The following is a 57671-nucleotide window of genomic DNA, read 5'->3' on the forward strand; positions in this document are numbered from 1 at the left end:
AGGCCGCCGCCCTGCTGCAACGCACCGGCGGGCGCTACGCCATTGCCACGCAATGCATCGCTGGCGGCCAGGGCATCGCGACGTTGCTTGAGGCCGTCGAGGACTGATCTGGCAGACAAGGGTGCGATGCGACCACAACCGAGGGTCGCCCCCCTCTGAAGAAGCCGTTACGCGCTCAGGGACTACTGGGCACCTGGGCGCGTGTACGGAAATCACCTGGCTAGATACCCGTGACATCAACCACCATCACCCTGGATCCCCGGACAGGGCCACTGTAGTCAGGTGGACGACCGTAGCTGGTGATATAGGCATACCTGCCATCGGATGAAAGGGCCATGGCGAATGGAGCGTCCGGAGCGATGATGATATCGCCAAGGATCGTGCCAGTACGGGTATCAACCGTTTGCAACATACTCCACTGGTCCATCCCCTCCGTGGTGTATCTCAGATAATAAGCACGATCGCCTTCGGGACTCAGATGGATATACTGTCCCGTGGCAAAGATGGAACGGATGCTCCCGGTGTTCGTATCCACCACTGACGTCTCCACGATGCGACCCGCGGGGACATAGAGCAATGCGCCATCCGGACTCAACGCGGAGGAATTCGGCGAACCGGGAATATACGGGCTCAACTGGATCACTTTATGGCTTCGTGTATCGATAACGCCGATAACGGCATCATACGGACTGTAGCTGACCGGTATATAAGCACGCTGCTTGACGGGGTCAACAGTAAGGGCGTTATCAAGGCTTCCCGATTCAAACTCAATGGTGTCGATTATTCGTTCTTCGTCGGCGTCCAGGACGATGATTTGTGCATTTCCGAGCTGGCTGTAGGGGCAAACGACATAGACCCGTCGGTTGATTGAATCGACCGTGACTCGCCGGGGTGGAACCTCGACGGCGATTTCCTTGACCACCTGGTGATTCACGGTATCAATCACAAAAATCGCAAATTCATTGAGACAAGTGACATAGCAGCGGTTTTTGTCCGCATCAAACGCAACATGGTAGGGGTTCGCCCCTACCGGGATATTGGCAACCACCACCCGTTGCCGGGTATCGATCAGCGATACGCTGTCCAGGCCGAAATTACAGACACAAGCCCAATCTCCATCTGGACTCAGTGCAATGCCGCGAGGTAAGGCTCTTGCCGATAATTGGATGACTTCGTACCCCCTATCGATAACCGGCACCTGCGATTCAATTTTTTTAGTCATGGCTACATGACTCCGTGTGACCTTGGGAACAACCCTTTAACTGTAGGCGACGGTTTTCAAGGACCCCTGGCTAAACCTGCCTGAACTGGACAGATGGTTTATCCCGCGGCTCGACCACTGGCCTGACTATCCAGGCATGCGACAGAAGCAGCCCCTCCCTCCTGTGACCCGACACTCCGGCTATTCGTGCGCACGGGTAAAGAGTCCTTTTCCCAACCCCTACTTTTTCTCAAAGATCGGGGTGGGGATACTCCTGCTCATTCCCACTGTCACTTCAGGAGTCACTCATGTCCGTTCCCGCCTTCGGCCTTGGTACCTTCCGCCTGCAAGGCCAGGTTGTCATCGACTCGGTCAGCACCGGCCTCGAGCTGGGCTACCGGGTCATCGATACTGCGCAGATCTACGAAAACGAAGCCGAGGTCGGCCAGGCCATTGCCGCCAGCGGCATCCCCCGTGACGAACTGTTCATCACCAGCAAGATCTGGATCGCCAACCTCGGCAAGGACGCCTTGATCCCCAGCCTCAAGGAAAGCCTGCGCAAACTGCAGACCGACTACCTGGACCTGACCCTGATCCACTGGCCATCGCCAGAAGCCCAGGTGCAGGTCGCCGAATTCATGGGCGCGTTGCTGGAGGCCAAGAAACTGGGCCTGACCCGGCAGATCGGGGTGTCCAACTTCACCGTCGAGCTGATGCAGCAGGCGATTGCCGCCGTCGGTGCCGATCAGATCGCCACCAACCAGATCGAACTGCACCCCTACCTGCAGAACCGCAAGGTGGTGGCAGCGGCCCAGGACCAGGGCATCCAGATCACCTCCTACATGACCCTGGCCTACGGGGAAGTGCTGAAGGACCCGGTCATCCGCCAGATCGCCGAGCGGCACCAGGCGACTCCGGCACAGGTGACCCTGGCCTGGGCCATGCAGTTGGGTTATGCGGTGATTCCGTCGTCGACCAAGCGCGAGAACCTGGCGAGCAACCTCAAGGCCCGAGACCTGCGTTTGAATGACGAAGAAATGGCGAAGATCGCCGGCCTCGAACGCGCCCATCGCCTGACCAGCCCGGCGGGTCTGGCGCCGAAGTGGGATTGAGGCCTTCCCCGCTGACTGCGAACACCTGAAAACACCGCAAACCTGTAGGAGCAGGGCTTGCCCGCGAAGCTTTCAGCGTCCTTGAGGCCCTCTTCGCTGGCAAGCCAGGCTCCTACAGGTCGGTGGTGTTTTCAGAAATGCATTCCGACCGGAATGGAAACCTCAGATCAACTGGTTGCGTTTGGCAAACTCCGCCAGCGCCACTACCGACTTGAGGTTGAGCTTTTCGATCAGGCGGGTCTTGTAGGTACTGACCGTCTTGTCGCTGAGCAGCATCAGTTCGCTGATGTCCTTGTTCTTCATCCCCCGGGCGAGGTAGCGCAGGATGCTCAGTTCGCGGTTGCTCAGGCTGTCGATCAGCACCGGTTCCGACACACTGGCGCCCTGGCCTTGAACATGCCCTTCCAGGCGCGGAAAGAAGCTCTTGTTGAGCATCACCGCCTGGATCGCCAGGCGCAGCTCGATCAACTCGGCGGTCTTGGAGATATAACCCATGGCGCCGGCGCGCATGCAGCGCTCGGAGTAGAACTCCGGCGCCTGTTCGGTAAGTACCACCAGCTTGCTCGGCAGGTGCAGGTCGGTGAGTCGCTTGATCGCTTCCAGGCCATCGAGCCGGGGGATATTGAGGTCCATGACAATCAGGTCCGGCGCCAGCTCCCGCGCCAACTGCACCGCATCGACGCCGTTATCGGCCTCGGCGACGACCTTGAACCCCTCCTTTTCCAACAAGACCTTGATGGCCATGCGAATGAACGGGTGATCGTCAACTATCAGGGCTGTGCGCATTACAAATCCTCAAGAAGTACGCCAGCCACTGCTTGAGACGGGAACGTGCTTGCATCGAAAAAAGACAGGGAAATAGCGAAATACAGTATAGGAAAATTCTCAATTCCTGCTGTGGCTGGACAGTGGGCCTGCGGCCATTCCGGCCTGTGGCGGTCAGGTTCAGGGCGTGAGGGCTGAACAAGGTCGGCCACTTTAGCGAGAGGCCTCGGGAGCATCTGTAGGGAAAATCCCAAGATCCCCGTCACTTCCAGGAAGCTTGCACGGATCCGGCAATAGGGGGCACCGACTGGACGGTGCCCGCGAAGGGCAGGTCAGTCGGTGGTACTCGGGCTCCAGAATGCCTGCTGCACCATGCTTGAGGTCGACAGCCGCGCCACCAGCGCATCGAGTTCGTCGCCGTCCACCGAGGTGATTGCCAGGGTCGCCTCGATTTCCACTTCCTCGTCGCCGAAGGGTCGCACCTCGACATCGCTGGCCGGGTAGTTGCTGCGCTCCAGTTCCTTTTCGAGCAACGACAGCACGGTCTTCTGCTGGGCCCGTCGGACAATCAGGTAGAGGAGATAGGTGACCTCCGCCGAGACCACGTCCAGGGGCTGGCGGTTGATGTAGTTGACGATCGGCCGCAGCAAGGTGTTCGCCGCAAGGACGAACAGGGTCCCCAGCAGGGCTTCGAGGATCAGGTCGGCACCGGCGCAGGCACCGACCGCCGCCGAGGCCCAGAGGGTCGCGGCGGTGTTCAGGCCACGGACATTGCCCTCCTCGCGCATGATCACGCCGGCGCCGAGAAAACCGATGCCGGAGACCACGTAGGCAACCACCCGCACCGCGCCTTCGGAGCCGCCCAGGCGGTTGGCCATATCAACGAAAATCGCCGCCCCCACCGCCACCAGGACGTTGGTGCGCAGGCCGGCGGTGCGCTGGCGGTACTGGCGTTCAAAACCGATCAGGCCGCCAAGGATAAAGGCGGCGCTGAGGCTGACGAAGGTGTCGATCAGGGAATCGAGGTTGATGTTGTTCAGGGCTTGCATGGAAGCTCTCGTGTCTGCACGCGGTGACGCAGACATAGCACATTCACATGAACAGAATGATGGCAGCGCACAGGGCTCAGCTCGCCTCCCACTGACGCAAGCGCACGCGGCAGTGCTTCATGGCATTGACGATGTGTTTTTCCACCAGGCTGCGGGAAATCCCCAGGCGCTCGGCGATCTCCGGGTGGGACAGGCCTTCGATCTTGCGCAGCGTGAAGCTGTCGCGGCACGGCCCGGGCAGCTCCGCCAGGGCCCGTTGCAACATGTCCAGGCGTAGCCCATGGTCCAGGGAGATTTGCGGCGACGGGCTGAAAAACCGCTCGTCGTTGTCGAGCACGTCCAGGGATTCGTTCTGGCGTACGGTATTGCGCCGGTGCTCATCGATCAGCAGATTCATCGCCGTGCGATAGAGGAACGCCCGCGGCTGCCCTATCGGGGTCTCGCTCGAACGCTCGAGCACCCGCAGGTAGGCATCGTGCACAACGTCTTCGGCCGCCTGGCGATTGCCCAGCCGGGCATTGAGGAAACACACCAACTCGCGGTAGTAGCTTTCCAACCTGACTCCTGTCCGCACACCCGGCGGGACTGTCCTTGAGCATGATCGGCAGCGTCCGGCTCGGGACCTCATGACAATGGCTGTTTGAAGCAGGCGTAATTTATAATAATTCTCATATAGATTCCAATCTTCCATTACCCACCCGGCGCAAATACCTCGAAAAGTCCACGGACCGGACTTAAATTCCCGCGCCGACCTCTCGTCTATCTTGCAGCTCCCGTGTTTGTCGCCCGGCGACAACGAGTGCCGCGGTGCCCCCGTGTGCCCGCCGCGTCGTCACGGACCGACTTTCCATCGGCTGGAACCCTGCATGAACCGTCCCCGACGCACCCGCCGCGCCCTGCTTGTCACGCTTTGCCTGATCCCCGTCGTCGCCCTGGCCGCCTGGCAGATCCTGCCACCGGGGCATGATCGCTTCGCCACCGTCACGGTCGCCCGTGGCGATATCGAAAGCAGCGTCACCGCCCTCGGCACCCTGCATCCACGTCGCTACGTCGACGTCGGCGCCCAGGCCTCCGGACAGATCCACAAGATCCACGTCGAAATCGGCGATCAGGTCAAGGAAGGCCAGTTGCTGGTGGAGATCGACCCGTCGACCCAGCAGGCCAAGCTCGATGCCGGTCGCTATTCGATTGAAAACCTCAAGGCCCAGTTGCAGGAACAACGTGCCCTGCATGACCTGGCACGGCAGAAGTACCAGCGCCAGCAACAGCTCAGCGCCGGCGGGGCCACCCGCAGCGAGGATGTGCAGGCGGCCGAAGCCGAGCTGCGCACCACCCAGGCGCGCATCGACATGTTCCGCGCGCAGATTCTCCAGGCCCAGGCCAGCCTGCGCAGCGACGAGGCGGAGCTGGGTTACACGCGGATCTATGCGCCCATGAGCGGCACCGTGGTCGCCCTCGATGCCCGCGAAGGCCAGACCCTCAACGCCCAGCAACAGACGCCGCTGATCCTGCGCATCGCCCGATTGTCGCCGATGACGGTCTGGGCGGAAGTCTCGGAGGCCGATATCGGCCACGTCAAAGCCGGCATGCACGCCTATTTCACCACCTTGAGTGGCGGCAGCCGGCGCTGGACCAGCACGGTCCGACAGATCCTCCCGGTACCGCCCAAGCCCCTCGAAGCCGGCAGCCAGAGCAGCAGCAGTTCCAGCAGCAGTAACAAAAGCGGCAGCTCGCGGGTGGTGCTTTACACCGTGCTGCTGGATGTCGACAACGCCGACCAGGCGCTGATGGCGGACATGACCACCCAGGTGTTTTTCGTCGCCGACCAGGCGCAAAACGTCCTCACCGCGCCGATCGCCGCCCTGCAAGGCGACTCGCGGGCGCCGCTGCAGACGGCCCGGGTGGTCAGTAGTAACGGCGAGATCCAGACGCGCCAGGTGCGTACCGGCATGAGTGACCGGCTACGGGTGCAGATCCTCGACGGGCTGGCCGAGGGCGACCATCTGTTGATCGGCCCCGCGACCGGCAGTGGAGGCTGAATGCAAACGCCACTGATCGACCTGCAGGACATCCGCAAGGCCTATGGCGGCGGCGACAGTCCCGAGGTGCAGGTGCTGCGCGGCATCGACCTGAGGATCCATGCCGGCGAGTTCGTCGCCATCGTCGGCGCCTCCGGCTCGGGCAAATCGACCCTGATGAATATCCTCGGCTGCCTCGACCGGCCGACCTCCGGACGCTACCTGTTCGCCGGTGAAAACGTCGCCGAACTCGACAGCGATGCCCTCGCCTGGCTGCGCCGCGAGGCCTTCGGTTTCGTGTTCCAGGGCTATCATCTGATTCCGTCCGGCTCGGCCCGGGAGAACGTCGAGATGCCAGCGATCTATGCCGGCACCCCGGCCGCCGAGCGCCAGGCCCGCGCCGCCGCCCTGCTCGAGCGCCTGGGCCTGGCCAGCCGTGGCGGCAACCGCCCGCACCAGTTGTCCGGCGGCCAGCAACAGCGGGTATCGATTGCCCGGGCCCTGATGAACGGCGGCCATATCATTCTCGCCGACGAACCCACCGGCGCCCTCGACAGCCACAGCGGCGCCGAAGTCATGGCGCTGCTCGACGAACTGGCCAGCCAGGGCCATGTGATCATCCTTATTACCCACGACCGTGAAGTCGCCGCCCGGGCCAAACGGATCATCGAGATCCGCGACGGACTGATCGTCAGCGACAGCACCCGCGACAACCCCGAGCTGCAGCGCGGCAACGACCCCGTCGCCCTGCAGGCGATCGACCTGCGCCAGCGCCTGAGTGACGGCAGCGCCTATCGTGGCGCCTGGAAAAGCGAGCTGGTGGACGCCGTGCAAGCGGCCTGGCGGGTGATGTGGATCAACCGCTTTCGCACCGCCCTGACCCTGCTCGGCATCGTCATCGGGGTCGCCTCGGTGGTGGTGATGCTTGCGGTCGGCGAAGGCAGCAAGCGCCAGGTGATCGCGCAGATGGGCGCGTTCGGCTCGAACATCATCTACCTGAGTGGCGCGCCGGCCGCGCCACGGGCCCCGCTGGGGATCATCAGCCTGGACGACGTGGCGGCGCTGGCGGAACTGCCCCAGGTAAAAATGATCATGCCGGTCAACGGCGCCGACGCCGTGGTGCGCTTCGGCAACCTCGACCACACCGCCTATGTCGGCGGCAATGACACCCAGTTCCCGGCGATCTTCAACTGGCCGGTGGTCGAGGGCAGTTACTTCACCCAGGCCGATGCCGATGCCGGAGCCGCCGTGGCGGTGATCGGCCACAAGGTCCGCGACAAACTGCTCAAGGAGGTGGCCGACCCCATCGGTCAGTACATTCTCATCGAAAACGTGCCGTTCCAGGTGGTCGGCGTGCTCCAGGAAAAAGGCGCCACCTCCGGCGAGACCGACAGCGACGACCGCGTGGCGATCCCCTACTCGGCCGCCAGTGTCCGGCTGTTCGGTACGCACAATCCGGAATATGTCGCCATCGCCACCAGCGACGGGCGCAATGTCCGCGACGCCGAGAAGGCCATCGACCAGGTGATGCTGCGCATGCACGACGGCCGCCGGGACTTTCGCCTGACCAACAACGCCGCGATGATCCAGGCCGAGGCCCGCACCCAGAACACCCTGTCGCTGATGCTTGGCTCGATTGCCGCCATCTCCCTGCTGGTGGGGGGCATCGGGGTGATGAACATCATGCTCATGACCGTGCGCGAACGCACCCGGGAAATCGGTATCCGCATGGCCACCGGCGCCCGCCAGCGCGACATCCTGCGCCAGTTTCTCACCGAAGCGGTGATGCTTTCGGTGGTCGGCGGCCTGACCGGAGTGGCCCTCGCCCTGGCGGTCGGTGGCGTCCTGCTGCTGGCCAAGGTCGCCGTGGCGTTTTCCCTGGGCGCCGTGATCGGCGCCTTTGCCTGCGCCCTGGTCACCGGCGTCCTCTTCGGCTTTATGCCGGCCCGCAAAGCTGCCCGGCTCGACCCGGTCACAGCGCTTACCAGTGAATGATCGAACCCATGAAACCGCGCTTTTCCCTGTTGACCATTTGCCTGCTGCTCAATGCCTGCGGCGGGCCCGCACCGCGTCCGGACGACGGCACGCCGTCACCGGCTCATTGGCAGTTCGAAACACGACACAGCGCCCGGCAGACCAGCACCCTCTGGTGGCAAAGGTTCGGCAGTCCGGAGCTGGACCGGTTGATCGAGCAGGCCCGCGTCGACAGCCATGACCTCGCCGCCGCCCTCGCCCGGGTGCGCCAGGCCCAGGCCACGGCGGTGATCGCCGGTGCCCCGCTGCTGCCGCAGGTGACCCTGGGCTTGAACGGCAGCCGCAGCCAGTTGCTGAACAACCGGGACAATGCCGACAGTGACAACAGCAGCAAAAGTTATGGCGCCAACCTCAGCGCCAGCTACGAGGTGGACTTCTGGGGGGGTGTCGCCGCTGCCCGCGACAGCGCCGTGCAGAGCCTGCGGGCCAGCGAATATGACCGGGCAACGGTGGAACTGACGCTGCTCGGCGGTGTTGCCGACCAGTATGCCCGCACCCTGTCCGCTCGCGAGCAGGAGGCTATCGCCGGGTTGAACCTGAGCAATGCCCGACGGGTGCTGGAACTGGTCCGGACCCGCTACGACTCGGGCTCGGCCACGGCGCTGGAACTGGCCCAGCAAAAAAGCCTGGTGGCCAGCCAGGAACGACAATTACCGCTGGTGCGCCAGCAGGCCGGGGAGTCGCTGATTACCCTCGCGGCATTGCTGGGCCAGCCGGTCCAGAGCTTGCGGATCGGTGCCCAGCCGTTCAGCAGCCTGAGCTGGCCGTCGATTGATGCCGGCGTACCGAGCGAACTACTGCGCCGACGTCCGGACATTGCCCGGGCCGAAGCGCAACTGGCGGCGGCGCAGGCGGATGTCGAGGTGGCGCGGGCGGCCTTGTTGCCGAAGCTCACCCTGGGTGCCGGCCTGGGCTCGGAATCCACCCGGGCCGCCGATGCCTTGCGCACGCCCTTCTACACCCTGAGTGCCGGCCTGCTCGCGCCGGTCTTCAACAACGGCCGCCTGCGGGCCGAACGCGACCGGGCCACGGCGCGCCAGGAAGAGTTGCTGGAAAGCTACCGGGGGGCGATCGTCAACGGTTTCGCCGATGTCGAAAAAGCCCTGAACAGCATCAGTGGCCTTGATCAGCAAAGGCGTTGGCAGGATGAAGAACTGAAGCAGGCGCAACGGGCCTTCGAGATTGCCCAGAGCCGTTATCAGGCCGGGGCAGAGGATTTGCTCACGGTACTGGAAACCCAGCGCACGTTGTATGCGGCCCAGGACCAGAATGTACAGCTGCGCCTGTCGCGGGTGCAGGCCAGTATTGCGTTGTACAAAGCACTTGGTGGCGGCTGGCAGACACAAGAAGGGCGTTCGGCCAAGGAAATTTGAAGCCGAGCGCGTTCCTGTGGCGAGCGAGTATCAGAGCAACCGATCCTTGATCGACAGATGCCGCGCATACCACGGCCGGCGCGGTACCCGACGCAACAACCCGGCCAGGTCCTTCTCCGGCGTAAAGGTAATCCGCAAGGCCAGCTTCATGGTCTCCGGGTCCATCTCCACCGTCTTGCCCATGTTCAATCCCGGCGTGGTGCTGCAACCATGGGTGGTCGGCCCGAGCCAGGGATCGTCCACTTCCACCCAGCGCCCGGGAGCGAACCAGGGCACGCCATTGACCTCCTGGCGCGTGACCTCCCCCGGATGAAAACGCTCGTGCGCCCGGAACCAATCCTCCAGCCGATCATCGATCCAACCATGGAACATCCAGAACACCGGGTTCACATGGGAGGAAAACGGATCGCCGAGAAAGTCGTTCTGCGGCGCATACCAGCGCGGGGCAAAGTCGGTGAACTCCCGGGCCATGGGCACCGGCGCGCCATTGGACGGATCGCGCGCCACCGAAGCCCAGCGCATATGCAGCCAGTCATGCAGCCCCAGCTCGACCTCGGAGCCGAACTGGCCCAGGGTCAAGCGGGACAGATAACGCGGATCGCTGTAACGCGACTCCCAGGCCTGGAAGTTGCTGTGCCAGGTCTCGGCACTCTTGATATCGCCGACCCACTGGCTGTATTCGTCGTCACCGTCGGCCAGCCAGGTCGGCGGCACGGCGCAGCCATCGTGGTTATCGAAATAACGGGCAAAGCCCTGGCGATCGCGCTCCAGCTCCGGCTGGGGCAGCGGAAACGCGCGCCATGACGGCAAGGCCTGGAACGAGCGGGCCATGCGCAACATATGCCGGTGCATAAAGAAAAAGTCGATGCCTGAACCGTTGCGATCCTTGCGCTTGCCACGGGCGTCGCGCTCCTTGTCCCGGGGACCGGGCTGCCAGCCGATCCCGCGCAAGCCATTGCGCTTGTCTTCGGGGAGGGTGTGCCACTTGTCCCGGGAAGCATGCCAGAGCTGGTGGAACAAGCGGTGCTCGGGGGACACCAGCCAGGCCAGCAGGGGCGCGCCCAGGCCGATACGTTCGCGGGCTTCGGGAAACACCTGCTTGACCGCGACAAAGCGGTTGTCCAGTTGCGGCAAGGCCAGCGGCCGGTCCAGGCGCTCGACATGACCGCTCAAGGTGCCACTGCCGGCGTTGCCGAACGTGGCCCAGACTTCATCCAGAACCAGGCTGAATTCATACAGCGGCCTCTCGGCGTCCCCCAGGCTCAGGCGCCAGAACAGCCGCGAGCCGTCGCTCTCGGCAAGGTCACCGACCAGCCGCCAGCGGGGTTGACCATCAGCCCGCAACGCCTGGGCGGTGTCAATGAAACCGCGCAAGCCGCGACCACGCGGGGCGATATCGAGGAACAGTTCCAGGCCTTCGAGGGGCAGGCCATCCAGGCCCGCGTCACGTCCTGTGAAATGCAGGCTCCAGACCCCGCGCAGATTGTTGGCCAAGCGCCGGCCGGCCATGTCGAGCAGATCGACCGTGGCCTCGCCCGGCGTGACGGGCTCCCTGTCCCGGGTCAGTTCGCGGTGCGCGTAATAAGCCACGGGAACAGCTACGCCCGTGAGCGCCAGGCCCGCCATGAAGCCTCGTCGAGAAATCGTCATCGCCCTACCTGTGTCAGCCCTGAAGCAGGCTTTATCCAAGCTAGAACGTTGCACTGCGTAGGAAATTTAGCCGGGCGCGGCGCCTAAATCAGAACGAACGCCATCCGTTCTTCCCAGATAGCAACATCGGCAAACCACAATGAGATGGCAATGATAAAACCGCGTTCGAAAAAGGCGCTCTACATCGGCCTGCCCCTGGCCCTGGGGCTCTGCGCCGCCGCAGCCTGGCTGACCTGGGACCTGTGGCCCAACCCCGGTTACTCGCTGAAGATCATGAAGCAGGCCGACGAGCTTCAGGACCGGATCATCAGCTTCGACAGCCATATCACCGTGCCCCTGACCTTCGGCACCGAAGGCCGCGAAGCCGACAAGGATGGCAGCGGCCAGTTCGACCTGGCCAAGACCGGCCGCGGACGGCTGTCCGCCGCCGCGCTGACGGTGTTCGGCTGGCCGGAAATCTGGAACGGCCCGAATGCCCCGCACCGTCCCACCGCCGGCTTTGTCGAGGAGGCGCGCAAACAGCAGGAGGTGCGCTACCAGATCATCAGCGGCCTGGTCCGTGACTTCCCCAACCGCGTCGGCATCGCCTACAGCCCCGACGATATGCGGCGCCTGCACGGCGAAGGCAAGTTCGCGATCTTCATCAGCATGCTCAACGCCTATCCCCTCGGTCACGACCTCGACCGCCTGGACCTGTGGGCCGCCCGGGGCATGCGCATGTTCGGCTTCAGCTACGTGGGCAACAACGACTGGGCCGACTCTTCGCGCCCGTTGCCGTTCCTCAACGACACCCCGGATGCCCTCGACGGCCTCTCCGAGATCGGCCAGCAGGCCGTGCATCGTCTCAACGACCTGGGGGTGATCATCGATGTCTCGCAGATGTCGACCAAGGCCCTGGAACAGGTCAGCCAGTTGAGCCGCACACCGATGGTTGCCTCGCACTCGGCGCCCCGCGCCCTGGTGGATATCCCGCGCAACCTCAGCGACAAGGAAATGCAGTTGATCAAGAACAGCGGCGGCGTGGTCCAGATCGTCGCGTTCCCGGCCTATCTGCGCCCGCTGAGCCAGCGCACCCAGGACAAGCTCAACACCTTGCGCAAACGTTTCGACCTGCCGCCCCTGCCCAACCTGGCCATGGCCCTGATGCCCGGCGACCCGATCATCACCGTCTGGCCGGAACAACGCTTCGGCCAATACGCCAGCGCCCTCTACGCCATTCTCGACGAGGAACCCAAGGCCGACCTCAAGGACTTCGGCAACGCCATCGACTATGCGGTGAAGAAGATCGGCATCGATCACGTCGGCATCAGTTCCGACTTCAACGACGGCGGCGGCATCGACGGCTTCAAGGATGTCAGCGAGGCACGCAACGTCACCGCCGAACTGCTCGATCGCGGTTACTCCGAAGCCGATATCGCCAAGCTCTGGGGCGGCAACTTCCTGCGGGTCTGGGACCAGGTGCAGAAAGCCGCCCGCCCCGGCACCACGTCACCCACCGCCACGCTCTCGCGCCAGTGAATTGCCCATGACCGATCGTAGAACCTTTCTCAAGCAGGCCGGCGTACTCGCCGCCGGCCTGCCCCTCGGTGCCAGCCTGAATGCGCTGGCCGCCAGCCCGGTCACAGCCGAGAACCCGGCATTGTCCACGGACAAGTGGGCCGGGTTGCGCCAGTTGTTCGACCAGGACCCCGACTACCTGCACTTCTCCAACTTCCTGGTGACCTCCCACCCTCGCCCCGTGCGCGAGGCCATCGAGCAGCACCGCGCCGCCATCGACCGCAACCCGGGGCTGGCCATGGACTGGGACCTGCAGGAAACCTGGAAACGCGAAGCCCAGGTCCGCCTGTGGGCCGGCCGCTACCTCAAGGCCGAGCCCGGGCAGATCGCCCTGACCGGCAGCACCACCGAGGGCCTGGCGATGATCTACGGCGGCATCCATGTGCGCCCCGACCAGGAAATCCTCACCACCGAACACGAACATTATTCGACCCGCAATCTCTTGCGCCTGCGCAGCGAGCGCGAAGGTACCCGGGTCCGCAAGATCAGCCTGTTCAAGGACCCGGCGCTGGTTTCGGCCGACGAGGTGATCGGCAATATCGACCGCGCGATCAAACCCGAGACCCGGGTGCTCGGCATGACCTGGGTGCAATCGGGCAGCGGGGTGAAACTGCCGATCGGCCAGATCGGCCAGTTGGTCGCCGAACACAATCGCCAGCGCGACGACAAGGACCGGATCCTCTACGTGGTCGACGGCGTGCACGGCTTTGGCGTGGATAACCTCGACTTCCCGGACATGCACTGCGACTTCTTTATCGCCGGCACCCACAAGTGGATGTTCGGCCCCCGCGGCACCGGCATTGTCTGCGCCCGCTCGCAACAGGTCAGGGACGTCAGCCCACTGCTGCCGACCTTCTCCGAAGACACCAACTTCGCCACCTCCATGAGCCCCGGCGGCTACCACGCCTTCGAGCATCGCTGGGCGCTGGACAAGGCCTTCGAACTGCACCTGCAACTGGGCAAGGCCGAGGTCCAGGCGCGTATCCAGCAGTTGAACAGCCTGATCAAGCAACGCCTGCAAGCCGACCCACGGATCGAACTGGTCACGCCGATCAACCCCGAACTGTCCGCCGGCTTCAGCTTCTTCCGGGTCAAGGGCCAGGACAGCGACAAGGTCGCCGCCTACCTGATGCGCAACAAGGTGGTGGTCGATGCGGTGGATCGCGATGTCGGGCCGGTCGTAAGGACCGCGCCAGGCCTGCTCAACAACGAGGCCGAGATCGACCGTTTCATGGCCCTGCTGGGCAAACAGTTATGACCGCCAGCGCTTTCCGATTTCCATTCCTTGCCTGCGAGAACTTTCATGAAATTCCACCTGCTTGTTTCCCGGTCTCGCGTCGGCCTCTGGCCCGCACTGATCCTCAGCGCCCTGCTCGGCGCCTGGCTGCCGAACGCAGCCCTGGCCGCCAACCCGCCACTGCCGGGCAAGGTGTTCAAGGACTGCAAGGATTGCCCGGAGATGGTCGTGCTGCCCGCCGGCACCTTCACCATGGGCACCCCCGAGGACGAAGTCGGACGTGAAGCTGATGAAGGTCCGATGCACCCGGTAACCTTCAAGAGGGCCTTCGCCGTCAGCCGCTTCCAGGTACTCAGCGGTGAGTGGAAGGCCTACATCCGTGACACCGGCTACAAGATGCCGGACGGCGATACCCGCCCCGGCCGCGAGTGCCTGGCCGGCCAGCCGCGCTACCCCCAGGGCGACCGGCAACCGGCGGTGTGCATGGACGCCCACGAAGCCCAGGCCTATGCCGACTGGCTGTCGAAAAAGACCGGAAAAAAATACCATTTGCTCAGCGAGTCGCAGCGCGAATACGCGGTACGTGGCGGCACCAGTGGCTCGTTCCCCTTCCCGTTCGACAAGGACAAGGGCTACAGCATTGCCGAGCACGCCAACACCTACGGCCCGGCGGACGGTTTCAGCTACACCTCGCCGGGCGGCAGCTTCCCGCCGAACGCCTATGGCGTGTATGACGGCCACGGCAATGTCTACGAATGGACGGCCGATTGCTACGTCGACAGCTATGTCGGCGCGCCCGCCGACGGCAGCCCGCGCCTGGACAGCAAGGAATGCGAGGACCGCCGGGTGATTCGTGGCAACGACTGGAGCGAAGCGCCGGTGTTCTCGCGCTCGGGCAATCGCAATGAACGCAGCGCCATTACCCGTGGCGACTGGCTGGGCTTCCGGGTCGCCCGCGAGCTCTGAGCCCCACCTGTAGGAGCCGGCTTGCTGGCGATGCGATCTGACAGTCGACATCACCATCGCCTGGGAAATCGCTATCGCCAGCAAGCCGGCTCCTACAGGGACCGTAGCGCCCTAAATCCCGGCCCCATCGACTCGTCTACAGAGTTCAAGGCGCCTTCCGGGGCGCCCGCTTCTACAGCCCCTTCACGAGTAGCCCCCATGCCTGCCCCAGCCCCAAGTCTCGCCCGGGAAACCTTCAGGATCCTCAAGCCGTTCTGGCTGCTGGTCGTACTTTCGGCCGTATTGGGGATCGTCAGCGGCCTCAGCGTCACCGGCTTGCTGGCCACCGTCAACAACGCCATGAACGCCGCCGCCGGGCCCGACAGCCACACCGCCCTGCTGTTCGGCGGCCTGTGCCTGCTGACCCTGGCCTGCTCCACCCTGTCCAACCTGCTGACCAACTATGTCGGCCAACAGGTGGTCGCGCGCCTGCGCCGCGAACTGGCCGCCCAGGTGCTGGTGGCGCCCATCGAGCAACTCGAACGCTACCGCGCCCACCGGCTGATTCCGGTACTGCTGGGGGACGTCAGCACCCTGAGCACCTTCGCCCTGTCGGTGGCGCCGATGGTGATCGCCTTTACCGTGACCCTGGGCTGCCTGTCCTACCTGGCGATGCTCTCCTGGCAGATCCTGCTGCTGACCGTGGTCACCGTGATCATCGGCTCCGGCGCCCAATGGCTGGCGCACCGCTACGGCATGCGCAGCATCCTCAGCGCCCGCGACGGCGAAGACGAATTGCAGAAGCACTACCAGGCGATCTCGGCCGGGGCCAAGGAACTGCGGATCCAGCGCAAGCGCCGCCAGCATATGCACGATGAACAGATCCACGGCACCACCGAGCGGATCTGCCGGGCCAACATCCGTGCGGCGAATATCTTCGTCAGCGCGGAAACCTTCGGCTCGATGCTGTTTTTCGCCGTGATCGGTATCGCCATCACCTTCCAGGCCCTCTGGCCCGGGACTGACCGCACCGTGCTGGGTGGCTTCGTGCTGGTCATGCTGTATATGAAAGGTCCGTTGGAACGCCTGATCAACACCCTGCCGATCATCAGCCGCGCGGAAATCGCCTTGCGCCGGATCGCCGAGCTGTCCTGGCAGTTCTCTTCGCCGGAACCGCACCTGCTGATCCAGGACCGCCAGGCCGCCCCGGCGCCGCTGCAGAGCATCGAACTGCATCAGTTGCGTTATGACTACCCCCAGGTGGAAGGCAGCCAGGCCTTCCACCTGGGGCCGGTGAACCTGACCATCAAACAGGGCGAGATCCTCTTTATCGTCGGCGAGAACGGTTGCGGCAAGACCACCCTGATCAAGCTGCTGCTGGGGCTGTACAGCCCGCAACAGGGCGAGGTGCGCCTCAACGGCCAGGCGGTGACCGCCGAGGGCCTGGATGATTACCGGCAGTTGTTCACCACCATCTTTGCCGACTACTACCTGTTCGACGAAGTGCTCCAGGGCGACGACCTGCTACCCCCGGAATCGATCAAGTACCTGGAACGCCTGGACATCGCCCACAAGGTCAGCATCCGCGACGGACGCTTCACCACCACCGACCTGTCCACCGGCCAGCGCAAGCGCCTGGCGCTGATCAATGCCTGGCTGGACCAGCGTCCGGTGCTGGTGTTCGACGAATGGGCCGCCGACCAGGACCCGGCCTTCCGCCGGGTGTTCTACACCGAACTGCTGCCCGAGCTGCGCCAGCAGGGCAAGACGATCATCGTGATTTCCCACGACGACCGTTATTTCCCGGTGGCCGACCAACTGGTGCGGATGCAGGCCGGACAGATCAAGGTCGAGCGTCGCGAGGAACAGCACGCCTTCACTGAAAACGCCTTCTCGTAACACCCACACCCCGTGTAGGAGCCAGCTTGCTGGCGATGGCGACCTTGAGAGCGATGTAAGGCTTGAGGGCCAATCGCCAGCAAGCCGGCCCCTACACATAGAGACCGCAGCGCCCTCCCGTCACCATTTTTTTCACTTTTCTTTTCCGTCTTTGTCGCCCTCGTACGTCTTTATTTCAAATGCAAAAAATTCTCACTCGCTTTTCCAGCAATTTTGACAAGAGCAGACACAATGCCAAAACAACACCGCCTCACACCCTTGAGCAAAGCGTTGCTGGTTCGCCAGCTGTTCTGCTCGCCACCTTCGCTGGCCGTCATGGGGATGGCGCTGGCACTGCCCCTGGCGGCACAGGTCCAGGCCCAGGAGTTCGAATTCAACATCGGCGCCCAACCGTTGGGCAGCGCCCTGCAGGAACTGGGGCGCCAGGGCAATATCCAGATTCTGTACAACCCGGAGCGGGTCCAGGGTCTTCACGGTGCGCCGGTCAAAGGCGTGTTTACGCCCGGCCAGGCCGCCAGTGAGTTACTGAAGAACACCGGCGTCGACTACAACCTGCAGGGCGACACCCTGACCCTGAGCGATACCGCCGCCAAGGGCTCGGGCCTGACCCTGGCCGCCACCAACATCAGCGGCCAGGCCCTGGGCAGCAACACCGACGGCACCGGCTCCTACACCACCGGCGCGGTAACCATCGGCAAGACCGCCCAGACCCTGCGCGAAACCCCGCAGTCGGTCACCGTGGTGACCCGCCAGCAGATGGACGACAAGAACCTCACTTCCCTTGAACAGGTGATGGACCAGGCCACCGGCATTACCTTGCAGAGCCGTAACTTCGGTGACAACCAGTACAACTCTCGGGGTTTTGAGCTGGGGGCCGACGCCTACATGATCGACGGCGTGCCCGGCCTGACCTACAGCCCTACCGGCTGGATCACCCCAGACACCGCGGTGTTTGACCGAGTGGAAATCCTCCGTGGCGCAGCCGGCCTGCTGGTGGGCAACGGCAACCCCGGCGGCGCGGTGAACCTGGTGCGCAAGCGGCCGAGTGCCGACCCGCACTACTCCATCACCACCCGCATCGGCTCCAACGACTTCTATCGCATGGACCTGGACGCCACCGGGCGCCTCAACGACTCGGGCTCGGTACGCGGGCGCATGGTGGTCGCCAACGAGAACCGGCACTACTTTTATGACTCAGCCAGCAGCCGCAAGCCGGTGTTCTATGGCATCGTCGAGGCCGACCTGAACGACGACACCACCCTGTCCGTAGGCCTGCGTAACCAGACCAGCGTGACCAATGGCTACTCGATCTTCGGTTTGCCGCGCTACAGCAATGGCCAGCCACTGGGGATATCCCGCGCTACGTCGCTGTCCCAGAACTGGAACCGTCATGAAAACCAGCAGACCGAAGTCTTCGCCGAGCTGGAACACCGCTTCAACGACGACTGGAAGAGCAAGACCTCGGTTACCCGCAGCCAGGGAGCCTACGATCAACAGGTAGCCCTGCCACGCGGCAGCATCGATCCGGTCACAGGCACAGGATCAAAACTGTATGACGCGCTGTTCCGCCAGGACTCGGTGGTCAGCACGGGGCTGGACAGCAACCTCTCCGGTAACTTCAATGCCTTTGGCCTGGAGCACTCGGTGATGGTGGGGGCCAATTGGTCGGACCAAAAGCTGCGCAGCAAGGAAACCAACATAGACCTGAACACCCCTATCAATGTGTTCGACCCCGACCACAACGCTGTTGCCGAGCCCCTGCGCACCGCCTGGGACAAGATCACCGACGACGATACCCGTCGCTACGGCGTCTACGGCAATACCCGCCTGCATCTGACCGAAGATCTAAGCCTGGTGCTGGGTGGGCGACTATCCTGGTACCAGTACCAGACCAAGAACGCGTATACCGGTAGCAAGCAATCGAACCGCCAGGACCATCAGTTCACACCCTTTGCCGGCCTGATCTACGACTTCAACAATCAGTGGTCGTGGTATGCCAGCTACGCGGATATTTTCCTGCCACAAAGCCAGTATCAAACCTCCAGCGGCAAGCTGCTGGACCCGGCCATCGGTACCAACTACGAAACCGGCATCAAGGGCGAACTGTACGACGGACGCCTGAACGTCTCGGCGGCAGTGTTCTATATCAAGCAGAAAAACGTCGCGACAGTGGATCCGGATGAAAACGCTTTCTGTTCGAATGACCCGAGTGGCTACTGCTACCTCGGCGGTTCAATCCAACGCAGCAAGGGTTACGAACTGGAGGCCAGCGGGGAAGTGCTGCCGGGCTGGCAGGTGGCTGGCGGTTATACCTTCAACGTCACCAATACGAGCACTGGTGGCCCGACCGACTACCAGACGCCCAAGCACATGCTGCGGGCCTCGACCACTTACAACCTGCAAGGCGACTGGAGCCACCTGACCGTGGGCGGCGGGGTCTCGGCACAGAGCGGCTACTCGACGAATGATTTTGGTCCGAACATATCCAACAGCGGACGTGCGGTGTGGGATGCGCTGGCATCGTACAAGATCGACAAGAACTGGAAGGTCGGGCTGGACGTGAAGAACGTCTTCGACAAGGCCTACTATAAGTCCCTGGGTGAGCTACGTCGTGGCAACTACTACGGCGATCCACGCACCTATATGCTGACCGTCCGCGCGGACTTCTGATCCTCGAAGCAACCTGGTGGGTAAACCCACCAGGCGTGCATAAAAAAGCCAAGGGCCCATACCCTTGGCTTTTTTAATGGCTGCAGAAATATCTGTCGCCCCCCATCGGGAACACACCATAAACCTGTAGGAGCCTGGCTTGCCCGCGAAGCTCTTTGCGCCCTCAAGGCCCTCTTCGCTGGCAAGCCAGGCTCCTACAGGTAATCGTGTCGATCCAAATGGCGGGCCAGGATCAGCACCGCCACTACAAGGATCGTGGGCTGGCCTTATTCAGCGGCCAGGCACTCCAGCACTGCATTCAACAACGCCGGACTGAGGATGACGCTGTCATGAGTCTCCTCCAGCACCCGCGACCCCGCCAGGCCATTGACCGAACATTCACGCAGCAACCGCGCCTCGGCCTCATGTATCCGCGCGGCACTGCGGCTGCCCGTCGCCCACCAGCAATCGACCTTCACCGCCAGCGGTTTCAGGCTGAAGGCCTCGCTCAACACTGCATTGGCATGCAGCAGGCGATACCCGGTCTCGATCTCGTCCTGCAACGCGATATCGCGGTGGATCTCGCGCAAGCGCTCGACACTCACCCCGCCTACCTCGGCCACCTGCTCGATCACCCACTCGACCACTGCTTGTTCATCACTCAAGCTCGCCCGCGCCTGTTCCAGGAAGCCCAGCACCGTCGCTTCATCGACCCCAGGCACAAAAGCCAGCAGGCTGCTCAACAACGGCCCATACAACCCAGGCTCCTCGACTTGCGCATCAGCCCGCACTTCAGGCTCGGCAGGGTGCTCCTCGCCCCCCTGGGGCATCAGCGAATCCACCAGCCCGACAAAACCCACCCGCTCACCCGCCTGCTCAAGACGATGGGCCACCTCGACGGCCAACGCCCCACCCAATGACCAGCCCAACAGGTTGTAAGGCCCGTGCGGCTGGGTGGCGCGGATCTGCTCCAGGTAGTAGGCCACCATGCCATCCCAGGACTCATCGAACCAGCCCGGCACCACATAACTCCTGTTCACCAGCCCATAGACCCGGCGCTGATTGCCCAGCGTCCCGGCCAACGGGTAGTAGGCGTAGGCCCCACCACCACCGGGCGGCAGGCAGAACAGCGGACTCCGGTCATTGCGGCAGGCGTTCATGGCAATCACCGGCGACTTGACCCGCGCCTCCCCTTCCAGCAGGAAATCCGCCAGCGCTTCCAGGTTCGGCAGCAACAGGAAATCATGCAACTTGATCGTCACATCAAACGCCTCACGCAGGCGTCCGACCAGGGCGATCACCAGCAGCGAGTGACCGCCACGCTCGAAGAAGTTGTCATCCAGCCCGACCCGCTCGACCTCCAGCACCTGCGCCCAGATAGCCGCCAGGCGCTGCTCCAGTTCGGTACGCGGGGCCCGGTAGCCCGGCCCCGAGGCATTCACATCCGGCGCCGGCAACGCCCGGCGATCCAGCTTGCCGTTCGGGCTCAGCGGCATGCCTTCCAGCAGCACCAGATGGGCCGGCACCATATGCTCCGGCAATTGCGCCTTGAGATGGACCTTGAGCGCATCACGCAACGGGCCTTGCGCCACAGCTCCGGCATCAACCAGATCGCGCTCGACCGGCACCAGGTACGCCACCAACTGCTTGCCCAGCGGCCCGTCGATATCGATGACGTTGGCCTCGCGTACACCCGGATGCTCCTGCAACCGGGCCTCGATCTCACCCAGCTCCACGCGCAAACCGCGAATCTTGATCTGATGATCGAGACGCCCGGCGTACTCGATCACCCCCTCGTCACGATAACGGGCCAGGTCGCCGGTGCGATACAAACGGCCACCGTGCTCATCGAACGGGTCCGGGACAAAGCGCTCGGCGGTCAGCGCCGGACGTCGGTGATAACCACGGGCCAGACCGACGCCACCGAGGTACAACTCACCGGCGGCACTGAACGCGGCCGGCAGCAGGCCGTTGTCCAGCACATGGCCCTTGAGGTTGTCGATCGGTCGGCCAATCGGCACGCTCAGCTTGTCATCCGCCGTGCAGGTCCAGTGGGTCACGTCGATGGCGGCTTCGGTCGGGCCATAGAGGTTGTACAACGCCGCCTGGGGCAGACGCTTCAGCACCTCCTGGGACAACTCGGCCGGCAGTGCCTCGCCACTGCACACCAGGCGTCGGATGCTGCGGCAGCGCCGCACATCAACCCCGGCCATGAATACCTGCAACATCGACGGCACGAAATGCAGGGTACTGACCTGATAACGCTCGATGCTTTCCATCAGTTGCTGCGGATCGCGATGCTCACCTGGCCTGGCAATGGCCAGGCGGGCGCCGGTCAGCAACGGCCAGAAAAACTCCCAGACCGACACATCGAAGCTGAACGGGGTCTTTTGCAGGACCGTGTCGTGGGCCTTCAGGTCATAGGCCTTCTGCATCCAGGCCAGACGGTTGTACAGCGCCCGATGACTGTTGCCGGCGCCCTTCGGCCGTCCGGTGGAGCCCGAGGTGTAGATCACGTAGGCCAGATGGTCCGGCAAGGTCAGGTTGCGCGGATTTTCCTCGCTGGCGGTAAACGACTCGGGAGCATCCAGGCACAGGCTGCGCACATGGGCCGGGATCGGCAGGGTCTCAAGCAGATGGCGCTGGGTCAGCAGCAGGTCGATGCCGCTGTCCTCGATCATGTAGGCCAGGCGTTCGCGAGGATATTCAGGGTCCAGGGGCACATAGGCGCCACCGGCCTTGAGGATCGCCACCAGGCCGATGACCATCTCCAGGCTGCGCTCGGCGGCGATACCCACCAGCACATCCGGTCCAACCCCTTGCTCGCGCAAGCGATGGGCCAGTTGATTGGCCCGGGCATTGAGCTGGCGATAACTCAACAATTGTCCGTCGAACACCAGCGCCGGCGCCTCCGGCGAGCGTTGTACCTGGGCCTCGATCAGGCTGTGCAGGCACCAGGGTCCCGGATAGTCGGCATGGGTCAGGTTCCACGCGTCCAGCGTCTGCCGCGCCTCGGCGCCAGCGAGCATCGGCAGTTCGCCCAGGCGTTGCCGGGCCGAATCGGCCAGGACCAGCAGCAGGTGTTCGAAATGCCCGGCCAACTGCACCACCGCCGCGTCCGAGAGCTGCTGCCGGGAATAGCGGTAGTCCACCGACATGACCTCGCCCACCTCCACCACCAGGGTCAGCGGATAGTGCGTCTGCTCCCGGCTCTGCAAGCCACTGAAGGACAGTCCGTTGTCAGCGCCCTGCTCCAGGACCTGCGAGGTCGGGTAGTTCTCGAACACCAGCAAGGTGTCGAACAGTGCTTCGCCGCTCCAGCCGGCCCAGCGTTGAATGTCATAGAGCGGGGTGTGTTCGTGCTCGCGCAAGGCCAGGTTGCGCGCTTGCACTTGCTGCACCCAGTCGCCGACCTGTAGCTCCGGCCCCGGACTGCCCAGCACCGGCAGGGTGTTGATAAACAGGCCCAGTTGTTCCTCGACGCCGGGCAGGTCCGCCGGACGCCCGGACACGGTGGCGCCGAAAGTGACACTGCGCTGGCCGGTGTAGCGTTGCAGCAGCAACAGCCAGGCCGCCTGCACCAGGGTGTTGAGGGTAACCCGCTGCTCGCGGGCGAACTCGCCCAGCTGCAGGGTCCGCGCTGTGTCGAGGGTCTGGCGATATTCGCCATAACCCCGGGCCTCGGCCACACCACCGGCCTTGAACGCCTGCACCAGGCGGGTCGGTTCGACGAAGGCGGCCATCTGCTCGGTCCAGAAACGCTGATCGGCGCCGCTGTCCTGGCGTTGCAGCCACTGGATGTAGTCGCGCAGGCGACTGCCGGGCGGCGTCACCACTTGCCCGTTGTAATGTTCCAGTACCTCGCCCAACAGCCGCGCACTGCTCCAGCCATCCAGCAGGATATGGTGGTTGGTGTAGATCAGGTGGTGATGCTGTTCGGCGGTGCGCAATACCGTCAGGCGCAACAGCGGGTCGCAGGCCAGGTCGAAGCCGCGTTGCAGATCCACTTCGGCCAGCTCGGCCAACAACGCGTCAAGGCCGTCGCGGCCACGCAGATCCTGCTCGACAAACGCCAGGGCCTCGGTTTTGCGAATCACCTGCAGCGGTTGTCCGCTGCCTTCGGCAAAGCGCGCCCGCAGCGCCTCGTGACGGTCGATGGCGGCCTGCCAGGCGGCGTGGAAACGCGGCACATCGAGCCCCGTCACATCGACCCGCATCTGGTTCAGATAGTTGCCCGAGGCCGGTGCCGACAGGCTGTGGAACAGCATGCCCTGCTGCATCGGCGACAGCGGGTAGACGTCCTCGATGTCCCGCGCCGCCACCGGCAGACGATCCAGTTGGGCCTGGTTCAGGCCCGCCAGCGGGAAGTCCGACGGGGTCACGCCGTGGTGCTCATCGCGGACACAGTGCGCGATCACCTCGGCCAACGCCTGCTCGTACGCCACCGCCAGGCCCTCGATGGTTTCGCCGCGATAGACCTCGCCACTGAAGCTCCAGTCCAGTTGCAACTGGCCGTCGTAGACCTGGCCATTGAGGCTCAGCCAGTTACCCAGCGGTGCCTCTTCACTCTGACTCGCACCGCTGTCATCGGCGCTCGGGATCAACAGCGCGCGCTCGCCAGGAGCGGCGTCGGTATCGAACTGCCCCAGGTAGTTGAAGGTCACCCGGGCTTCGGGCAACGCCTGCAAAGCCGCGACGGTTTCGGCATCGCCGAGATAACGCAGAATGCCGTAGCCGATGCCCTTGTTCGGCACCGCGCGCAATTGTTCCTTGATGCCGCGCAGACTCGCGCCCGGCTCGCCCTCGGGCGTGAGCCGCAGCGGAAACAGGCTGCTGAACCAACCCACGGTGCGGCTCAGGTCAAGGTCCTCGAACAGGTCCTCGCGACCGTGACCTTCCAACTGGATCAGTGCCGAGGCCTGCCCGCTCCAGGTGCACAGCACCTGGGCCAGGGCGGTCAGCAGCAGGTCGTTGACCTGGGTGCGATAGGCCGCCGGGGCCACTTTCAAGAGTTGTTGGGTGAGGTCTTTGCTCAGGCACGAACGGGCATAACGAACCTGGCGCCGGGTATTGGCCCCCAGCGGATTATCCCGGGGCAACTCGCCTTCTACATCCCCGAGACTCTGCAACCAGTAGTCGCGTTCGGCCTTGAGCAGCGGGCCATGGGCATAACCTTGCAGGTGCTCGGCCCAAGCCTTGAGCGAACTGCTGCGCGGTGCCAGGACCGGCGAGCGGCCCGCCGCCAAAGCGGTGTAAGCCTGTTGCAGGTCTTCAAACAGCACACGCCAGGACACCCCGTCCACCGCCAGGTGGTGAATCACCAGCAGCAAACGCTGTTGCCCTTGCGGCAGGTTGACCAGCAGTGCCCGCAGCAACGGCCCCTGTTTCAAATCGAGGCTGCGCTGGGCTTCGTCGGCCAGCTCGGTCAGCCGTGCCGGATCGTCGAGTTCGTGCACCCACAACGGATCAATCGCGGGGCCCGCGCGGAAGCTCGCCTGCCAGACGCCGTCCCTCAGCTCGAAGCTCAGGCGCAGGGCCTCGTGCCGTTCGATAAGCATGTGCAAGGCATTGCGCAGATGCGCCGGGTCCAGGGTTGTCGACGGTTCCAGCATCAGCGCCTGGTTCCAGTGCTGACGCTGGGGGATGTCCAATTCGAAAAAGCGCGCCTGGATCGGCAACAGCGGCAGGTTGCCCCGCACCGTCTCGACCACCTCGGCCTTCTTCTCGATCAGCCGGGCCACCGTCGCCAGTTGGCCGATGGTCTGCTTCTCGAACAACTGCCGGGGGCTCAACCTGATGCCCTGGCGCTTGGCCCGGGCGATGATCTGCAGACTGAGGATCGAGTCGCCGCCCAGTTCGAAGAAGTTATCGCTGCTGCCGACCCGCTCCAGCTTGAGCACATCGGCCCAGACCGCCGCGAGTTTCTCTTCGATCTCGCCGACCGGCGCGGTGTAACGTTTGCCGGCGACGCCCGGTTTCGGCAATGCACGCTTGTCGAGCTTGCCGTTGGCGGTCAGCGGCAGGCGTTCGAGGGCGACGATATGCGCCGGCACCAGATACTCCGGCAGTTCGGCCAGCAAGGATTGGCGCAAGGTCTCGACCGCCAGTTCGGTGCCGGAGACAGGCACACAATAGGCGACCAGTTGCAGGCGCGAGGCATCGCTGTCCAGCGGCAAGGCCAGGACCACTGCTTCACGTACACCGTCCAGGCCTTGCAGCACCTGCGCGACTTCGCCGGGCTCGACCCGGTAGCCACGAATCTTCACCTGGTCGTCGGCCCGACCGAGGTATTCCACCCGGCCGTCAATCATCCGCGCCCGGTCACCGGCACGGTACAGGCGCTCGCCGTGCCGGGACTCGGGATCGGGCACAAAACGTTCGGCGGTCATGGCCGCCCGTCCCAGATAACCCTGGGCCAGACCGGCGCCACCGAGGTACAGCTCGCCGGCGACACGTTCCGCCACCGGGTTGAGCCAGGCGTCCAGCACCCGCGCCTGATCGTTGGCCAGGGGCCGCCCCACCGGCACCGTGCGGCAACCCACCAGGCGCTCCCGGACTTCGTGGGTCAGGATGCCCACGGTGGTTTCCGTCGGCCCGTAGTGATTGACGATACGGCACTCCGGCGCCAGGTGCCGGATCTGCTCGATCAGCGCCCAGGGGCTGGCTTCGCCACCGAGGACCAGCAATTGCCGGGGCAGCACATCCGCCGGCCGCGCGGCCTGCAACAGGCCCTGCAAATGGCTCGGGACGATTTTCAGCACATCAACCTGGTGCTTGGCCATATAGGCCGCGAAGCCGTCGGGATCGAAGGCGTGTTCGGCGGCCATCAGGTGCAGTGGGCGACCGGACGCCAGGGCACCGAACAACTGGGTATGACCGAGGTCGGCGGCAATGGTCGAGACCAGCGCCATGCTCGTCCCGGGCGCCAGCTCCAGGCGTTGCAACAACGCCTGCACATAGTTCGCCAAAGCCTGATGGCTGATCAGCACACCCTTGGGCTGCCCGGTGGAACCGGAGGTGTAGATGATATAGGCCGGCTGTTCCGGCAGGACTCGGATCGCCAGGGATTCGGCGCTGCAATCGGCCCATTGTCCGGGGTCATGGGCCAGCACCGGGCAAACACCCAGGCCGGCGGACTTGTTATCGCCCGGCGCATGCATCAGCAGCGTGGCGGCACTGTCCTTGAGCAGTTGCTGCAAACGTTCCCTCGGCTGCGCCGTATCCAGGGGCAGGTAGACCGCACCGGTTTTCAGCACGGCGAGCAACCCGATCACCCACTCGAAGGAACGCTCCTGGCACAGGGCGATCACATCACCGCGACCGATGCCCTGGGCGTGCAGGTAGTGCGCCAGCCGGTTGGAACGGCGCTCCAGTTCGTCGTAGTCGATCGATTGACCGGCAGCGTGTAACGCGGGCTGGCCACGCCCGATCTGCCGACCCTGTTCCCAGAGTGCGAGAAAATCGGTAAAGGGCCATGGCGCGGCCTGGTGCTCGATGGGCTGGGCAGCGCTAACGGGTTGTTCCAGCAACGGTTGTTCAACGGTGCGCACCAATTGCTCCAGTACCTGACGCCAGGACGCGGCCATGCGCTCGATGGTCGCGGCCTCGAACAGATCTGTGGCATAGGTGAAGCTGGCCTCGACGCCCTGTGGAGTGTCGGTGAAATCCAGGGCCAGGTCGAAGCGGGCGTCGACGATATCGATGGCGAAGGCTTCGACGCTCAGGTCCGGGGCCTTGTCTCCAGCGCTGGCAGCAGCCAGCACGTTCTGGTTGATCTTGACCTGGAACAGCGGGTTATGACCGAGGTGGCGCTCCGGAGCCAGGGCTTCCACCAGTTGTTCGAAAGGCAGCTCCTGATGGGACTGGGCGCCGGTCACCACCTGTTTCACCTGTTCCAGCAGTTGCTGGAAGCTGGCGCGTTCGTCCACCTGTACCCGCAGGACCTGGGTGTTGATAAAGAAGCCGATCAGCCCTTCCAGCTCCTCGCGGCTGCGTCCGGCATTCGGCGCGCCGATGCGGATATCGGCCTGGCCGCTGTAGCGCGAAAGCACCACGGCCAGCGCCGCCAGGCTGAGCATGAAGAGGGTCTGGCCGTTCTGCCGGGCCAGGCTCTTGAGTTGTGCCGAGAGGGCCGGCGTCAGGTCGCTGTGGACGATAGCGCCGCGGTAACTCGGTTGCGCCGGACGCTCGTGGTCCAGTGGCAGTTCCAGCAGCGGATGTTCGTCGCCCAGTTGTTCTTTCCAATAAGCCAGTTGGCGCTCGCCCTCGCCGGCTTCGAGCCAGGCCCGTTGCCAGATGGCGAAGTCGGCGTACTGGATCGGCAGCTCCGGCAAGGCCAGACGCGGTCCCTGTAGGAGCTGGCTTGCCGGCGATTGCGATGTTGTATTCACCGCCGTCATCGCCAGCAAGTCGGCTCCTACAGGGTTAGCGGCGCTTTCGAGTTCGCCGAGGTAGAAACGGATGAATTCACGAACCAACACCTCTCCCGACCAACCGTCGGAGATGATGTGGTGCATGCACAGGGTCAGCACGTGTTCGGCTTCGCCCAGGCGGAATAGCCTGACCCGCAGCAACGGCCCTTCCAGCAAGTCGAACGGCGCGCTCAGTTCGGCGGCGACCAACCCCTTGAGGTGCTCCTCGGCACTGTCGGCGACAGTCCCCGAGACGTCAACCCGCACCAGGCTCACCACGGACTGCTCAAGAATCTCCTGATGAAACGCGCCCTCATCCGAGACAAACCGCGTGCGCAGGCTTTCATGCCGCCGCACCAGCCGTTCCAGGGCCCGTCCCAGTGCCGCCTCATCCAGCCCGCCGCTCAAGCGCACGGCCATCGGCACGTTATAGGCGCTGTTGCCCGGCTCCAGTTGCCAGAGAATCAGCATCTGCTGCTGGGCATGGGACAGCGGAATGCGCGGGACCTCGTGACGGGTGACGGCAATCGGCAGCAGCCTGAAGCTCTGCCCGGTGGCCTGCATCTTTTCCAGGATCTGGCGACGCTGGTCCAGGGGCAAGCCGACGAAGCGCCGGGCAATCCGTTGTGCCGTGGTGGTATCCATCTCAAGCCTCCGCCATGTCGTTCATCATGCGTTCAATGTCGGACAGCCCGTCATCGGTCAGGGAAAGGCCAGTGCCTTCAAGTGCCTGTGCAAACTCGTTCAATTGAGGTTTCTCGAAAATCATCCGAAGCGGTATGTCGATCCCCAGGCCCGAATGAATCCGGGAGATCACCTGGGCGGCCAGCAACGAGTGCCCGCCCAGTTCGAAGAAGTTGTCATCCAGGCCGACCCGCTCGACCTGCAGCACCTGCGCCCAGATCGCCGCCAGTTGCTGCTCGCGCTCGCTGCGCGGGGCCACGTAGGTTTGCTGCCAGGCGCTCGTGTCCGGCGTGGGCAGGGCCTTGCGGTCCAGCTTGCCGCCGGGGGTCATCGGCAGGCCGTCGAGCACCACCCAGTGCACCGGGACCATATAGTCCGGCAGGTTGGCCTTGAGATCGTCACGCAGGGCATCACGCAAAAGCTGTGGTGTGTCGTGCAAGGCCGGATCGGCGGGCACCAGATAGGCCGCCAGTTGCTTGCCGGACGGGCCGTCGATGGCCACCACCAGCGCTTCGCGCACCTGCGGATGCTGTTGCAGGCGCGCTTCGATTTCGCCCAGTTCGATACGGAAACCACGGATCTTGACCTGATGGTCGAGGCGCCCGGCGTATTCGATCAGCCCCTTGTCGCGGTAACGGGTCAGGTCGCCGGTACGGTACAGCCGACCACCACCCTGCCCGTCGAACGGATCGGGAATAAAACGCTCGGCCGTCAGCGCCGCGCGGCCGTGATAACCCCGGGCCAGCAAGGCGCCGCCGATCAGCAACTCGCCCGTGGCGCCCTGGACCGCCGGGGTGAAATCGCTGTCGAGGATATACATGCGCCGGCCCCCCAGCGGCCGACCGATCGGCATCGACGCTGGTTTGGGCAGTTCGCCGCGAACATAAGCGTCACACTCCAGGTAACTGGCGGTGATGGTGGTTTCCGTCGGGCCGTAGGTATTGAGCAGGCGCACATGGCCCAGCCCCGCCTGTTTCCACAGTTCGAGGCCTTCCGGTGGCATGGCCTCGCCGGTGGCGCTGACCTGGCGCAGCGGACCGAAATCCCTGGGCGCCTGGCGGCTGAACTCCCGCACCAGCAGGTACCAGTAGGCGGTGCTCAAATCCGCCACGGTGATGCCCGAGCGCAGAACTTCCTGGTGGAAGGTGTTGCTGTCCCAGACCTCGTTGCCGCGTACCACCACCGCTGCTCCGTGACACAGGGCCGGGAACAGCTGTTCGACGAAGCCGTCGAAATTCAGGGTGGAGAACAGCAACACGCGGTCCTCGGGTTGCAGGCGGAAATACTCGATGGCGACGTGGCTATGGGCGCTCAGGGCGGCATGGTCGATGGCCACGCCCTTGGGTTGGCCGGTGGAGCCGGAGGTGTAGATGATGTAGGCCAGGTTGTGCGGCTGCACCTGGCTGGCCGGAGCTTCATCGTCGATCCCCGGCAGCTGGTCTTCGATCTGATCCAGGCACAGCGTGCGTAGCGAAGCCACCACCGGCAACTGCGCCAGCAGATGAGCGTGGCAGAGCAACAACTCGATGCCGCTGTCCTGCATCATGTAGGCCAGGCGCTCGCGGGGGAACTCCGGATCCAGCGGCACATAGGCGCCGCCGGCCTTGAGGATCGCCAGCAGCCCGACCACCATCTCCAGCCCACGATCCACCGCGATGCCCACCGGCACTTCCGGGCCGACGCCGAGCGCCCGCAGCCTGTGGGCCAGGCGGTTGGCCCGGCGCTCCAGCTCGGCATAGGTCAACTGCGCGTCGCCGAAGATCAGCGCCGTGGCCTCGGGAGTCGCCCGGGCCTGGATGGCGATCCGCTCGTGGACACAGGGTGCGTCCGGGTAGACGCCGTCGATACGGCTCCAGCGTTGCAGGATGCACTGGCGCTCTTCGTCGCCGAGCAGCGGCAGGTCGGCAATACGCTGTGTCACCCCCTGTTCGACGACAGCCCGCAGCAGATTGCGCCAGTGCCCGGCCATACGCTCGACCGTAGCGGCATCGAACAGCGCGGTGGCGTAGGTCAGGGCGGCCCGCAGGCCTTCTTCACCTTCGAAGGTGTCCAGCGCCAGGTCGAACTGGGCGCTATGGCCGCCGCTGTCCAGTCCTTCGATCTGCAAGCCCGGCACCTGGCGCACCGCGCCCTTGCGTTCGGTCTGGTGGTTGTAGAGCACCTGGAACAACGGGCTGTGGCTGAGGCTGCGCTCGGGTTGCAGGGCCTGCACCAGATGCTCGAACGGCAGGTCCTGGTGTGCCTGGGCACCCAGCGCCGTCTGCTTGACCTGGGCCAGCAACTGGCCAAAGGTGCTGTGCAGCCCGAACTCGGCCTTGAGCACCTGGGTGTTGACGAAGAAGCCGATCAGGCCCTCGGTTTCCGTGCGGGTGCGGTTGGCGATCGGCACGCCGACGCGGATATCGGCCTGACCCGAGTAGCGATGCAGCAGGGTCTGGAACGAGGCCAGCAGCAGCATGAACAGGGTCACGCCCTGCTCCCGGGCAATCGCCTTGAGCGGCACCAGCAAGGCCGGCTCGAACGCGACCTCGAGGCGCGCACCGGCACTGCTCTGCAACGCCGGGCGCGGCCGGTCGGTGGGCAATTCCAGCACGGGTTGCCGGTCGCCCAGCTGGCCGCGCCAGTAGTCCAGTTGCCGGGTTTCCTCGCCCGCCGCCATCCAGTCGCGCTGCCAGTGGGCATAGTCGGCGTACTGGAACGGCAAGTCCTTGAGCGCGGGCGCATGACCCTGGCTGAAGGCGGCATAGTATTCGATCAACTCGTCGACCATGATCGGCATCGACCAGCCATCCGAAACGATATGGTGCAGGGTCACCACCAGCACATGGCGGGTCTGGCCAAGGCTCAACAAGCAGGCCCGCAGCAACGGCCCGTATTGCAGGTCGAAGGGGGCCTCTACCTCCTGCGCCACCCGGGCCTTGACCCAGCGTTCGGGATCTTCGCCCAAAACCGGGTTGAACTCGTCCAGGGCCAGGGCAAAGACCCCGGCCGGTTGCACCCGCTGCACGCCCTGTCCGTCCAGTTGGCCGAAGGTGGTGCGCAGGCTCTCATGACGGTCGATCAAGGCCTCGAAACTGCGGCGCAAGGCTTCGCGATCCAAGGCCCCTTCCAGTTGCAGGGCCGCCGGGATGTGATAAGCGCTGTTGTCCGGCTCCAGTTGCCAGAGCAGCCACTGGCGTTGCTGGGCATAGGACAGGCGCAGCGGCTGGTCACGGTCGACCAGGCTGAAGGCCGGCGCATTCCGGGCCTGATCCGTTTCGGCACTGTCGGCAAAGCCGCCCAGGTCGGCGGTTTCGAACAGGCTGCGCAGGGACAGTTCCAGACCCAGTTCCTGGCGAGCCCGGGCGATCACCTGGGTCGCCAGCAGCGAGTGGCCGCCCAGTTCGAAGAAGTTGTCCCGCAGGCCGACCTGTTCGACCTTCAGCACCTGGGCCCAGATCGCCGCCAGTTGCTCTTCGATTTCCCGCTGCGGAGCGATGTAAGCCTGCTGCAGCACATGGCGGTCCGACGCGGGCAAGGCCTTGCGGTCGAGCTTGCCGTTGGCGGTCAGCGGCAACGAGTCGAGCAGCACCAGGTGGGTCGGCACCATGTAGTCGGCCAGATGGGCCTTGAGGTAGTCCCGCAGTTCGCCATGCAGGGCCGTTGTCCGGGATTCATCCTGCAACACCGCCGGGTCGGCGGGGACCAGGTAGGCCACCAGTTGGGTGCCGGTCGCGCCTTCCACCGCCAGCACCGCAGCCTCGGCCACCCGTGCGTGGCCTTGCAGGCGCGCTTCGATTTCCCCCAGTTCGATGCGAAAGCCGCGAATCTTCACCTGCTGGTCGCGCCGGCCGATGTATTCGATCGTGCCGTCGGCGCGCAGGCGCGCCAGGTCGCCGCTGCGGTAGAGGCGTCGGCTGCCCTGGGGATCGAACGGATCGGGGACAAAACGCGTGGCCGTCAGGTCCGGCCGCTTCAGGTAACCCCGTGCCAGCCCGGCACCAGCGATATACAGCTCGCCGACGCAGCCCGCTGGCAACAGGTTCAGCCCATCGTCCAGCAGGTACAGGGACAGGTCGCTGATCGGCTTGCCGATGGGGCTGCCGGCGACCTGCTCAAGGTCAGCCAGGGACAGCGGCCGGTAGGTCACGTGCACGGTGGTTTCGGTGATGCCGTACATATTGACCAACTGCGGGGACTGATCGCCGAAGCGCTCGAACCAGGGCCGCAGGCCTTGCACTTCCAGGGCCTCGCCGCCAAACACGACGTAACGCAAGGCCAGCTCGCGCGGTGAATCGACGGCCACCGACAACAGTGACTTGAACGCCGATGGTGTCTGGTTCAGTACCGTCACCCGCTTATCGCAGAGCAGGCGGTGGAAGTCCCGGGGCGAACGGCTGATGTCCTGGGGCACCACCACCAGCTTGCCGCCATGGAGCAAGGCACCGAAGATTTCCCAGACCGAGAAATCGAAGGCGTAGGAGTGAAACAGCGTCCAGACATCATCGGCGCCGAAGCCGAATTCGCCGTCGGTGGCACTGAACAGGCGCAGCACATTGCCATGGGGCAACAGCGCGCCCTTGGGCTTGCCGGTGGAACCCGAGGTGTAGATAACGTAGGCGAGATGATCGGCGCCGGTGACACAGGGCGGATTGTCCCGCGAGCGGTCTTGGGGCAGTTGATCCAGGTCGAGGCACTCGACATCTGCCGGTACTGGCAGGCGCCCCAGCAGGTGCCCTTGCGCCAGGAGCAGCTTGAGGCCGCTGTCCTCGATCATGTAGCGCAGGCGCTCATCCGGGTAGCCGGGGTCCAGCGGCACATAGGCGCCACCGGCCTTGAGTACGGCGACAATCGCCACGAGCATCTCCAGTGAACGCTCGCAGGCCACGCCTACCAGCACATCCGCGCCGACGCCCTGGGCGATCAGGTGATGAGCCCACTGGTTGGCCCGGGCGTTGAGTTCGCCGTAGGTCAGTTGCTGGTCGGCGAACACCACCGCCACCGCGTCCGGACGCAACGCGGCCTGGGCTTCAATCCGCTGTTGCAGACAAACGTCGAGCGGGTATTGGCGGGGTGCCGGGTTGCACTGGGACAGGATTTGTCGCTGCTCGCTTGGCTCCAACAGGGCGATATCAGCGATGCGTTGCTGGGGATTGGCGGTAATCGAACGCAGCAGGTTCAGCCAGTGTCGGGCCAAGCGCTCGACGGTGCTCGCTTCGAACAGGTCGGTGGCGTACTTGAATACGGCCTCGATACCCTGGGGTTGGTCGGTGGTATTGAGCACCAGATCGAACTGCGCCGTTTGGCTTTGCCAGTGCAACGGTTCGATGCGTAATGCCTGGGACGGCGATAGTGGATTCACCGACGCCATCGCCGGCAAGCCGGCTCCTACAGGGGGCGCGGTGTTTTCAGGGTTGGCGGGGGTCTGTAGGAGCCGGCTTGCTGGCGATGACGATGTCACATTCAGCGATGCACCGACAGGATTCACCCGACTGGCCGGAGCCTGCGCCTGGTGATTGAACATCACCTGGAACAACGGGCTGTGGCTCAGACTGCGTCCCGGCTCCAGCGCCTCGACCAGTTGTTCGAACGGCAGGTCCTGATGGGCCTGGGCCTCTTGTGCCGTCTGCCAGACCTGGCGCAACAGCTCGACAAAAGCGTCCTGCCCGTCCACCTCGGCCTTGAGCACCTGGGTGTTGACGAAGAAGCCGATCAGCCGCTCCACCTCGGCCCGCTTGCGGTTGGCCACCGGCACACCGACGCGGATATCGCCCTGCCCGCTGTAGCGATGCAGCAGCGCCTGGAACGATGCCAGCAACAAAGCGAACAGGCTGACCCCTTGTTGTCGGGCCAATGCCTTGAGCCCTTCGCTCAACCCGGGGTCGAGCACCAGGGCCTGACTGGCACCGGCAAAGCTGGGGGACAACGGACGCGGATGATCGACCGGCAACTCCAGCACCGGCTGCTCGCCGCCAAGCTTGCCCAGCCAATACTCCAGTTGCCGCTCCTGCTCACCGGCTTCCATCCAGTGCCGCTGCCACAACGCATAGTCGGCGTACTGGATCGGCAGCGCCGGCAACTGCGGCGTACGGCCCTGACTCAGGTCGGCATACAGCGCCAACAGCTCCTCGGTCATCACCTGCAAGGACCAACCGTCCGACACGATATGGTGCTGGGTCAGCACCAGCACCTGTTCATCGGCCGCCACCCGCAACAGCGCGGCCCGCAACAGCGGGCCACGGGCCAGGTCGAAAGGCGTCTGGCTCTGTGCCTGGACAAAGGCCTGGACCCGCGCCTCACGCTCCGCCGAAGAGGCCGGGTCGAGGGTGTGCAGATCGAGGCTGAAGCGAGCGGCGGACAACACCACCTGCAGCGGTTGCCCGTCGGTCTGGGTGAACACCGTGCGCAGGCTTTCGTGCCGCTCCACCAGGGCCTGGAAACTGCCCTGCAAAGCGTCCACATCGAGCCGGCCCCGTACCCGCAGGGCCGTGGCAATGTTGTAGGCCGAACTCTGCGGCGCCCATTGCCAGAGGAACCACTGGCGCTGTTGGGCGTAGGACAGCAGCAGGGGCTCCTCGGCCGCGCGACGAAACACCGGCGCGACCTCGAACAGATTGATGCCCTTGTGCTTGAGCAGCGCCGCCAAGCCTTTGCGCTGCCTGGACGAGAGTTGCCCCACCGACTCGATTAACCCTTGCACTCGTGCTTCCCCTCAAGAAATCAGTTTTTCCAGATCTTCGAGGGATAGACGTTTGAGGGCCTCCAGGGATTTAGCCAATTCATCCTGAACAGGCGACGATGCACCGCGCAGCGCTTCGATCCGTTCGCAGAACGCCAGCAGGTTGTCGGCCTGGAACAGTTCCTTGAGGGGGATCTTGTCGCCCAGGCGTTCGCCGATCCGGCTGACCACCAGGGTCGCCAGCAACGAATGGCCGCCCAACTGAAAGAAGTTGTCGCCCAGGCCCACCTGCTCGATCCCCAGCACCTCCTGCCAGAGCGCGGCGACCTGGCCTTGCAACTCGCTGCGCGGCGCCTCGTAGTGCTGCTGCCGGGGGCCGCTGCCCAGGGCGATCAGGGCCTTGCGGTCGAGCTTGCCATTGGGGGTCAGCGGCAAGGCCTCGACCAGGTGCAACTGGCCGGGCACCATATGTGCCGGCAAGCGCGCGGCCAGGGCGGTCCTGAGACCGGCGACAAACGCCTGGGCCTCGCCCACGGCCGACGCCACCACATAGCCTTGCAGGTGTTTGCCCGCCGCATCCTCCTGGGCCAGCACCACCGCTTCGCGCACCGACGGCTGCTCGAGCAGACAGGCTTCGACTTCGCTCAACTCGACGCGGAAACCGCGAATCTTCACCTGATGGTCGGCGCGACCGATGTACTCGATCCGCTCGCCCTCGCCCTGGCGCACCAGGTCGCCAGTGCGATACAGGCGCTCGCCGTCAGTGCCGAACGGGTTCGGCACATAACGCTCGGCGGTCAGTCCGGGTCGGCCCAGATAGCCCCGGGAAACCCCGGCACCGCCCAGGTACAACTCGGCCGCCACCCCGGCGGGCAGCAGCTGCAAGCCGGGATCGAGCAGATAGGCCTGGGTATTCTCCAATGGACGCCCGATATTCGCCGTGCCCTGGGCGGTGCGCAGGCTGAAGGTCGAGTAGGTGGTGTCTTCCGAAGGACCGTACAGGTCATACACTTGACGCACCCGGGTGCCGGCGTAGAGCGCATCCACCAGCGTCTGCTTCAGTGGCTCGCCAGCCAGGTTGAGGGTGCCGACCGAGGCCGGGATCTGCCCGGCCCGCAACAGCGCGGCAATGGCCGAGGGCACGCTGTTGATCAGCGTGACCCGCTCGCGGGCCGGCAGCTCCGCCAGGGCCAGGGCATTGTCCGCCAGGACCAGGCAGCCGCCACCGGCCAGGGTGACGAAGATCTCCCACACCGACAGGTCGAAGCAGATCGAGGTCGAGGCCAACACCCCGCGCAGTTGCTCGCGGTCGTAGGCCTGCAGCGACCAGTGGATCAAGGCCGTGAGGTTGTCGTGGGTGATCGCCACGCCCTTGGGCTTGCCGGTGGAGCCGGAGGTGTAGATGACATAAGCCAGGTTCTGGCCGCAGGTGTCCACGGACGGCGCGCGGGTCGGGTAGCTCGCCAGCCAGTCATCGCCCTCCTCCATCAGCAGCACCGGAGCGGGCAGCGCTTGCGGCAAGCGCTCGAGGAGGATGGCCTCACTCAGCAACAGGGCCGCGTGGCTGTCGTCGAGCATATGCAACAGCCGCTCGCGCGGGTACTCGGGGTCCAGCGGCACATAGGCGCCGCCGGCCTTGAGGATTGCCAGCAGGGCAACGATCAGGTCCGGGGTACGACGCAGGCACACGCCGACCCGCACCTCGGGGCCGACGCCGCGCTCGCGCAGGAGGTGGGCCAGGCGATTGGCGCGCCGGTCCAGGGTCCGGTAGTCCAGCTGCCAGTCGGCGAAGAGGAGCGCCGGGGCCTCGGGCTGACCGGCGACCTGATCCGCAAGATGCTCAAGCACATGACCCCGGATCCGCGGATTGAACGCTGCCCCTGTAGGAACGAGCTTGCTCGCGATGAGCGCAAGGGCACCGTGACTCTCCAGGTACCCCGCGTTATCGTTGACGTCCATCGCGAGCAAGCTCGCTCCTACAGAAGAGCGCCGGCTCCAGTCGAGGGCGACCTGCCGCTCGGCCGGGTCGAGCAACTCCAGCGCACCCAACGGCTGGCGCGCGTCGACCATGAACTGGCGCATCAGGTATTCCAGCTGCCGGCCCAGTCGCGCCACACCCGCAGCGTCGAAACCGGCCCGGTCGTAACCGCAATCCACGATCAGTTCGCGCCCGGTCACCGCCACCAGGGTCAGCGGATAATTGGTCTGCTCGGAACGTTCTATAGCCGCGAACTCAGGACCCGCATCCGAAGCCCGGCCCAGCGCTTCGGCCATCGGATAGTTCTCGAACACCAGCAGGCTGTCGAACAACCCGCCCGCGCCCAGGCCCGCCCAACGCTGGATCTCGTACAGCGGCGTCTGCTCGTGCTCGCGCAACGCCAGGTTGAGGTCCTGCACCTGTTGCAGCCACTCACCCACCGTCAGTTGTGCATCAGGGCTCGCCACCACCGGCAGGGTGTTGATAAACAGGCCGATCTGCTGCTCGACCCCGGGCAGGTCAGTCGGGCGGCCGGCCACGGTGGCACCGAAGGCCACGCAATCCTGGCCGGTATACCGCTGCAACAGCAGCAGCCAGGCGGCCTGCATCAGGGTGTTGAGGGTGACTTTGCGTTCCCGGGCAAAACGGTTCAACCCAGTCGTCAACGCCTCATTGAACACATGCCGATGTTCCCCATAGCCCTGTGCCCGTTGATGGCCGCCCAAGGTCCCGACCAGGCGGGTCGGCTCCTGCAGACCGGCCACGGCCGCGCTCCAGAAGTCCTGGCTGGCGCGGGCATCGCGCTGGCCGAGCCACCCGATATAGTCGCGATAACGTCCTGTACCCCGGGCAATGCTCACCCCGGCATAACGTTGCAGCACTTCGCCGAACAGCTGCGAGGTGCTCCAGCCGTCCATCAGGAGATGGTGGCTGGTGTAGATCATCCGGTATTCGGTCTCGCCGGTGCGCACCAGCGTCACCCGCAGCAAAGGTCCGCGATGGGGCTCGAAACCGGCGGCGAGATCGGCTTGTGCCAACTGCTCGAAGGCCGCCTCATGCTCGCCCCGCGTGCGCCAGTCGTGGACCTGCATCGGCATCGGCAGCGTGCGCAGGACAATCTGCACCGGCTCCACCAGTTCCTGGGGCCAGGCAAATACCGTGCGCAGCATTTCATGGGCCTGCACGGCCTGCTGCCAGGCCTGGCGGAAACGCTCCACATCCAGCTGCCGCACATTCAGTCGCAGCTGGTTGATATAGGCCGCCCCCTCCGGATCGTCCAGATGATGGAAGAGGATCCCCTGCTGCATCGGCGACAGCGGATAGAGATCCTCGATCGCCCCCGCCGCCACCGGCAGGCGCTGCAGTTGCCCGGCACTGAGAGTCACCAGCGGGAAGTCCGATGGCGTCACGCCCAGTTGTCCGCCCTGGCAGCAATGTCCGATCAGTTCGGCCAGGGCCTGTTCATAGGCGCGGGCCAGGGCTTCGATGGTTTCAGGCCGATACTGCTGGCGACTGAACGCCCAATCCAGTTGCAGCTCGCCGTCGAACACCTGGCCATTGAGGCTCAGGCCGTCGCCCAACGGCGCGTCCTCTGGCTGGTTGCGCCCGGTGGATTCGCCGGTGGGCACGAACAGCGCGCCGTCGGCTTCGGTGAAACTGCCGTCGAACTGGCCCAGGTAGTTGAAGGTCACCCGCGACTGGGGCAAGGCCGCCAGTTGCCGGGCAAAACCGGCATCGCCCAGGTAACGCAGCACGCCATAACCGATGCCTTTGTTCGGCACCGCCCGCAGTTGCTCCTTGATGCCGCACAGGGAAACACCCGGCTCCGCCTGGGGTGTGAGGCGGAGCGGAAACAGACTGCTGAACCAGCCCACCGTGCGGCTCAGGTCGAGGTCGTCGAACAGGTCTTCGCGACCGTGACCTTCGAGCTGGACCAATACCGACGGTTGCCCGCTCCAGTCGCACAGCACCCGCGCCAGGGCGGTCAGCAGCAGGTCGTTGACCTGGGTGCGATAGGCCGTCGGCGCGACTTTCAACAGTTGCTGGGTCAGCGTCTTGTCCAGGCGTGAGCTGGCATGACCGACTTCGCCGCCAGGCGCCTGCCCGGGAGCCAATTCAAACGGCAACTCCTGGAGGTCGCCCGCCAGGGTCTGCAACCAGTAATCACGCTCGGCCAGCAGACGTTCACTGCGAGCATAACCGTGCAACTGCTCGGCCCAGGTCTGCAGCGAACTGCTGCGCGCGGCCAGCGCCGGTGGCTGCCTGGAGACGCTGGCAACATAAGCCTGCTGCAGGTCTTCCAGCAGGATCCGCCAGGACACGCCGTCCACCGCCAGGTGATGGATCACCAGCAGCAGGCGCTGCTCGCCGGCGGGCAGATTGACCAGCACCGCACGCAACAACCGACCGTGCTTCAGGTCCAGGCTGCGCTGGGCCTGATCGGCCAGCTCCGTCAGTTGCGCCGGATCGGCGAGTTCGCGGACCCACAGCAGATCGGTCGTAGCCACCGACGCATACTGCGCCTGCCATTGCCCCGCCCGCTGTTCGAAACTCAGGCGCAGGGCATCGTGTTGCGCCACCAGCGCCGCAAGCGCCGCTTGCAGAGGGCCGGTGTCCAGCGGCTCGCGGGGTTTGAGCATCAGCGACTGGTTCCAGTGCTGACGCTGAACAATCTCCATCTCGAAAAACCGTGCCTGGATCGGCAGCAGCAACTGCCGGCCACTGGCCTGGGCCACGACCTCGCTCGCCGGCTTCTTCTCGATCCGCTTCGCCACCGTGGCCAACTGGCTGATGGTCTGTTTCTCGAACAACTGCTTGGGACTGAGGCGGATGCCCAGGCGCTTGGCCCGGGCGATGATCTGCAGGCTGAGGATCGAGTCGCCGCCCAGTTCGAAGAAGTTGTCGCGGGTGCCGACCCGCTCCAGCTTGAGCACATCGGCCCAGACCGCCGCCAGTTGCTCTTCGATCTCGCCGACCGGGGCAACATAGCCCTGCTGCACGGTTCCCGGCTGCGGCAGCGCACGCTTGTCCAGCTTGCCGTTGGCGGTCAGCGGCAATTGCTCCAGCAGCACGATCTGCGCCGGCACCAGGTAATCGGCCAGGCACGCCTGCAATTGGCGGCGCAGGTCATCGACCGAGCATTGCGCACCGGCTGCCGCGACACAGTAGGCAACCAGTTGCAGGCGCCCGGCGTCCTCATCCACCGGCAATGCCAGGACTGCCGCCTGGGCCACGCCGTCGAGGCCCTGGAGCACCCGCGCGACTTCCGCCGGCTCCACCCGGTAACCGCGAATCTTCACCTGGTCGTCATTGCGCCCGAGGAATTCCAGCAGTCCCTGGCGCGTGCGACGCATGCGGTCGCCGCTGCGATAGAGCCGCGCTCCCGGCGCACCGAAAGGATCGGGCAGGAAACGTTCGGCGGTCAGTCCCGGTTGCCCGAGATAACCCAGGGCGACACTGGCGCCACCGATATACAGCTCGCCCGGCACCTGCTCGGCGGCGATATTGAGCACGTCGTCCAGCACATAGCCGTGGGCACCCGGCAAGGCGCGGCCCACCGCGACACCACGGGCGTGCGGATGCAACGCCAGCACCTCGTTCGCCAACACGCCGACGGTGGTTTCGCTGGGACCGTAGTGATTGATAAAACGGCAGTCCGGCTTGAGTGCCCGTATCTGCTCGAACAACCCCGGCGAACAGGCTTCGCCACCGACGATCAGCGCATGCCAGGGCAGGACGTCGGCGGGCTCGCTCGCCTGCAACAACGCCGCCAGATGGCCGGGAACGATCTTCAATACGCCGACCTGATGCTCGCGCATGTATTCGGCGAAGCGGTCGGGGTCGAAACCCAGCTCTTCGGGCAGCACATGCAAGGTGCGCCCGGAACACAGGGCGCCGAACAGCATGGTGTGACCGAGGTCGGCGGCGATGGTGGAGACCAGCGCCATGCTCGCCTCGGGCGCCAGGTCCAGACGCTCCAGCAGGCCGCTGACATAACTGGCCAGGGCCCCGTGGCTGACCAGCACGCCCTTGGGCAGGCCGGTGGAGCCGGAGGTATGGATCACGTAGGCCGGGGCCTGTTCCGCCAGGTCCAGGTCCGGCGTGGTATCGGCTTGATGACGCCATTGTCCGGGGGCATAAGCCAGGCCGATACAACCGGCAACGGCCAGCGTCGTCACCCGGGGATCGCCTTCGGCGCACAGCAGCAGGCGCGCGCGGGCGCGTTCGAGCATCGGTTGCAAACGCGCATCCGGGGCCTTGCTGTCCAGCGGCATATACACCGCACCGGCCTTGAGAATCCCCAGGACACAGGTCAGCCAGTCCAGCGAGCGCTCCATCAGCACCGCCACCGGCTCGCCGATGCCGACACCCTGGTCGCGCAGATGATGGGCGAGGCGATTGGCCGCCTGGTCCAGTTCAAGGAAACCCAGGGTCCGCTCGAGGCAGCGAGCGGCCAGTCCCTGGGGTTGGCGTTGCACCTGGGCGTTCCACTGTTGCAGCACCGGAATCGCCGCCATACGGGGTTCCGTCGCCAGGGCCGGTGGGCGGTTTTCCAGGCTCAGCAGCGGCGCGTGCGGGGCGCGCAGCACGGCATCGAACAGCCGCAGCAACGAAGCAATGAAACCCTCGATAGTCGAGGGTTGGTAAAGGTCGCTGGCATAGGTCATCTCACCGAGGATCAGATGGCCGGCGTCGGTGATGTCCAGGGCCAGATCGAAGTGGGTGCCGTCCTTGTGCAGCGGGTATTCCTCGACCAGCAGGCCCGGCAGGCTCAGGGTGCGCTGCTTCTGCATGCCGACGTTCTGGTTGAACTTGGCCTGGAACAGCGGGTTGTGGTCCAGGCTGCGTTGCGGCGCCAGGGCATCCACCAGTTGTTCGAACGGCAACTCCTGGTGCGCCTGGGCGCCAAAACTGCTTTCACGAATCCGCGCCAGCAGCTCAAGGAAACTCTCGCGCTCGTCGACTTCGCAACGCAACACCTGGGTGTTGATGAAGAAGCCGATCAGGCCTTCGACCTCGGCCCGACCACGGTTGGCGTTGGGCACACCGACGCGGATATCCCGTTGTCCGGCGTGCCGCGAAAGGAACCAGGCATAACCGCCGAGCACCAGCATGAACAGGCTCAGGCCCTGGCTGCGGGCAAAGGCCTGGAGCTGCGCCGAACGCTCGGCGCCGAAATCGAAACGCAGGGTCTGGCCCCGGAAGCTCTGCACCGGTGGACGCGGGAAGTCGGCAGCCACCTCCAGCAGCGGCTGCTCCTCGCCCAATTGCCGCCGCCAGTAATCCAGCTGCCGCTCGCCCTCGCCCGCTTCCAGCCAGCGGCGTTGCCAGACCGCATAGTCGGCGTACTGCAAGGCCAGCTCCGGCAGCCCGGGCTCGCGGTTCTGGCAGAAGGCCTGATAGCCCTGTACGAACTCCTTGACCATCACGTCCATCGACCAGCCGTCGGAGACGATATGGTGCATGCACACCACCAGCACCCATTGCGCCTCGTCGAGCCGGATCAGAGTGGTCCGCAGCAAGGAGCCGGCGAGCAGATCGAAAGGTTGCGCGGTGAGCGCGGCGACCCGCTCGGCCAACTCGGCTTCACGGGTTTCGGCGGCGCAGGCCGTCAGGTCGATACGCTCCAGCGGCAGCGCCTGCTGTTCCAGGATCACCTGGCGCGGCTGCTCGCCGTCGACCTGGAAACGGGTGCGCAGTACCTCGTGGCGCTGGACCAGATGTTCAAACGCACGCTGCATGGCGCTTTCATCCAGCTGACCGCGCAGGCGCAAGGCTGCGGCCATATTGTAGGCGGCGCTGTCCGGTTCGAGCTGCCAGAGAAACAGCAGGCGCTGCTGGGCATAGGACAAGGGAATCACCGCCTGCTCATGGCGGCTGACCGGCACCGGCAGCAGGCTGAAATCCTTGCCCTGCTGGTTCAGGCGGGCGAGGAACTGCCGCCGTTGCTCCAGCGGCAGGCCGATAAAACGTTTGGCAAGACTCAATGCGGCCTGGGCACTCATGCTCCCACCTCCTCCAGCGAACTCATGAACTGCTCCATATCACCCCAGTCGCTCTCGCCGACGCCCTTGGCCAGGCTCGCCACTTCAATCGCCAGGTCCCCCAGCAAGGGGGTTTCAAACAGGCTGCGCAACGGCAGGCTGACCGCCAGGCGTGTCTTGATCCGCGCGATCACCTGGGCGGCGAGCAACGAATGCCCGCCAAATTCGAAGAAATGATCGTCGAGCCCGACCTGCGGCACCTGCAGGACCTGTTCCCAGATCTCGGCGAGATTGCGTTCGATCTCGCTGTGGGGCGCCCGGTAACGGGCCTGCAACTGGCTCGGATCGGGCAGCGGCAAGGCCTTGCGGTCCAGCTTGCCGCTGGGGGTCAACGGCAGGCGCGGCAACAGCAGCAGGTGGGTCGGCACCATGTAGTCGGGCAACCGGCCTTGCAGCAAGGTCTTGACCTGCTGGCGCAGGGTCGCCGCGTCCGCGGCCTGTTCCGCCACCAGATAGCCGACCAGTTGCGTGCCGCCCGTCAGCGGCAGGGCCAGCACGGCGGCTTCGCGCACGCCCGGGCACTGCAACAGACGGCCTTCGATTTCCCCCAGTTCGATACGGAAACCGCGAATCTTCACCTGGTGGTCGACCCGGCCGACGTACTCCAGGGCACCGTCGGCGCGCAGGCGCGCACGGTCGCCGCTGCGGTAGAGGCGCTCACCGGGGTTGAACGGATCGACGATAAAGCGCTGGGCACTGAGGGCCGGTTGCCCCTGATAGCCACGCGCCAGGCCGGGCCCGCCGATATACAACTCACCGACCGCGCCCTGGGGCAGCAGGTTCAGTTCGTCGTCCAGCACCAGCAGCCGTCGACCGGACAACCCCTGGCCGATGGGTACGCCGCGCCAGGACACATCTTCAGGCAACAGTGCCGAGCAGTCATGGGTGGTGGAAACCACCGTGGCTTCGGTCGGGCCATAGGTGTTGATCAGCCGTACGTGGCCCAGGCCGGCGAGCGGCCAGAGACGCAGGCCGTCGACCGCCATGGCCTCGCCGCCGATATGGATCTGCCGCAGCACGCCATAGTGCTGCGGTGGCCGGGCCGCCCAGTCCTGGACCAGCAGGTGCCAGTAGGCGGCCGGCAGGTCCGCCAGGGTAATGCCGTGTTCAAGGATCGCGTCATGTAGGGTCGCACTGTCCCACAGGCGCCCGTCCCGCAGGACCACGCAGGCGCCCAGGCACAGCGGCGGGAAGAACTGTTCGACAAAGCCGTCGAAGCTGCTGGTGGCCATTTGCAGGACCCGGTCGGAATCCACCAGTTGGCTGTATTCGCTGACCCGGGCGATAAATTCGGCCAGGGCGGCATGACTGATCGCCACGCCTTTCGGCCGGCCGGTGGAGCCCGAGGTGTAGATCACATAGGCCAGGGAATCCGGCTCGATGCTTGCCGGCAGGTCGTGGTCGGAAAAGGCCGAGTCGTCGAGCTGGTCCAGGCAGAGGATTTCGCCGCCCTGGAAGGTCGGCAGGCTGGCCAGCCAAGGGCTCTGGGTCAACAACAGTTGCAGGCCGCTGTCCTGCAGGATGTGCTGCAAGCGCTCGGTGGGGGTTTGCGGGTCCAGCGGCACATAGGCGCCACCGGCCTTGAGCACGGCGAGGATGGCCACGGCCATTTCCAGGCTGCGGGACACGGCGAGCCCCACCAGTACGTCGGGGCCGACACCGCGCTCGCGCAACAGATGGGCCAGGCGGTTGGCGCGGCGGTTCAGTTCGGCGTAGGTCAGGTGGGGTGCACCTTCGGGTTCGGCGAGGATCAGCGCTGTGGCTTCGGGGGTCCGCCGGACCTGGGCTTCGAATAGCTGCGGCAGCAGCATCGGATCAGCGACCGATGCCGGTTTGCCGGTCGAATGGCCCAGCAACTGGATGATTTCCTCGGGCGCCAACATCGGCAACTGTGCCACCGCCTGTTGTGGATCGCGGCACACCGCCGCCAGCAGATTGCACCAGTGCCCGGCCAGACGGGCAATGGTCTCAGCGTCGAAAATATCGGTGGCATAGGTAAAGGCGGCGAACAGCTGCTCGCCTTCCTCGCGGGTTTCCAGCATCAGGTCGCTGGCGGCGGCGTGCTCCCGCGAACTCGCAGCGCCCTCCTCCGCCCCCAGGTGCCGCACCTGCAGCCCGCAGGCGAGGGTCTTGCCCTGCACATCGGTAACCAACGGCTGGTGGTTGAACATCACCTGGAACAGCGGGTTGTGACTCTGGCTACGGGCCGGTTGCAGGGCCTCGATCAAGGCGTCGAAAGGCAGTTCCTGATGGGCCTGGGCACCGGCGGCGGCCTCGCGTACGCGCTGCAGCAACTCGGCGAAGGATTGCTGGCCACTGACCTCGCTGCGCAAGACCTGGGTGTTGACGAAGAAGCCGATCAGGCCCTCGGTCTCGCTGCGGGTACGGTTGGCGATCAGGCCGCCGACACGGATATCGGTTTGCCCGCTGTAGCGGTATAGCAGGGTCTTGAACGAAGCCAGCAGGACCACGAACAAGGTCACCCCCTGGCGCTGGGCCAGGCTCTTGAGTTGCTGGCGCAGATCCGCGTCGACCTGCACTTCCAGGCGCGCGCCACGGTGACTGGCCTGGGCTGGATAGGCTCGGTCAGTGGGCAATTCGAGCAGCGGATGCTCTTCGCCCAGGTGCCCGCGCCAATAGGCCAGTTGCCGTTCACGCTCACCGGCTTCGAGCCAGCTGCGCTGCCACAGGGCGTAGTCACGGTAGTGCACGGTCAGGGGCGACAAGCCCGGTGCCTGGCCGGCGACGCAGGCGTCATACAAACGGGTGAACTCATCCACCAGGATATTCATCGACCAGCCGTCGGCGATGATGTGGTGCAGGGTCAGCAACAGCACATGTTCCTGCTCGGCCAGGCGCAGCAGGCGAATGTTCAGCAACGGCCCGCGCTCCAGGTCGAACGACTGCCCCGCCTCCTCGGCCATGGCTTGCCGGGCGCGCTGCACGCGCAGCTCAGGGGCCAGCGCGGACAGGTCGCTGATCGCGATGCGTACCGCGCTCGGCTCGGCCACGCGCTGGAAAGCCCGCTCGCCGTCCTGGCCAAAGGTGGTGCGCAGGCACTCATGGCGCGCCACCAGGGCGCTGAAGGCCTGCTCCAGCGCAGGCAGCTCCAGCACACCATTCAGGCGCACGGCCATCGGCAGGTTGTAGGCCGCACCGGTGGGATCGAGCTGCCAGAGAAACCACAGGCGCTGCTGGGCATAGGACAGGCCGTCGCGTTCGGCGACGCCGTTATCGGCAACGATGGGCAGCAACGAAAAATCGACGCCCTCCCGGTCCATCGCGGCGAGGAAGACCTTGCGCTTCTCCTCGGGCAACGCGATAAAACGGCGGGCCAGTTGCTGTGCGTCCCGCGGAGTCATTGCGCGTACCCCTCGGCCATCGCCACCACCACCTTGCGCGTGCCGGTGAACGGCGAACGGGCGTGGGCGCTGAGCATGTTGTCGAGCATCAGCACATCGTTTTCCTGCCAGGGAAAACTGATGGTGCAGTCGTCGAGCACGCCACGGACTTCGTCCAGCAGGTCGACCTCGATGGCCGAGCCGTCGCCATAATAGACATTGCGCGGCAGGTCTTCCTCATCCACCGCATCGAGCAGGGTCTCGCGCACTTCCGGCTGCAGGTTCGAGACATGGAACAGATGCGCCTGGTTGAACCAGACCATATCCCGGGTCACCGGGTGCCGGGCCACCGCCTGGCAGCGCTGGCGGGTACGCAACTCGCCGTCATCCTTCCATTCGCATTCGATGGAATGGGCCCGGCAGTAGGCCTCGACCAGCGCCTCGTCCTCGGTGTTGAACACCTGGCTCCACTCCACGTCCAGGCCGTTGCCGTAGTTGCGCACGTACATCAGGCCCTTGCTGACAAAACGCTCGCGAATCCGTGCCGGGACCCGTCGATAGACTTCGCGGCTATCGCAGATCGGGGTTTCGCCGCCGGTCTGCGCGGCAATCATGCTGTAGAACCAGATCTTCATCGGCCATTCGAGGGTGTAGGCCTGCTCGTTGTGCAGCGGAATGCTCTGGTGCGCCGGGTATTCGGTGGAAGTGTAGACCCCCTTGGTCACGTTGCTGCGTGGCGTCGAGCCGAACTCGTAGTTGAGCAATGGATGACCGAAACCGGCGGCGAACTCGCGAAAGGCCTCGACACCGCCTACCTCGAAACCGCGCAGCAGAATCCCGCCGGCACGGTACAGGTGCGCGTCGATCAGCGGCTTGCATTCGGCGAACGCCTCGCGCAGGTCGAGACCGGGTTCAGGCGCCTGGATCAGCATGGGCAAGGTGCCCGACCCGGTCAGCAGCGGCCGGATATCCAAACTCAATGCAGTGTTCATGACGACTCTTCTCCCTTGATCTCGGATCGCAAGTGCCGGGCGCGCGAATGCGCCGTGCACTTGGCTGTGCTTCGATTAACGGATGGCCGTACAGGGAAATTAGGCGGACCGGGCAACGTCGCTCGGCGACCAAGGCGGTTTTGACCGCTGAAACATTTACTTTCATTTCCCTATACGTTTTTCCAAGGCTCATCCGTCTTATCCAAATGACACCCTTAGAAATCGAGCCCCCGCTTTCCCATGTCGAAGCCTTCCACCTCGAAGAAATCCCGCTCAAGACTCTGGTTCCTGGTCCATGGCTGGCTGGCGCTGCCCATCTGGTTCTTTGTCCTGATCGTCTGTGTCACCGGCACCCTGGCGGTGATCAGCCAGGAAATCGTCTGGCTGGCCAATCCCGAGATCCGCGCCAGCAAGCCGTTCGACGACGCGCCGCTGCTCAGCTTCGACCAGGTGATCGCCGCCATCGCCAAGAGCGATCCCGAGGTGATCGTCCAGCAGATCATTCGCCCGGACGAAGCGCATTTCGCCCTGCGCGCCGATATCAACTACCCCGACGGCCGCTCGGTGATCGTCTACGTCAATCCCTATACCGGGGTGATCCAGGGCATCAGCCCGCCGTTCGACTTCAAGCAATTCACCCGCGCCCTGCACGGCTGGTGGCTGGTGCCTTTCGTCAACGGTTACAGCTGGGGCTGGTACCTGGTGTCGCTGCTCGGGCTGCCGCTGCTGGCATCGCTGGTCACCGGGCTGGTGGTGTACAAGCGTTTCTGGAAAGGCTTCTTCAAGCCGACCCTGCGTTTCAATCACGGCGCGCGGATTTTCTGGGGCGATTTCCACCGGCTGAGCGGCATCTGGTCGATCTGGTTTATCGCGGTGATTTCCATCACCGGCACCTGGTTCCTGATCCAGGCGATCCTCGCCGACAACCAGATCAGCTTCGCCAGCCGGCCGATCCCGGCGATCATTTCCCATGACAGCGCGCCGCTGATGCCCGATGGCCGGCCGGCGCCGATGCTCGGCGCGGATGAAGCCCTGCGCATCGCCCAGCAACGGGTTCCCGGACTCGACTCGAGCTTTGTCAGCCTGCCCGGCAACGCCTTCAGCCCTATCGAAGTGGGCGGGCGCAGCGGCTATCCGCTGATGTACCAGACCCTGCAGATCAACCCCTACAACGGCGAGATCGAACAGTCGCGCCTGCTCTCGGATCGCAACAAGCTGGAGTTCGTCACCGAATCGATGCGACCGCTGCACACCGGGGATTTCGGCGGCCTGTGGATCAAGCTGATCTGGTTCTTCTTCGGCCTGGTGCTGAGCATGATGGTCTTGAGCGGCCTGCTGATCTGGACCAAGCGCACCGCCCTGGCCACCGCCCAGGCCCTGAAACGCAGTGCCAAGACCGAACGGGCGCCGGCGCCCAAGGTCCGGGCGCGGAATACCGAGACCCCGGAGGTGACCCCATGAGCAAGGACAGCACGCTGCCGACGCCCTCGCCCCTCAGCCGCTTCTGGCACAAGTGGCGCTTCCACCTGAACATCCTGCTGGTGCTGATCCCCCTGGGTTTCATGCCGCGCTACTTTTCCGATGCCGCGCTGTTCCGTGGCGACACCGGCCTGGGCAAGCACCTCAATCAAATCCAGGTCGGCCCCTGGAGCCTGGAAATGGCCGAACTCTGGGACGAAGGACCCCGTCGCGACGGACCCGCCGGTTATCTGAAAAGCTTCAATGCGCGCCTCTGCGATAGCTGCGGCGAGCAGGTCAAGGCCGCCTACCTGCGCGTCGGTAAACCCCGCAGCCTGCGCACCGCCGGGGTGATTTTCTTCGGCACCGCCTATCGCATGAATGCCGTGGTACCGATTCCCGACCGGACCCAGGACGATGCCGAACTGTGGATCACCCTCGAGGGCTGGGACGGTTCGGTGCACCAGGCCTCTCTTCCACTGCGCCAGGCCTCCCCGGCCACCCTTGCCTGGCTGGACAAACAAGGAGCGCGAAAATGATCTTCACGCCGCCCAAGGCGCTTACAGCCTGTCTCTTGCTGCTGGCGGCCGGTTTCAGTACCAGTGCCCTGGCCCACAATCCGATCTGCGAGTGCAAGCAGATCGATGCCGAACAGATTCAGTGCAAGGGCGGTTTCTCCGATGGCAGCGCGGCCACCGGGGTGACCCTGGACGTGATCGGCTATGACGAAAGCATCCTGCTGCCGGGCAAGCTGGGCGCGGATTCGACCCTGACCTTCAAGAAGCCGGCGACCGATTTCTATGTGCTGTTCGACGCCGGTCCCGGGCATATCGTTGAAATCGACCATGGGGATATCGAAGCCCCATGAGCACCTCGACCACCCAGATCGTCCGCCCCGCCGGGGCCGGCCATGAAACCCTCTACGTGCTGCTGTTCTGCCTGATCGTGCTGCTGGTCGCCGGTTCCGTGGTGGCGCTGCATGGCGAAAAGCAGAACGTCAGCACCCTAGCGGCCTATCAGGTGGATGCGCGCCGCGACCTGAGCCCCGGCGAGCAGGGTATCTATGCCGACCTGCGGGTCACCCTCGACGAAATCCACCTGCTGCAACAGGACCAGCAGGCCCTGCCCGCCCCCGAGCAACTCGGCGAAGAAGGCTTTGCCCCCTTTGCCCAGGACGCCAGCTCGGTCAGTCGAGGCGGCCACGCCTGGCGCCTGCTCGACCAGCGCGCCTACTTCGGCCTGAGCCACGCCACGGCCACTGCCGGTTCGTTCCTGATGCGGGTCGGCAACGATGCGAACGCCGCGCCGGACATCTGGCTCAACCGTAGCAACCACCTGGCGGCCCCCGCCGACCTCAGCGACAGCGCCCTGATCGCCGCCGGCTGGCAGCGGGTGGTCGCGCAATTCGATGCCGGCGTAACCCGCCAGCATCGGCACTGAACCTTCCGACTCACCCCAGGGAAGACTGTCTACCCATGTCCATTTCCGCTCTGTTCGGCCGCCGTCGCCTGCTACTCGCGCTGCTGCTCTCGCCCCTGCTGCTGTCCTTCCAGGTCCAGGCCGAACCGGCCAAGCGCCTGCGCATCGGCATCACCCTGCATCCTTATTACAGCTACGTGGCGAATATCGTCGGCGACAAGGCCGAGGTGGTGCCGCTGATCCCGGCCGGCTTCAATCCCCACGCCTACGAGCCCCGGGCCGAGGACATCAAGCGCATCGGCACGCTGGATGTGATCGTGGTCAATGGCGTCGGTCATGACGACTTCGCCGACCGCATGATCGCCGCCAGCGAAAAGCCCGACATCGCCGTGATCGAGGCCAATGAAAACGTGCCGCTGCTGGCGGCCACCGGCACCGCCGCGCGAGGCGCCGGCAAGGTGGTCAACCCACACACCTTCCTCTCCATCAGCGCCTCCATCGCCCAGGTCAACAACATTGCCCGGGAACTCGGCAAGCTCGACCCGGACAATGCCAAGACCTACACCGCCAACGCCCGGGCCTACGGCAAGCGCCTGCGGCAGATCCGCGCCGACGCCCTGGCCAAGCTGACCCAGGCACCCAATGCCGACCTGCGGGTGGCGACGGTGCATGCGGCCTATGACTACCTGCTGCGGGAGTTCGGCCTGGAAGTCACCGCCGTGGTCGAGCCGGCCCACGGCATCGAACCGAGCCCGAGCCAGTTGAAGAAGACCATCGACCAACTGCGCGAGCTGGATGTGAAGGTGATCTTCTCGGAGCTGGACTTCCCGTCCACCTATGTCGAGACCATCCGCCGCGAGTCGGGGGTGCGGATCTATCCGCTGTCGCATATTTCCTATGGCGACTACAGCGCCGACAAGTACGAGAAGGAAATGACCGACAACCTGGACACCGTGGTCCGGGCGATTCAGGAGGCCGGGGTATGACGGCGGCCGAAAGCATCGCGGTCGAGGCCATCGGACCGACCCTCGATTTCGCCGGGGTGAGCCTGACACTCGGGCGCACCATCATTCTCGACAACGTGACCTTCCAGGTCCGTCCCGGTCATATACATGCCCTGGTCGGGCCCAACGGTGGCGGCAAGAGCTCGCTGATCAAGACCCTGCTCGGGCAGATGCCCCACCAGGGACGCCTGAGCCTGGAATGGCCCGAGGCTCCCGGGATCATCGGCTATGTGCCCCAGGCCCTGGAGTTCGACCGCGGCCTGCCGATGACCGTCGACGATTTCATGGCCGCCATGTGCCAGCGCCGTCCGGCTTTCCTCGGACTGTCCCGGTATTTCGCCGGAGCGATTGGCGAGGCCCTGGAACGGGTCGGCATGCAGGACAAACGCAAGCGCCGCATGGGCGCCTTGTCCGGCGGCGAACGGCAGCGGGTCTTGCTGGCCCAGGGACTGATTCCGGCGCCGCAACTGCTGGTGCTCGACGAACCGATGTCAGCCCTGGACGAAGCCGGCATCCGGGTTTTCGAGCGTTTGCTGGTGGACTGGCGCCGCGCTGGCATCACCGTGTTGTGGATCGAACATGACCTGGAAGCGGTCAAGCGCCTGGCCGACCGGGTCACCGGCCTCAATCGCCGCATCCTGTTCGACGCCTCGCCGGCCGAGGCCCTGACCCCGGACCGCCTGCTGAGCCTGTTCTCCACCCATCCGCGTAGCCTCAACGAGGAGACCCGGCCATGACTTATGAAGCTTTTCGCCTGATGATCCAGGGCTGGGCCTCGTCCGGTTTCCTGCCGGCGGCACTGGCTTACGGTTTTGTAGTCAATGCCCTGATCGCCGGGCTGTTGATTGGCCCGGTGCTGGGCGGCCTCGGCACCCTGGTGGTGGTCAAGCGCTTCGCGTTCTTTTCCGAAGCCGTGGGCCACGCGGCCCTGACCGGCGTGGCCATCGGCATCCTGCTCGGCGAACCCTACACCGGCCCCTACGGCAGCCTGTTCGGCTACTGCCTGCTGTTCGGCGTGCTGCTCAACTACCTGCGCAACCGCACCGGCCTGGCGCCGGATACCCTGATCGGGGTGTTTCTCTCGGTGTCCCTGGCCCTCGGTGCCAGCCTGCTGCTGGTGCTGGCCGGCAAGATCAACGTGCATATCCTGGAAAACGTGCTGTTCGGTTCGGTGCTGACGGTCAACGGCAACGACCTGCTGGTGCTGCTGATTGTCGGCAGCCTGGTGATGGGCCTGAGCCTGCCGCTGTACAACCGCATCATGCTGGCCAGTTTCAACCCGCAACTGGCGGCGGTGCGCGGTGTCGCGGTGAAGACCCTCGACTACCTGTTCGTGGTGCTGGTGACGCTGATCACCGTGGCGGCGGTAAAAGTCATCGGCGCAATCCTGGTGGGCGCCCTGCTGGTGATTCCGGCCGCCGCCGCGCGCCTGCTCAGCCAGTCGCTCAAGGGGTTCTTCTGGATCTCGGTGGCGATTGCCACCGTCAGCACCCTCTGCGGCATCCTGTTGCCGATCCTGTTCGACCTGCCCGTGCCGTCCGGCGCGGCGATCATCCTGATGGCCGGTATCGCCTTCGCCCTCGCGGCGCTCGCCCGTGGCACCGTGCCCAGCCTCAAAGGGAATATTGGATAAATGCCTGTTTTTCGCCCCCTGGCGCTCGCCCTGACCCTGAGTAGCCTGTACAGCGTAGCGTCGTTCGCCAACCAGGCGCCTCTGCAGATCACCGCCAATCACGGCCTGGGGACCGTAGCGTTGCACGCCAGCAGCACGGCCAAACCGGTGCGCATTCTCGCCAGCCTGCCGATCACCTACGGCCTGGGCGAAATCCTGCTCAAGGACACCGACGTGGAACTGCAACGGGCCGCCGATGCCAACCTGCCGGGCAGTCGCCAGAGCGCCTATTTCAGCGGTCGCGGGGCCTCGGCCCTGCAGAAGCTGGCGAACAATGCTGACGCGGTGATCGGGCTGCGTTCGCTGTGGCCCGAGGATCCGCTCTACCCCATGGCCCGGCGCAGCAATGTGCGAATCGTCGAGGTCGATGCGGCCCGTCCGGTGGACGGCGGCCTGGCGGGTATCGCGGTGCAGCCGGGCAACGGCGTGGACGGTCTGAACAGCCAGCCCTGGCTGTCGAGCAACAACCTGGGACGGATGGCCGATGTGATCGCCGCCGACCTGGTGCGCCTGGCCCCCGAGGCCAAGCCGAAGATCGAAAGCAACCTGGCGACCCTCAAGCAGCGCCTGCTCAAACTCAGCGCCGACAGCGAAGCAAGGCTGGCCAAAGCCGACAACCTGAGCGTGTTCAGCCTCTCCGAGCGCTTCAACTACCTGGTGGGCGGACTCAACCTGGAGCTGATCCAGGTCGATGCCCGGGCCGACGAGCAATGGACGCCCGAGGCCCTGGCCAAGCTGAGCGCAACCCTCAAGGACGCCGAGGTGAAACTGGTGCTGGATCACCGTCAGCCTCCGCAGGCCGTGAAGTCGGCGATCAGTCAGGCCGGCAGTACGCTGCTGGTGCTCGAGAACGAGAACGCCGACCCGCTGACCGGGCTTGAAGACTCGATCACGCAAGTCCTGGAGAAACTGGCTCCCTTATAGACAAGCGTTGTCCCGCTGCAGATTCCGCTCATCCCCGACAAGGACAGGCTGAAACCATAAACAGATACCTCAAGCGCAAAAACACCCCTGGAGATACTCCTTCGTGCGGTTCCTCAAAACTCACGATAAAAGGACTTGTCCATGGCCAACACACTCAGCAGGAATGATCGGGTCGCCAGACCCGTCGATGGCATTGTCATCTCGGACCTTGTGGCAAACCCTGCCGTCAAGAAGCCTTCCACCAGCCCCGTTCCCTCACCGGCCAGGGGCCGGGCCGGCCTCGCCGAACTGGACGCGCGCCTGGGACCGGTGACCCTGGACAGCTTTGTCATCAGTCGCGTGGAACTCTACGACATGGGCGCCAGGCTCCGTGGACGTGCCCTCGACAGTGCCGACCCGCAACTCCAGGGCAGTGGCCGGATCCTGGTCGAGGGTTTGCAGTTCGATCCGGATGAACTGCAACACCATCTGGAGACAGGGGACGATGCCGATCAACGCCCTATCGACGTGCTGTTTGAAATAGGCTCACAACGCTCCCTGCAGGCACCGCCCTTGCTCGGGACAGAGAAACCAGCGCTGGCCACCAACCTGATGAAGCATCTCAATCAGTTGCTGGTGCGCTTGCAGAACCTGCAAATCCTCACGCACAAATATGTCACCTTCAGCCTTCCGAGCTGGATCGATACCGCCAAGAGCCGCAGCATGCTCACGGCCGGCTCGGGCATGCAGGCCTATGGGATCTACAGCGGCCTGGTCGGCATCCGCGAAGCACTGAAAAAGCGCGACGTCACCGAGGCGGCCGTGAATGCCGGCAGTATTGGCGCCGAGCTGACGTCGGTGTTGGTCGAGCGCGGCTTGCGGAAAACCGGGGAGGCCCTGCTCAGCCAGGGCGGCAGGATTTTCCAGGGCTTTCGCGCCACCTCCGCCGGCCTGCTGGTCAGCCGCAGTGCCGGCCTGCTGGGCAATGTGCTGACCCTGCCGTTCGATATCCACAGTGCCGTGGTGGCGTTCAACAATGCCGCCAAGGCCAGCGGCAAGGAGGCCATGGACCATTACGTCACCGCCGGGTTCAGCATTGCCAGCGCCACCTTGTCGCTGGCCCTCGGCGCGGCCGCCGCCGCCGGCTTCAGCTCCGCCGGCCCGCTCGGTCTCGTCGCCTGCGCGGTATTGATCGTCGGTGCGAAGATCTACAGCGCCGTGCGCCAGGTCGACGATATCGACGACTATATCGAGCTGAGCGTCAACGAGCGCTGGCGCTCGGGCTGGTTCGCCTTTACCGGGCAGGCGCTGGACCAGGAGGTCATGGACCGCTACCTGGTCGAACGCACCCGGGTCGACTATGGCAAAGCCCTGGAAACCCGCGCCAGGGCGCTCCTCGACGTGGAAATGAAGGAAACCCTCGCGGGGGTGGTGAACGGCAGCTTCCACGTTGAGCTGGAGCCCGTCAAACACTGGGCAGCGCGCTGGGATGAGGGCGAGGAACAACCCTATACGACCGTCAATACGCCGGTGGTCCGCGAAGGCGACGATGTCATCGATGCCGCAAAGGGCCTGGGGCAAATCCCGGGTCTGGTCAGCGGAACGCCGGGGGAAAAAAAGGGCCTGCTCTGGCAATTGGGCGGCGGCAACGACCGGGTCATCGGCGTGCGCGACAAACCCAACTACTTTGCCTTTTCCACCGGCAAAAAGACCCTGACCGGAGGCGATCGGGATGACGCCTTTCTGTTCCAGACCCAGGCCACCCTGACCTCCCCCAACGTGCCCGCCATCAGTGCGCTACAGGGTGGAGACGGCCAGGATACGCTGTCGCTGCAAGGGCAGGTCCCATCTCGCAATAGCTTCCGGTTCGTCGGCCACGCGGTTGACCTGGACAGCGGCACCTTGGGTTTGCGGCGCAACGCCGCTGACCTCAACCCGGTCGCCTATGCCACGCTGGACTCCATCGAGCATGTCGAGACCCTTGCCGGTGGCAGCAGTCGCGTGAACGGTAACTCGCAGGCCAATCACATCACCCTGCAGGGCTCGGACGACCAGGCGAGCGGCGGTGACGGCGACGACCACTTCATACTCAAGGGTACCCAGAGCAGGGTCGCTGGAGGAGCCGGCAAGGACCACTACCGGATTACCCCTGCGGGAAGAACCGTGATCCTCGACGAGGACGGCGGTGAACCCAGTACCATCGAACTGGACTGGCCCATGGAGCGTATCCAGAGCTGGCGCATCGTTGACACCGCGCTAGTTGTCACCTCGTTGCGGGACGAAAATGGCGTGCTGCCCAGTCACCAGTTGACCATCCGGGATGTCTACAGGCACGACGGCGGGCGGCAACTGCAAAATGACCTGTTGTTGTTTGTCACCCAGGAAGGCCACACCCTCAAACCCGATCTGCCGGCCACCCTGGAAGGCACCGACGACCAGGATATCCGGGTAACGGTATTGGTCCTCGGGAAACTCCCGCCAGCCCCGCAGCCCGTCAATGGCGGCGAGTACAGGCTTCCCGGAGCCTCGACGAACGGCTACTTCATCGCCAGGAAGACCCTGGACACGACCTTCCTGGTCACGCCTGACGAGGCGCGACCGTCAACCACGCTGTTCCTCGACTACGACAGCGCTGAGATCGAGCAGGTCAGCGCGCGTTACCTGGTGCAATCGAAGAGCATCGGCGCCTTCAACTACCTGAGCTACAGCGAGGCCAGCCTGAGCCTGCGGTTCGACGACCAGACACAACTGACGCTCAAGGACTGGGTGGTCGAAGGCGCGGGCAAAGCGACCGATGTCGGTGCCGCTTTGCATACCACGGGGTTCGACCTGAACCATGGGATTGTCCTGGTGCTGCGCGATGGCAGTTCATACCAGGTGGGCGCGCCAACCGCCAGCTATCTCGACGACAGCCGCAACCCGGGCATCAGGAGCATCGATGGCCGTGCCTCATTACGCAGGCGTACCGGCAACTGCCTGTTCCGTTCGCCGGAAAGCCAGAGCGCCTTGCTGAAGGACCATCCGCAGCGCGTCGACTTCAAAGCCGGCGGCGCCTCGACGATCTACACCCTGGAGGGAATGAGTTCAACCTATGAACTCTATCCCTGCTCCGGCGCGACCATCCGCCTGTCGACGCCGGGAGCCCTGGCGAAAATCACCAATGCGTCGACCTGGTACATCCATACCCAGGCAAGCGCGCAGATCGTAACGCCCGGCGATATCAGGATCGCCCCCCAGCAGCTATGGGTCGGCAATATCCGCTTCCTGCTGCCGGCCCACGACGATCCCGCGCAACCGATGGACCTGATCTACATCGTCGTGACATCCGGCGCCCGGTATGAGGTGGACCGGATCTTCGACCAGCTGTTGCTGCAGGAACTGGATGCCCGCGCCCATGCCGATCTGGACGCCATAAAGCGCTGTATCGAACAGCATCAGGCAGACGACCAGCTGGCCAGCAACCGCGTCAGGATCAAAGGGCTCAGGGTGATCAGCGATTCGACTTCAAGTGCGCGATCCCAGACCGACTACGCCGCAATCACCTACGACACGCTGACACAGCAGTGGCGCACCGACAACGACGAAGCCTCCCTTGTCGACCCTGCGGACCTGTTTATC

General features: G+C 64.7%; 29 protein-coding genes (2 of these 29 running past the window's edge). 19 read left to right on the plus strand and 10 right to left on the minus strand.

The window, feature by feature from the left end; genetic code table 11:
• Positions 1–107 carry the 3' portion of a thiolase family protein gene (locus M5B42_RS08730; RefSeq protein WP_248745567.1) on the plus strand. The gene continues 1030 nt to the left of window position 1, outside the view, so the window shows 107 of its 1137 coding nt (coding positions 1031–1137); its start codon lies off the left edge, out of view; its stop codon occupies positions 105–107.
• Positions 108–220: 113 nt separating this feature from the next.
• Here the strand turns inward: M5B42_RS08730 and M5B42_RS08735 are convergent, their stop codons facing one another.
• A complete protein-coding gene (locus M5B42_RS08735) occupies positions 221–1222 on the minus strand; it encodes a YncE family protein (protein WP_248745568.1) in 1002 nt (333 codons plus the stop codon).
• A gap of 287 nt (positions 1223–1509) precedes the next feature.
• Here M5B42_RS08735 and dkgB point away from each other — a divergent pair, with 287 nt between their 5' ends.
• Positions 1510–2313: a 2,5-didehydrogluconate reductase DkgB gene (dkgB, locus tag M5B42_RS08740; RefSeq protein ID WP_248745569.1), complete on the plus strand. Its 804-nt coding sequence runs from the start codon at positions 1510–1512 to the stop codon at positions 2311–2313.
• Positions 2314–2475: 162 nt separating this feature from the next.
• On the opposite strand, the gene M5B42_RS08745 is transcribed toward dkgB, so the two are convergent.
• The 3 genes from M5B42_RS08745 to M5B42_RS08755 all read right to left on the minus strand — a co-directional run bounded on the left by M5B42_RS08745 (position 2476) and on the right by M5B42_RS08755 (position 4683).
• Positions 2476–3099, minus strand: coding sequence for a response regulator transcription factor (locus M5B42_RS08745; protein ID WP_103498093.1), 624 nt, complete (start codon positions 3097–3099; stop codon positions 2476–2478).
• A gap of 311 nt (positions 3100–3410) precedes the next feature.
• On the minus strand, positions 3411–4127 hold the full coding sequence (locus tag M5B42_RS08750) for an MgtC/SapB family protein (RefSeq protein WP_103498092.1): 717 nt from the start codon (positions 4125–4127) through the stop codon (positions 3411–3413).
• A gap of 76 nt (positions 4128–4203) precedes the next feature.
• Positions 4204–4683 carry a sigma-70 family RNA polymerase sigma factor gene (locus M5B42_RS08755; RefSeq protein WP_218171371.1) on the minus strand — a complete coding sequence of 160 codons (480 nt, stop codon included), beginning with the start codon at positions 4681–4683 and terminating at the stop codon, positions 4204–4206.
• A 310-nt stretch (positions 4684–4993) separates the two neighbouring features.
• On the opposite strand from M5B42_RS08755, the gene M5B42_RS08760 reads away from it, so the two are divergent.
• The 3 genes from M5B42_RS08760 to M5B42_RS08770 are packed head-to-tail and all read left to right on the plus strand — an operon-like array spanning position 4994 to position 9552.
• Positions 4994–6166: an efflux RND transporter periplasmic adaptor subunit gene (locus M5B42_RS08760; protein ID WP_248745570.1), complete on the plus strand. Its 1173-nt coding sequence runs from the start codon at positions 4994–4996 to the stop codon at positions 6164–6166.
• Complete coding sequence (locus M5B42_RS08765; RefSeq protein WP_248745571.1) at positions 6167–8140, plus strand: MacB family efflux pump subunit; 1974 nt, start codon at positions 6167–6169, stop codon at positions 8138–8140.
• Positions 8141–8148: 8 nt separating this feature from the next.
• Entirely contained in the window at positions 8149–9552 is a 1404-nt protein-coding gene (locus tag M5B42_RS08770) for an efflux transporter outer membrane subunit (protein WP_248745572.1), read from the plus strand.
• Positions 9553–9582: 30 nt separating this feature from the next.
• Here the strand turns inward: M5B42_RS08770 and M5B42_RS08775 are convergent, their stop codons facing one another.
• Positions 9583–11202 carry a PvdJ/PvdD/PvdP-like protein gene (locus tag M5B42_RS08775; protein WP_248745573.1) on the minus strand — a complete coding sequence of 540 codons (1620 nt, stop codon included), beginning with the start codon at positions 11200–11202 and terminating at the stop codon, positions 9583–9585.
• A gap of 150 nt (positions 11203–11352) precedes the next feature.
• Here M5B42_RS08775 and pvdM point away from each other — a divergent pair, with 150 nt between their 5' ends.
• The 5 genes from pvdM (at position 11353) to M5B42_RS08800 (ending at position 19510) form a co-directional block, all read left to right on the plus strand.
• Positions 11353–12720: a pyoverdine-tailoring dipeptidase-like protein PvdM gene (gene pvdM, locus M5B42_RS08780; RefSeq protein ID WP_103498086.1), complete on the plus strand. Its 1368-nt coding sequence runs from the start codon at positions 11353–11355 to the stop codon at positions 12718–12720.
• 7 nt (positions 12721–12727) lie between these two features.
• On the plus strand, positions 12728–14017 hold the full coding sequence (locus M5B42_RS08785; protein ID WP_248745574.1) for an aminotransferase class V-fold PLP-dependent enzyme: 1290 nt from the start codon (positions 12728–12730) through the stop codon (positions 14015–14017).
• A gap of 45 nt (positions 14018–14062) precedes the next feature.
• Positions 14063–14962, plus strand: coding sequence for a formylglycine-generating enzyme family protein (locus M5B42_RS08790; RefSeq protein WP_248745575.1), 900 nt, complete (start codon positions 14063–14065; stop codon positions 14960–14962).
• A gap of 198 nt (positions 14963–15160) precedes the next feature.
• Complete coding sequence (locus M5B42_RS08795; protein ID WP_248745576.1) at positions 15161–16840, plus strand: cyclic peptide export ABC transporter; 1680 nt, start codon at positions 15161–15163, stop codon at positions 16838–16840.
• A 231-nt stretch (positions 16841–17071) separates the two neighbouring features.
• Positions 17072–19510, plus strand: coding sequence for a TonB-dependent receptor (locus tag M5B42_RS08800; RefSeq protein ID WP_248745577.1), 2439 nt, complete (start codon positions 17072–17074; stop codon positions 19508–19510).
• A gap of 266 nt (positions 19511–19776) precedes the next feature.
• On the opposite strand, the gene M5B42_RS08805 is transcribed toward M5B42_RS08800, so the two are convergent.
• The 5 genes from M5B42_RS08805 to M5B42_RS08825 are packed head-to-tail and all read right to left on the minus strand — an operon-like array spanning position 19777 to position 47597.
• On the minus strand, positions 19777–28545 hold the full coding sequence (locus M5B42_RS08805; protein ID WP_248745578.1) for a non-ribosomal peptide synthetase: 8769 nt from the start codon (positions 28543–28545) through the stop codon (positions 19777–19779).
• A gap of 1 nt (position 28546) precedes the next feature.
• Complete coding sequence (locus tag M5B42_RS08810; RefSeq protein WP_248745579.1) at positions 28547–35263, minus strand: non-ribosomal peptide synthetase; 6717 nt, start codon at positions 35261–35263, stop codon at positions 28547–28549.
• A 12-nt stretch (positions 35264–35275) separates the two neighbouring features.
• Positions 35276–43225: a non-ribosomal peptide synthetase gene (locus M5B42_RS08815; RefSeq protein ID WP_248745580.1), complete on the minus strand. Its 7950-nt coding sequence runs from the start codon at positions 43223–43225 to the stop codon at positions 35276–35278.
• Entirely contained in the window at positions 43222–46626 is a 3405-nt protein-coding gene (locus M5B42_RS08820) for an amino acid adenylation domain-containing protein (RefSeq protein WP_248745581.1), read from the minus strand. The genes M5B42_RS08815 and M5B42_RS08820 overlap by 4 nt, the downstream gene beginning before the upstream one ends.
• Positions 46623–47597: a TauD/TfdA family dioxygenase gene (locus tag M5B42_RS08825; protein WP_248745582.1), complete on the minus strand. Its 975-nt coding sequence runs from the start codon at positions 47595–47597 to the stop codon at positions 46623–46625. Before M5B42_RS08825 ends, M5B42_RS08820 begins: the two co-directional genes overlap by 4 nt.
• A gap of 240 nt (positions 47598–47837) precedes the next feature.
• On the opposite strand from M5B42_RS08825, the gene M5B42_RS08830 reads away from it, so the two are divergent.
• From M5B42_RS08830 to M5B42_RS08870, 9 genes are all read left to right on the plus strand, one after another.
• Entirely contained in the window at positions 47838–49058 is a 1221-nt protein-coding gene (locus M5B42_RS08830) for a PepSY domain-containing protein (RefSeq protein ID WP_248745583.1), read from the plus strand.
• Positions 49055–49594 carry a thiamine pyrophosphate-binding protein gene (locus tag M5B42_RS08835; protein WP_248745584.1) on the plus strand — a complete coding sequence of 180 codons (540 nt, stop codon included), beginning with the start codon at positions 49055–49057 and terminating at the stop codon, positions 49592–49594. Before M5B42_RS08830 ends, M5B42_RS08835 begins: the two co-directional genes overlap by 4 nt.
• On the plus strand, positions 49591–49923 hold the full coding sequence (locus M5B42_RS08840) for a hypothetical protein (RefSeq protein WP_248745585.1): 333 nt from the start codon (positions 49591–49593) through the stop codon (positions 49921–49923). Before M5B42_RS08835 ends, M5B42_RS08840 begins: the two co-directional genes overlap by 4 nt.
• Entirely contained in the window at positions 49920–50495 is a 576-nt protein-coding gene (locus M5B42_RS08845; RefSeq protein WP_248745586.1) for a DUF6162 family protein, read from the plus strand. The genes M5B42_RS08840 and M5B42_RS08845 overlap by 4 nt, the downstream gene beginning before the upstream one ends.
• 35 nt (positions 50496–50530) lie before the next feature.
• Complete coding sequence (locus tag M5B42_RS08850; protein WP_248745587.1) at positions 50531–51460, plus strand: metal ABC transporter substrate-binding protein; 930 nt, start codon at positions 50531–50533, stop codon at positions 51458–51460.
• On the plus strand, positions 51457–52215 hold the full coding sequence (locus tag M5B42_RS08855; RefSeq protein WP_248745588.1) for a metal ABC transporter ATP-binding protein: 759 nt from the start codon (positions 51457–51459) through the stop codon (positions 52213–52215). The genes M5B42_RS08850 and M5B42_RS08855 overlap by 4 nt, the downstream gene beginning before the upstream one ends.
• Complete coding sequence (locus tag M5B42_RS08860) at positions 52212–53111, plus strand: metal ABC transporter permease (protein WP_248745589.1); 900 nt, start codon at positions 52212–52214, stop codon at positions 53109–53111. Before M5B42_RS08855 ends, M5B42_RS08860 begins: the two co-directional genes overlap by 4 nt.
• A complete protein-coding gene (locus tag M5B42_RS08865; protein WP_248745590.1) occupies positions 53112–54074 on the plus strand; it encodes a zinc ABC transporter substrate-binding protein in 963 nt (320 codons plus the stop codon).
• A gap of 141 nt (positions 54075–54215) precedes the next feature.
• Positions 54216–57671 carry the 5' portion of a calcium-binding protein gene (locus M5B42_RS08870; RefSeq protein ID WP_248745591.1) on the plus strand. It continues 15 nt past the right edge of the window, so only the first 3456 of its 3471 coding nucleotides appear in the window; the start codon lies at positions 54216–54218; its stop codon lies off the right edge, out of view.

It is taken from the genome of Pseudomonas sp. MWU12-2037, from assembly GCF_023242345.1.
GTDB classification, from domain to species: Bacteria; Pseudomonadota; Gammaproteobacteria; order Pseudomonadales; family Pseudomonadaceae; genus Aquipseudomonas; species Aquipseudomonas gingeri_D.

Excerpts from the sequence above, each read along its gene's own strand:
- M5B42_RS08800 (WP_248745577.1), top strand. The coding sequence starts at position 17,072 with ATGCCAAAACAACACCGCCTCACACCCTTGAGCAAAGCGTTGCTGGTT.
- M5B42_RS08765 (WP_248745571.1), top strand. The coding sequence starts at position 6,167 with ATGCAAACGCCACTGATCGACCTGCAGGACATCCGCAAGGCCTATGGC.
- M5B42_RS08835 (WP_248745584.1), top strand. The coding sequence starts at position 49,055 with ATGAGCAAGGACAGCACGCTGCCGACGCCCTCGCCCCTCAGCCGCTTC.
- M5B42_RS08735 (WP_248745568.1), bottom strand. The coding sequence starts at position 1,222 with ATGACTAAAAAAATTGAATCGCAGGTGCCGGTTATCGATAGGGGGTAC.
- M5B42_RS08850 (WP_248745587.1), top strand. The coding sequence starts at position 50,531 with ATGTCCATTTCCGCTCTGTTCGGCCGCCGTCGCCTGCTACTCGCGCTG.
- M5B42_RS08770 (WP_248745572.1), top strand. The coding sequence starts at position 8,149 with ATGAAACCGCGCTTTTCCCTGTTGACCATTTGCCTGCTGCTCAATGCC.
- M5B42_RS08785 (WP_248745574.1), top strand. The coding sequence starts at position 12,728 with ATGACCGATCGTAGAACCTTTCTCAAGCAGGCCGGCGTACTCGCCGCC.
- dkgB (WP_248745569.1), top strand. The coding sequence starts at position 1,510 with ATGTCCGTTCCCGCCTTCGGCCTTGGTACCTTCCGCCTGCAAGGCCAG.
- M5B42_RS08760 (WP_248745570.1), top strand. The coding sequence starts at position 4,994 with ATGAACCGTCCCCGACGCACCCGCCGCGCCCTGCTTGTCACGCTTTGC.
- M5B42_RS08860 (WP_248745589.1), top strand. The coding sequence starts at position 52,212 with ATGACTTATGAAGCTTTTCGCCTGATGATCCAGGGCTGGGCCTCGTCC.
- M5B42_RS08855 (WP_248745588.1), top strand. The coding sequence starts at position 51,457 with ATGACGGCGGCCGAAAGCATCGCGGTCGAGGCCATCGGACCGACCCTC.
- M5B42_RS08865 (WP_248745590.1), top strand. The coding sequence starts at position 53,112 with ATGCCTGTTTTTCGCCCCCTGGCGCTCGCCCTGACCCTGAGTAGCCTG.
- M5B42_RS08840 (WP_248745585.1), top strand. The coding sequence starts at position 49,591 with ATGATCTTCACGCCGCCCAAGGCGCTTACAGCCTGTCTCTTGCTGCTG.
- M5B42_RS08815 (WP_248745580.1), bottom strand. The coding sequence starts at position 43,225 with ATGAGTGCCCAGGCCGCATTGAGTCTTGCCAAACGTTTTATCGGCCTG.
- M5B42_RS08845 (WP_248745586.1), top strand. The coding sequence starts at position 49,920 with ATGAGCACCTCGACCACCCAGATCGTCCGCCCCGCCGGGGCCGGCCAT.
- M5B42_RS08795 (WP_248745576.1), top strand. The coding sequence starts at position 15,161 with ATGCCTGCCCCAGCCCCAAGTCTCGCCCGGGAAACCTTCAGGATCCTC.
- M5B42_RS08790 (WP_248745575.1), top strand. The coding sequence starts at position 14,063 with ATGAAATTCCACCTGCTTGTTTCCCGGTCTCGCGTCGGCCTCTGGCCC.
- M5B42_RS08820 (WP_248745581.1), bottom strand. The coding sequence starts at position 46,626 with ATGACTCCGCGGGACGCACAGCAACTGGCCCGCCGTTTTATCGCGTTG.
- M5B42_RS08805 (WP_248745578.1), bottom strand. The coding sequence starts at position 28,545 with ATGGATACCACCACGGCACAACGGATTGCCCGGCGCTTCGTCGGCTTG.
- M5B42_RS08775 (WP_248745573.1), bottom strand. The coding sequence starts at position 11,202 with ATGACGATTTCTCGACGAGGCTTCATGGCGGGCCTGGCGCTCACGGGC.
- M5B42_RS08745 (WP_103498093.1), bottom strand. The coding sequence starts at position 3,099 with ATGCGCACAGCCCTGATAGTTGACGATCACCCGTTCATTCGCATGGCC.
- M5B42_RS08750 (WP_103498092.1), bottom strand. The coding sequence starts at position 4,127 with ATGCAAGCCCTGAACAACATCAACCTCGATTCCCTGATCGACACCTTC.
- M5B42_RS08830 (WP_248745583.1), top strand. The coding sequence starts at position 47,838 with ATGTCGAAGCCTTCCACCTCGAAGAAATCCCGCTCAAGACTCTGGTTC.
- pvdM (WP_103498086.1), top strand. The coding sequence starts at position 11,353 with ATGATAAAACCGCGTTCGAAAAAGGCGCTCTACATCGGCCTGCCCCTG.
- M5B42_RS08825 (WP_248745582.1), bottom strand. The coding sequence starts at position 47,597 with ATGAACACTGCATTGAGTTTGGATATCCGGCCGCTGCTGACCGGGTCG.